54 protein-coding genes and 3 tRNA genes (1 of these 57 cut by a window edge) are annotated in these 42,738 nt (G+C 62.8%); 15 read left to right on the plus strand and 42 right to left on the minus strand.

Going from position 1 to position 42,738, the window contains the following annotated elements; all coding sequences use genetic code 11:
* From grpE to recJ, 14 genes are all read left to right on the plus strand, one after another.
* A protein-coding gene (gene grpE / locus GGQ74_RS15630; protein ID WP_425338097.1) for a nucleotide exchange factor GrpE crosses the window boundary here: on the plus strand, positions 1-224 show its final stretch. 346 nt of this gene lie to the left of the window's left edge; 224 of the gene's 570 nt are visible here — the last part of the coding sequence; the start codon falls outside the window, past its left edge; it ends in the stop codon at positions 222-224.
* A gap of 144 nt (positions 225-368) precedes the next feature.
* Positions 369-2,261, plus strand: a complete 1,893-nt coding sequence (gene dnaK, locus GGQ74_RS15635) for a molecular chaperone DnaK (protein WP_167942530.1) — start codon at positions 369-371, stop codon at positions 2,259-2,261.
* A gap of 147 nt (positions 2,262-2,408) precedes the next feature.
* A complete protein-coding gene (locus GGQ74_RS15640; RefSeq protein WP_167942531.1) occupies positions 2,409-4,598 on the plus strand; it encodes a penicillin-binding protein activator in 2,190 nt (729 codons plus the stop codon).
* 35 nt (positions 4,599-4,633) lie between these two features.
* The gene (gatC, locus tag GGQ74_RS15645) at positions 4,634-4,918 is read left to right on the plus strand and encodes an Asp-tRNA(Asn)/Glu-tRNA(Gln) amidotransferase subunit GatC (protein ID WP_167942532.1); all 285 of its coding nucleotides are present in this window, start codon (positions 4,634-4,636) and stop codon (positions 4,916-4,918) included.
* 33 nt (positions 4,919-4,951) lie between these two features.
* The gene (gene gatA / locus GGQ74_RS15650; protein ID WP_167942533.1) at positions 4,952-6,421 is read left to right on the plus strand and encodes an Asp-tRNA(Asn)/Glu-tRNA(Gln) amidotransferase subunit GatA; all 1,470 of its coding nucleotides are present in this window, start codon (positions 4,952-4,954) and stop codon (positions 6,419-6,421) included.
* 81 nt (positions 6,422-6,502) lie between these two features.
* A complete protein-coding gene (mnmA, locus tag GGQ74_RS15655; RefSeq protein WP_167942534.1) occupies positions 6,503-7,540 on the plus strand; it encodes a tRNA 2-thiouridine(34) synthase MnmA in 1,038 nt (345 codons plus the stop codon).
* Positions 7,537-8,862, plus strand: a complete 1,326-nt coding sequence (locus tag GGQ74_RS15660; protein WP_167942535.1) for a MiaB/RimO family radical SAM methylthiotransferase — start codon at positions 7,537-7,539, stop codon at positions 8,860-8,862. The genes mnmA and GGQ74_RS15660 overlap by 4 nt, the downstream gene beginning before the upstream one ends.
* Positions 8,863-9,017: 155 nt before the next feature.
* On the plus strand, positions 9,018-9,899 hold the full coding sequence (locus tag GGQ74_RS15665; protein WP_167942536.1) for a YicC/YloC family endoribonuclease: 882 nt from the start codon (positions 9,018-9,020) through the stop codon (positions 9,897-9,899).
* Positions 9,900-9,938: 39 nt separating this feature from the next.
* Positions 9,939-10,199, plus strand: coding sequence for a DUF370 domain-containing protein (locus GGQ74_RS15670; protein ID WP_167942537.1), 261 nt, complete (start codon positions 9,939-9,941; stop codon positions 10,197-10,199).
* Positions 10,192-10,812 carry a guanylate kinase gene (gene gmk / locus GGQ74_RS15675; RefSeq protein ID WP_167942538.1) on the plus strand — a complete coding sequence of 207 codons (621 nt, stop codon included), beginning with the start codon at positions 10,192-10,194 and terminating at the stop codon, positions 10,810-10,812. Before GGQ74_RS15670 ends, gmk begins: the two co-directional genes overlap by 8 nt.
* Positions 10,813-10,823: 11 nt before the next feature.
* Positions 10,824-11,528, plus strand: coding sequence for an orotidine-5'-phosphate decarboxylase (gene pyrF / locus GGQ74_RS15680; RefSeq protein ID WP_167942539.1), 705 nt, complete (start codon positions 10,824-10,826; stop codon positions 11,526-11,528).
* 19 nt (positions 11,529-11,547) lie between these two features.
* Positions 11,548-12,444, plus strand: coding sequence for a tetratricopeptide repeat protein (locus GGQ74_RS15685; protein ID WP_167942540.1), 897 nt, complete (start codon positions 11,548-11,550; stop codon positions 12,442-12,444).
* Positions 12,444-13,331 carry an HDOD domain-containing protein gene (locus GGQ74_RS15690; protein WP_167942541.1) on the plus strand — a complete coding sequence of 296 codons (888 nt, stop codon included), beginning with the start codon at positions 12,444-12,446 and terminating at the stop codon, positions 13,329-13,331. Before GGQ74_RS15685 ends, GGQ74_RS15690 begins: the two co-directional genes overlap by 1 nt.
* Positions 13,332-13,482: 151 nt before the next feature.
* Complete coding sequence (recJ, locus tag GGQ74_RS15695) at positions 13,483-15,180, plus strand: single-stranded-DNA-specific exonuclease RecJ (protein ID WP_167942542.1); 1,698 nt, start codon at positions 13,483-13,485, stop codon at positions 15,178-15,180.
* A gap of 80 nt (positions 15,181-15,260) precedes the next feature.
* Here recJ and lipA read toward each other — a convergent pair whose 3' ends face one another.
* The 5 genes from lipA to GGQ74_RS15720 form a co-directional block, all read right to left on the minus strand.
* Positions 15,261-16,124 carry a lipoyl synthase gene (gene lipA, locus GGQ74_RS15700; RefSeq protein WP_167942543.1) on the minus strand — a complete coding sequence of 288 codons (864 nt, stop codon included), beginning with the start codon at positions 16,122-16,124 and terminating at the stop codon, positions 15,261-15,263.
* Positions 16,054-16,725, minus strand: coding sequence for a lipoyl(octanoyl) transferase LipB (gene lipB / locus GGQ74_RS15705; RefSeq protein WP_167942544.1), 672 nt, complete (start codon positions 16,723-16,725; stop codon positions 16,054-16,056). Before lipB ends, lipA begins: the two co-directional genes overlap by 71 nt.
* Positions 16,722-18,299, minus strand: coding sequence for an ASKHA domain-containing protein (locus GGQ74_RS15710; protein WP_167942545.1), 1,578 nt, complete (start codon positions 18,297-18,299; stop codon positions 16,722-16,724). Before GGQ74_RS15710 ends, lipB begins: the two co-directional genes overlap by 4 nt.
* 20 nt (positions 18,300-18,319) lie before the next feature.
* Positions 18,320-19,366, minus strand: coding sequence for a selenide, water dikinase SelD (gene selD, locus GGQ74_RS15715; protein WP_167942546.1), 1,047 nt, complete (start codon positions 19,364-19,366; stop codon positions 18,320-18,322).
* A 67-nt stretch (positions 19,367-19,433) separates the two neighbouring features.
* The gene (locus tag GGQ74_RS15720) at positions 19,434-20,357 is read right to left on the minus strand and encodes a selenium metabolism-associated LysR family transcriptional regulator (protein ID WP_167942547.1); all 924 of its coding nucleotides are present in this window, start codon (positions 20,355-20,357) and stop codon (positions 19,434-19,436) included.
* 171 nt (positions 20,358-20,528) lie between these two features.
* On the opposite strand from GGQ74_RS15720, the gene GGQ74_RS15725 reads away from it, so the two are divergent.
* The gene (locus tag GGQ74_RS15725) at positions 20,529-20,975 is read left to right on the plus strand and encodes a hypothetical protein (RefSeq protein ID WP_167942548.1); all 447 of its coding nucleotides are present in this window, start codon (positions 20,529-20,531) and stop codon (positions 20,973-20,975) included.
* Between the two features lie 74 nt (positions 20,976-21,049).
* Here the strand turns inward: GGQ74_RS15725 and GGQ74_RS15730 are convergent.
* From GGQ74_RS15730 to GGQ74_RS15910, 37 genes are all read right to left on the minus strand, one after another.
* A tRNA-Lys gene (locus GGQ74_RS15730) sits at positions 21,050-21,125 on the minus strand.
* Positions 21,126-21,296: 171 nt separating this feature from the next.
* On the minus strand, positions 21,297-23,738 hold the full coding sequence (gene torA, locus GGQ74_RS15735; RefSeq protein ID WP_167942549.1) for a trimethylamine-N-oxide reductase TorA: 2,442 nt from the start codon (positions 23,736-23,738) through the stop codon (positions 21,297-21,299).
* A gap of 59 nt (positions 23,739-23,797) precedes the next feature.
* Positions 23,798-24,442: a molecular chaperone TorD gene (gene torD / locus GGQ74_RS15740; protein WP_167942550.1), complete on the minus strand. Its 645-nt coding sequence runs from the start codon at positions 24,440-24,442 to the stop codon at positions 23,798-23,800.
* Positions 24,443-24,458: 16 nt separating this feature from the next.
* Complete coding sequence (locus GGQ74_RS15745) at positions 24,459-25,577, minus strand: NapC/NirT family cytochrome c (RefSeq protein ID WP_167942551.1); 1,119 nt, start codon at positions 25,575-25,577, stop codon at positions 24,459-24,461.
* Positions 25,578-26,017: 440 nt separating this feature from the next.
* Positions 26,018-26,093, minus strand: a tRNA-Lys gene (locus GGQ74_RS15750).
* 325 nt (positions 26,094-26,418) lie between these two features.
* Positions 26,419-26,494, minus strand: a tRNA-Lys gene (locus tag GGQ74_RS15755).
* A 141-nt stretch (positions 26,495-26,635) separates the two neighbouring features.
* Positions 26,636-27,379 carry an SGNH/GDSL hydrolase family protein gene (locus GGQ74_RS15760; protein WP_167942552.1) on the minus strand — a complete coding sequence of 248 codons (744 nt, stop codon included), beginning with the start codon at positions 27,377-27,379 and terminating at the stop codon, positions 26,636-26,638.
* Between the two features lie 432 nt (positions 27,380-27,811).
* On the minus strand, positions 27,812-28,336 hold the full coding sequence (gene rplQ / locus GGQ74_RS15765; protein ID WP_167942553.1) for a 50S ribosomal protein L17: 525 nt from the start codon (positions 28,334-28,336) through the stop codon (positions 27,812-27,814).
* The gene (locus tag GGQ74_RS15770) at positions 28,326-29,369 is read right to left on the minus strand and encodes a DNA-directed RNA polymerase subunit alpha (protein WP_167942554.1); all 1,044 of its coding nucleotides are present in this window, start codon (positions 29,367-29,369) and stop codon (positions 28,326-28,328) included. The genes rplQ and GGQ74_RS15770 overlap by 11 nt, the downstream gene beginning before the upstream one ends.
* Positions 29,370-29,380: 11 nt before the next feature.
* The gene (gene rpsD, locus GGQ74_RS15775; protein WP_167942555.1) at positions 29,381-30,007 is read right to left on the minus strand and encodes a 30S ribosomal protein S4; all 627 of its coding nucleotides are present in this window, start codon (positions 30,005-30,007) and stop codon (positions 29,381-29,383) included.
* Positions 30,008-30,034: 27 nt separating this feature from the next.
* Positions 30,035-30,424 carry a 30S ribosomal protein S11 gene (rpsK, locus tag GGQ74_RS15780; RefSeq protein WP_167942556.1) on the minus strand — a complete coding sequence of 130 codons (390 nt, stop codon included), beginning with the start codon at positions 30,422-30,424 and terminating at the stop codon, positions 30,035-30,037.
* Between the two features lie 79 nt (positions 30,425-30,503).
* On the minus strand, positions 30,504-30,875 hold the full coding sequence (rpsM, locus tag GGQ74_RS15785) for a 30S ribosomal protein S13 (RefSeq protein ID WP_167942557.1): 372 nt from the start codon (positions 30,873-30,875) through the stop codon (positions 30,504-30,506).
* Positions 30,876-30,892: 17 nt separating this feature from the next.
* The gene (rpmJ, locus tag GGQ74_RS15790; protein ID WP_028587340.1) at positions 30,893-31,006 is read right to left on the minus strand and encodes a 50S ribosomal protein L36; all 114 of its coding nucleotides are present in this window, start codon (positions 31,004-31,006) and stop codon (positions 30,893-30,895) included.
* 78 nt (positions 31,007-31,084) lie between these two features.
* Positions 31,085-31,855 (minus strand): type I methionyl aminopeptidase, encoded by a 771-nt coding sequence (gene map, locus GGQ74_RS15795; protein ID WP_167942558.1) that lies wholly within the window; start codon positions 31,853-31,855, stop codon positions 31,085-31,087.
* A 4-nt stretch (positions 31,856-31,859) separates the two neighbouring features.
* On the minus strand, positions 31,860-33,173 hold the full coding sequence (secY, locus tag GGQ74_RS15800; RefSeq protein ID WP_167942559.1) for a preprotein translocase subunit SecY: 1,314 nt from the start codon (positions 33,171-33,173) through the stop codon (positions 31,860-31,862).
* Between the two features lie 6 nt (positions 33,174-33,179).
* Positions 33,180-33,626: a 50S ribosomal protein L15 gene (gene rplO, locus GGQ74_RS15805; RefSeq protein WP_167942560.1), complete on the minus strand. Its 447-nt coding sequence runs from the start codon at positions 33,624-33,626 to the stop codon at positions 33,180-33,182.
* Positions 33,626-33,802 (minus strand): 50S ribosomal protein L30, encoded by a 177-nt coding sequence (gene rpmD, locus GGQ74_RS15810; RefSeq protein WP_167942561.1) that lies wholly within the window; start codon positions 33,800-33,802, stop codon positions 33,626-33,628. Before rpmD ends, rplO begins: the two co-directional genes overlap by 1 nt.
* A 10-nt stretch (positions 33,803-33,812) precedes the next feature.
* Positions 33,813-34,337 carry a 30S ribosomal protein S5 gene (gene rpsE / locus GGQ74_RS15815; RefSeq protein ID WP_167942562.1) on the minus strand — a complete coding sequence of 175 codons (525 nt, stop codon included), beginning with the start codon at positions 34,335-34,337 and terminating at the stop codon, positions 33,813-33,815.
* 17 nt (positions 34,338-34,354) lie between these two features.
* Positions 34,355-34,717, minus strand: a complete 363-nt coding sequence (gene rplR / locus GGQ74_RS15820; protein WP_167942563.1) for a 50S ribosomal protein L18 — start codon at positions 34,715-34,717, stop codon at positions 34,355-34,357.
* Between the two features lie 9 nt (positions 34,718-34,726).
* Positions 34,727-35,263: a 50S ribosomal protein L6 gene (gene rplF / locus GGQ74_RS15825; protein WP_167942564.1), complete on the minus strand. Its 537-nt coding sequence runs from the start codon at positions 35,261-35,263 to the stop codon at positions 34,727-34,729.
* A 12-nt stretch (positions 35,264-35,275) separates the two neighbouring features.
* Positions 35,276-35,659, minus strand: coding sequence for a 30S ribosomal protein S8 (rpsH, locus tag GGQ74_RS15830; RefSeq protein WP_167942565.1), 384 nt, complete (start codon positions 35,657-35,659; stop codon positions 35,276-35,278).
* Between the two features lie 11 nt (positions 35,660-35,670).
* Entirely contained in the window at positions 35,671-35,856 is a 186-nt protein-coding gene (locus tag GGQ74_RS15835; RefSeq protein WP_167942566.1) for a type Z 30S ribosomal protein S14, read from the minus strand.
* Positions 35,857-35,868: 12 nt separating this feature from the next.
* Complete coding sequence (gene rplE / locus GGQ74_RS15840; RefSeq protein WP_167942567.1) at positions 35,869-36,408, minus strand: 50S ribosomal protein L5; 540 nt, start codon at positions 36,406-36,408, stop codon at positions 35,869-35,871.
* 10 nt (positions 36,409-36,418) lie between these two features.
* Entirely contained in the window at positions 36,419-36,742 is a 324-nt protein-coding gene (gene rplX, locus GGQ74_RS15845; RefSeq protein WP_167942568.1) for a 50S ribosomal protein L24, read from the minus strand.
* 11 nt (positions 36,743-36,753) lie between these two features.
* Positions 36,754-37,122: a 50S ribosomal protein L14 gene (gene rplN / locus GGQ74_RS15850; protein WP_167942569.1), complete on the minus strand. Its 369-nt coding sequence runs from the start codon at positions 37,120-37,122 to the stop codon at positions 36,754-36,756.
* 10 nt (positions 37,123-37,132) lie between these two features.
* On the minus strand, positions 37,133-37,396 hold the full coding sequence (rpsQ, locus tag GGQ74_RS15855) for a 30S ribosomal protein S17 (protein ID WP_167942570.1): 264 nt from the start codon (positions 37,394-37,396) through the stop codon (positions 37,133-37,135).
* Between the two features lie 3 nt (positions 37,397-37,399).
* The gene (gene rpmC / locus GGQ74_RS15860; protein WP_167942571.1) at positions 37,400-37,594 is read right to left on the minus strand and encodes a 50S ribosomal protein L29; all 195 of its coding nucleotides are present in this window, start codon (positions 37,592-37,594) and stop codon (positions 37,400-37,402) included.
* Positions 37,595-38,008, minus strand: a complete 414-nt coding sequence (gene rplP / locus GGQ74_RS15865) for a 50S ribosomal protein L16 (RefSeq protein ID WP_167942572.1) — start codon at positions 38,006-38,008, stop codon at positions 37,595-37,597.
* A 2-nt stretch (positions 38,009-38,010) separates the two neighbouring features.
* Positions 38,011-38,649, minus strand: coding sequence for a 30S ribosomal protein S3 (gene rpsC / locus GGQ74_RS15870; protein WP_167942573.1), 639 nt, complete (start codon positions 38,647-38,649; stop codon positions 38,011-38,013).
* A gap of 10 nt (positions 38,650-38,659) precedes the next feature.
* Positions 38,660-38,989, minus strand: coding sequence for a 50S ribosomal protein L22 (rplV, locus tag GGQ74_RS15875; RefSeq protein ID WP_167942574.1), 330 nt, complete (start codon positions 38,987-38,989; stop codon positions 38,660-38,662).
* A gap of 16 nt (positions 38,990-39,005) precedes the next feature.
* Positions 39,006-39,287 (minus strand): 30S ribosomal protein S19, encoded by a 282-nt coding sequence (rpsS, locus tag GGQ74_RS15880; RefSeq protein ID WP_167942575.1) that lies wholly within the window; start codon positions 39,285-39,287, stop codon positions 39,006-39,008.
* Positions 39,288-39,295: 8 nt separating this feature from the next.
* Positions 39,296-40,126, minus strand: a complete 831-nt coding sequence (gene rplB / locus GGQ74_RS15885; protein WP_167942576.1) for a 50S ribosomal protein L2 — start codon at positions 40,124-40,126, stop codon at positions 39,296-39,298.
* A gap of 2 nt (positions 40,127-40,128) precedes the next feature.
* A complete protein-coding gene (gene rplW, locus GGQ74_RS15890; protein ID WP_167942577.1) occupies positions 40,129-40,419 on the minus strand; it encodes a 50S ribosomal protein L23 in 291 nt (96 codons plus the stop codon).
* The gene (rplD, locus tag GGQ74_RS15895) at positions 40,419-41,039 is read right to left on the minus strand and encodes a 50S ribosomal protein L4 (protein ID WP_167942578.1); all 621 of its coding nucleotides are present in this window, start codon (positions 41,037-41,039) and stop codon (positions 40,419-40,421) included. Before rplD ends, rplW begins: the two co-directional genes overlap by 1 nt.
* 13 nt (positions 41,040-41,052) lie before the next feature.
* Positions 41,053-41,682 carry a 50S ribosomal protein L3 gene (gene rplC, locus GGQ74_RS15900; RefSeq protein WP_167942589.1) on the minus strand — a complete coding sequence of 210 codons (630 nt, stop codon included), beginning with the start codon at positions 41,680-41,682 and terminating at the stop codon, positions 41,053-41,055.
* A 15-nt stretch (positions 41,683-41,697) separates the two neighbouring features.
* Complete coding sequence (gene rpsJ, locus GGQ74_RS15905; RefSeq protein WP_167942579.1) at positions 41,698-42,015, minus strand: 30S ribosomal protein S10; 318 nt, start codon at positions 42,013-42,015, stop codon at positions 41,698-41,700.
* A gap of 3 nt (positions 42,016-42,018) precedes the next feature.
* On the minus strand, positions 42,019-42,738 hold a 720-nt coding region (locus tag GGQ74_RS15910), incomplete at its 5' end, for an EF-Tu C-terminal domain-related protein (protein ID WP_245168335.1).

The following is a 42,738-nucleotide window of genomic DNA, read 5'->3' on the forward strand; positions in this document are numbered from 1 at the left end:
TGACCCGCAAGGCCTTCCTCGACGCGCTGTCCAAGCACGCCCTCGAACCCGTCGGCGAACTCGGCGAGGAGTTCTCCCCCGAGATTCACGAGGCCGTTGGCCAGGAAGAGCGCACGGACATGGAGCCCGGCCGCGTAGCCAACCTCTTGAACAGGGGCTACCGCTTAAATGGCCGCCTCCTGCGTCCGGCGATGGTCATGGTCAGCAAGGCCCCCGAGGCCTAGCGTCCTTCCCGCCGCTCCGCTTCCGGTGAAAAAAATTGCACCTCCCCCTTTACAGGCGGATTTGGCGAATTATTTTCATCACCGAATGCGATTGACCGCATCAGCAGACAAAAGATTATTTTCCCCAAGAGGAGGACTTCAGATATGGGCAAGATCATAGGCATCGACCTCGGCACCACGAACTCCTGCGTCTACGTGATGGAAGGAAAGGATGCCAAGTGCATTACCAACCCCGAGGGCGGCCGCACCACGCCGTCCATCATCGCCTTCACCGAGAAGGAACGTCTCGTTGGCGAACTGGCCAAGCGCCAGGCCGTGACCAATCCCAGCAAGACCGTCTTCGCGGTCAAGCGCCTCATGGGCCGCAGGCACGACGATCCGGCCATCAGGGCCTGGGCCGATAGCTGCCCCTACACCATCAGCGCACACTCCAACGGTGACGCCTACGTTGAGGTCGATGGCAAGAAGTTCAGCCCCGCCGAGCTTTCCGCCATGATCCTCCAGAAGCTCAAGACCGACGCCGAAACCTACCTCGGCGAAACGGTTACCGAGGCGGTCATCACCGTTCCCGCGTACTTCAACGACTCCCAGCGTCAGGCCACCAAGGACGCTGGCCGCATCGCCGGTCTTGAAGTGAAGCGCATCATCAACGAGCCGACTGCCGCCTCGCTGGCCTACGGCTTCGACAAGAAGGCCAACGAAAAGATCGCCGTGTTCGACCTCGGCGGCGGCACCTTCGATATTTCCATCCTCGAAGTCGGCGACAACGTCGTCGAGGTGCGCGCCACCAACGGCGACACCTTCCTCGGCGGCGAGGACTTCGACCACAGGGTCATCAACTACCTCGTGGACGAGTTCAAGCGTGAGAACGGCATCGACCTCTCGCAGGACCGCATGGCCCTCCAGCGCCTCAAGGAAGCCGCTGAAAAGGCCAAGAAGGAACTGTCCTCCTCCATGGAGACCGAGGTCAACCTGCCCTTCATCACCGCCGACCAGACCGGTCCCAAGCACATGCTGGTCAAGCTCTCCCGCGGCAAGCTGGAAAAGCTGGTCGAGGATCTCGTGGAGCGCACCGCCGGTCCCTGCCGCAAGGCACTGGCCGACGCCGGCCTCTCCGCCTCCGACATCGACGAGGTCGTCCTCGTCGGCGGCATGACCCGCATGCCGCTGGTCCAGCAGAAGGTGGCTGAACTGTTCGGCAAGGAGCCCAACCGCAGTGTGAACCCCGACGAAGTCGTGGCCATGGGCGCCTCCATTCAGGGCGGCATCCTCGCCGGTGACGTCAAGGACGTGCTACTGCTCGACGTGACTCCGCTCTCGCTCGGCATCGAGACCCTTGGCGGCGTGTTCACCAAGCTCATCGACCGCAACACCACCATCCCGAGCAAGAAGAGCCAGGTCTTCACCACCGCCGCCGACAACCAGCCCTCCGTGTCCATCCACGTGTGCCAGGGCGAGCGTCCCATGGCTGGCGACAACAAGACCCTCGGCCGCTTCGAGTTGACCGGCATCCCGGCCGCTCCGCGCGGCGTGCCGCAGGTCGAGGTCACCTTCGACATCGACGCCAACGGCATCGTAAACGTGTCCGCCAAGGACATGGGCACCGGCAAGGAGCAGTCCATCCGCATCACCGCCTCCAGCGGCCTCTCCGAGGACGAGATCGAAAAGCTCGTCAAGGAAGCCGAATCTCATGCGGAAGAGGACAAGCTGAAGCAGAAGCTCATCGAGGCCCGCAATCAGGCCGATACGCTCATCTACACCACCGAGAAGTCCATCCGCGACCTCGGCGACAAGCTCGATCCCGCCCTCAAGAGCGACATCGAGACCAAGGCCGAGGCCCTGAAGAAGGCCATGGAAGGCGACGACGCAGCCGCCATCGAGGCCGCCACCAACGATCTGGCGCAGGCCTCCCACAAGCTGGCCGAGCAGCTCTACGCCAAGCAGCAGGGTCAGTCCGACGCCGGTGCGCAGGGTGCCAAGCCCGGCTCCGCCAAGGACGACGATGACGTGGTGGACGCCGACTACAAGGAAGTCTAACCGTCAAGGCATGCGCCACGGGCCTTCCGGCCCCGCGCTTGCCTTCGGATTCGAACGGGTATAGCTTGGCCTGTCCGCTCATATGGGCGGACAGGCCATCTTTATATGCCGCGTCTTGCGGCGACACCCCGAACTCCCACAGAGCCGATGAAAAACACACGCGACCGTTCCGCCATCATGAACGCGGCGCGCCTTGTGGCCGCACTTCTGGCGATAGCTCTTCTGACGACTGCCCTCGGCTGCGGCAAGAAGCGACTCCCCACCACTCCCGCCCCGGCACAGGGCACGCCCAGCGCGGCCACCCTTGCCGAGGATGCCCGCGCGGCATGGGACAGCGGCGACTTCTCGCGCAGCGAACTGCTCTACAACAGCCTCATCGAACGCGGCGGCCTCGCCCCCGCGCAGGAGCGCGAAGCCCTGCTGCGCCTCGCCGCAAGCGCGGTGAAGAACGCCCACGAACACCTCGCCCTCCAGACGCTTGAGCGCCTGAACGCCATCGCCCCCGCCATGCGCGACGCATGGGAATGGCACACCGTCTACGCCGACGCCCTCGAAGGCCTCGGCAGACGCGAGACCGTGCGCAAGCATCTGGCCGGACTACTGCGCGATACCGCCCGCCCGTGGGAACTGCGCTTCCGCGCCGGTATCACGCTGGCCCGCCTCCAGTGGAACGAAAAGGCCTACGAGCAGGCCATGCGCACCCTGAGCGGCGTATACGACGCCTCGCCGGACCCGGCCCGCGTCTCGCGCGGCCAGCTCGAACGCGCGCTGGCGACGGAGCTTTCCGAAACGCAGGACGCCCTCGTCGCCGACCTCGCCCTCATCATCCCGGACGACGCGCGAAACGTCTTTCCCTACACCATCATTCGGCTGGAAAAGGCCCGACGCCTCGCCGCAAGCGAAGCCACATGGCCCGCGGCATGGCACCAGTTCAACCAGCTCGCCCGCGAAGGCAACTTTGCGGACGCAGGACTCGTCAGCCGCACGCTGGCCCCGTTCCTCGACCGCCGCGAAATTCCCGGTGGCGGCGTGGCGCTGGCCCTGCCCCTGTCCGGTCCCTATGCTGAAATCGGCTGGAAGATCCTGCGCGGCGCAGGCGTGGCCCAGTGGCACGCACTCATGAACGGCGAACAGCTGAACATCCGCGTCATCAACACCGAGGCCCCCGGCTGGCGCCAGCAGCTCGCCGAACTGCCGCGCGACTATGCCGTCGTCGGCGGACCGCTGCGCAGCACCACCTTCCAGACCATCCACGCCAACGGGCTCACGGCAGAGCGCCCCTACTTCGCCTTCCTGTCGAGCCTCGGCTCGGCCAGCGAGGGCCACGACGCGTGGCGTTTCTTCTCCAGCCCGCAGGATCAGGTTCGCACCCTGCTCTCGCTGGCGGTCGACCAGTTCGGCATCCTCGATCTGGCGACCCTGCACCCCGACGACGCCTTCGGCTCCCGCCTGTCGGCCATCTTCAGGACCGAAGCCGAGGCCCGCATGGCCCACATCTCGGCCACCGGCAGCTATCCTCCGGCGCAGCCCACCATCTGGGGCGAAAAGGTCCGCGAGCTCCTGTCCACCCCGCCCTCCGGCGACGCGGCCCTGCGCCGCGCCAACGCAGAGGCCGACGGCAGGCACGCCGTGCCGGAACCGCCCTTCCGGGCCGTCTTCCTGCCCGACGGCTGGGCGCAGGCCGAACAGCTCGTCCCCCAGTTCTTCTACCACGACGAAGACAGGCTCCTGTTCCTCGGCTCCTCGCTGTGGGCGCAGGGCATCCTCAAGGACAATGCCATCGAGGCCCGCTACTTCGGGCTGTCCGTCCTGCCGAGCGCCTGGTGGCCGCAAAACGAATCGCAGGCCGCCAAGCGCCTGCTGGCCGATCTCCATCAGGACGGCCTCGGCGAGCCGGATCTGTGGACGGCCCTCGGCTACGATTTCATCCGCTTCGCCGAACGCCTCGGCCCTATCCGCAGCGCCGATCCCGACGTGGTGACGCCCGCCGCCCGCGCCGCCGCCCAGTCCATGGACTGGAGCATGGCTCCCATCTCGTGGGACGAAAACGGCAGGGCGCGGCAGGACATGTTCCTGTTCCGCCCCACGCGAAACGGTCTGGTCCACGTCGATCCCGAGCAGTTGGCCAAACGCATGGAGCGTATCCGCCAGTTGCACGCCGAACGCGTGGAAATGCTGCGCGACAAGGAAGAGCTTGAAGACTTGCAGAAAATTCTGGAAAAGACTCCGGGCAACGCGCAGGTGGCCAGCCGCGTGCGCGTGCTGCTCGAAAAGCTCTCCGCCCGCGACGCAGGCCGCACCACCGGCACCGACTCGCAGGCGCAGGAGCTGCAATAACCCCGGCGCGCCATCGCGCCGCAAGGAGAACCCGCATGAAGTTCAGCCCCGAACAGGTAGCTGGCGTGGCCAAGCTCGCGCGGCTGCGTCTGGACGAGGACGAGTTGTCCCGCTTCGCCGCACAGATCGGCGATATTCTGGAATACATGGACGAACTCGGACAGGCCGAAACCGAGGGCGTGGAGCCGCTCTACTCCCCGGTCGAACACGTCACCCGCCTGCGTGAGGACGAAGTCCACCGTGATTGCGAGCGCGAGGACGTGCTCGACGGCGCCCCCGACACCGACGGCAAGTACTTCATCGTCCCCCGCATCGTGTAGACGACCCTGCGGCAAGATAACAAGGATTCATTCATGTCCGAGCTGACCAGCAAGACACTGACGGAAATACGCGACCTGCTCGCCTCGCGCGAAGTGAGCGCCACAGACGCGGTCACGGCCTGCCTCGACCGCATCGCCGCCACCGAGCCTGACATCAACGCCTTCACCTCCGTGCAGGGCGAAGCCGCCCTCGCGCAGGCCAAGGCCATGGACGCCGCCGGTCCCGACGCGACCAAGCCCCTGTGGGGCGTTCCGGTGAGCGTGAAGGACATCCTCGCCACCAAGGGCGCGCCCACCACCTGCTCCTCGCGCATTCTGGAGAATTTCGTTCCCTTCTACGACGCCACGGCCGTGGCCCGCCTGCGCGAGGCCGGTGCCATCATCATTGGCAAGACCAACATGGACGAGTTCGCCATGGGGTCCTCCACCGAAAATTCCGCCTTCGGCCCCACCCGCAACCCGTGGGATACGAACCGGGTTCCCGGCGGCTCCAGCGGCGGCTCCGCCGCCAGCGTGGCCGCGCGGCAGTGCTTCGGCTCCCTCGGCACGGATACCGGCGGTTCCATCCGCCAGCCCGCGTCGTTCTGCGGCTGCGTGGGCGTAAAGCCCACCTACGGACGCGTCTCGCGCTATGGCTGCGTGGCCTATGCCTCCAGCCTCGATCAGATCGGCCCGCTGACCCGCACCGTGCCCGACGCGGCGCTCATGCTGTCGGTCATCGCCGGGCACGACCAGCGCGATTCCACATCCGTGGATTGCCCGGTGCCCGACTACGCCGCCGCCATCGCCGCCCGCGCGGACCTCAAGGGCCTGCGCATCGGCATGCCCGAGGAATACTGGTCCGAAGGCCTCGCGCCCGAGGTGGAAACGGCCTGCCGCGCCGCCATGGACCGCGCCCGCGAGCTGGGTGCGACACCCGTGCCGGTGCGCCTGCCGCACACCAAGTTCGCCGTGGCCACCTACTACATCGTGGCCATGGCCGAAGCCAGCTCCAACCTCGCCCGCTTCGACGGCGTGCGTTACGGCCTGCGCGACAAGGACGCCACGGACCTCATCGACATGTACGTGTCCTCGCGCAGCAAGGGCTTCGGCACCGAGGTCAAGCGCCGCATCATGCTCGGCACCTACGTGCTCTCCGCCGGCTACTACGACGCCTACTACCGCAAGGCCGCGCAGGTCCGCCGCCTCATCCGGCAGGACTTCCTCGACGCCTTCGAGCAGTGCGACGTCATCTGCGGCCCGGCCTCGCCCGTCACGGCGTGGGGCATCGGTGAAAAGACCGCCGATCCGCTCCAGATGTACCTCATGGACATCTTCACCATCAGCCTGAACCTTGCCGGTCTGCCGGGTGTTTCCATCCCGGTCGGCCTCGGTGCGGACAGCGGCATGCCCGTGGGCCTGCAACTGCTCGGCCCGGCCTTCGGCGAGGACACGCTTCTGGCAACGGCCGACGCACTGATGCGGGGCATTGCCCCGCTCCCCGCGCCGACCACAATCGCATAGCCTGACCATCGAGCAGGAAGCCCCGCACAGCGGGGCTTCCGTTTATCCGGCACCACGAGCATCTCGAAACGGGAAAATTCAATGACGACAGCGGTAGCGGTCAGCGGCGGCATGGACAGCCTGTTCACCCTGCTCCTTCTGAAGGAGCGGGGACTCGACGTCTTCGCCATCCACGCCCACTTCCTGCCCCCTTCGGACACGACGGCACGCACCGTTGCGGCGCTTACCGAGCGCTGCGCCGAACTCGGCGTTCCCTTCCACGCGGTGGACCTCTCGCGCGAGTTCGACGAGCAGGTCATCACGCCGTTCGTGCGCGGCTACGCCGAGGGCCACACGCCCAACCCCTGCGCCACCTGCAATCCGGCCATGAAGTTCGGGCTGCTCTTCGACCGCGCGCGGGAACTCGGGGCGGACACGCTATCCACCGGCCATTACGCCCGCATGCTCGACACCCCCACGGGGAAACGCCTGTACCGTGGAGCGGACCCGGTAAAGGACCAGAGCTACTTCCTCTCCCTCGTCCCGCGCGAACGCCTCGAACACGCCATCCTGCCCCTTGGGGACTGGTGCAAGGCCGACGTGCGCGGCGCACTGGAGGCACGCGGCGTGGTGGTGCCGTTGCCCTCGGAAAGTCAAGAAATCTGTTTCGTGCCGGGCGACGACTACTGCGCCTTCCTGCGTTCGCGCATGGACAGGCTCCCCGGCCCCGGCCCCATCGAACTGGAGGACGGCACCACCGTCGGCCGCCACAACGGCCTGTGGCGGCACACCCTCGGCCAGCGACGCGGCATCGGCGTGGCGTGGAGCGAACCGCTCTACGTCCTCGACAAGGACACCGCGCGAAACGCGCTCATCGTGGGCACGGCCGAACGCCTGCCCGCCACGGGCTGCACGCTTGGCGACGTGAACATTCTCGTGCCGCCCGCCGCATGGCCCGAAACGGTCCTCGTCCAGACGCGCTACCGCCAGAAGGCCAAGCCCGCGCATGCGACGCTCGCCGGCGACACGCTGCGCCTTTCGTTCATCGAACCCCATACCCGCCCCACGCCGGGTCAGGTCGGCGCACTGTACGACCACGACGGCTCCGTGCTCGCTGGCGGACGCATACGCAACGCATGAAGCATCCAGAACGTTTCCACATCGCCACCCTCGGCTGCAAGATCAACCAGTACGAGAGCCAGTCCATCCGCGAGGCATGGATCGCCGCCGGACGCGAGGAAGCAGAGGACCCGGCCCTCGCCGACGTCATCGTCGTCAACTCCTGCGCCGTCACCGCCCACGCCATCCGCGACCTGCGCCACGAGGCGCGCAGGCTGATGCGGCTGGCCCCGGATGCGGAGCTGGTCATCACCGGCTGCGCGGCGCAGGTCATGGCCGACGAGCTCGCCAAGGATTTCGAGGGCGCACGCATTGTCCCGCAGGCCCGCAAGACCGATCTCCTGATCCTGCCCATGGCCCCGGTCGCGCCACAGCCCGAGGACACCCCGGCTCCACGCCGGTTCCCCGAATTCTCCATCAGCGGCTACAACCGCGTGCGGGCCGTGGTGAAGGTGCAGGACGGCTGCACCCACCGCTGCACCTACTGCATCATCCCGCACACGCGCGGCGCGTCGATCAGCCGCCCCATGGCCGATATCGCCGCGGAAATCCGCCGCCTGTTCGACGCCGGATGGCACGAGGTCACCCTCTCGGGCATCAACCTCGCGCAGTACGGCACGGACCTCGACGGCGCGCCGAACTTCTGGGATCTCCTAGCGCATCTGGACGCGGACCTCGCAGCGGACTGGGCCGGACGCGCACGGTTGCGCATCAGCTCCCTCGACCCCGGACAGCTCACCGATCAGGCGCTCGACGTGCTCGGTGCCTCGCGCATGGCCTGCCCGCATCTGCACGTTTCCCTGCAAAGCCTCGCCCCGGCGGTGCTGCGGCGCATGGGCCGCGGCCACTACGCCCCGGAACAGGTGGCCAACTGGCTTGAGCGACTCGGCAGAATCTGGCCGCTCTTCGGCCTCGGTGCGGACTTCATCACCGGCTTCCCCGGAGAGACGGACGAGGACTTCGCGCAGACCCTTGCGGCCTGCGAGGCTCTGCCGCTTTCCTATGCCCATGTTTTCCCGTATTCTCGTAGGCCGGGAACCCCGGCCGCACGCTACCCCGAGCAGGTGGCGCACAAGGTGAAGAAGCACCGCGCCACGCTCCTGCGCGCCGTGGCCGAACGCGGCAAGACGACCTTCCTCGGCAGGCTTGCCGCGCAACCCGCACTCGATGTCGTGGTCGAAGGGCTTTCGCCCATTCGCGGCGTCTGCCAGCACTACGCGGACTGCCGCTTCGACACGCCGATCGCGCAGGCAAAACGGCGCATGATGCTCCGGGCAACGCCGGTGCGCGTGGACGGGACCACCCTCGTCGTCGCACCCGCTGCGGACGCCCATGACCGCTAGACTTCGAGCGCTATGGACAAGCCGCCCGAAGGCGGCTAACTAACCGACCCCACTGCAACCATCCGTCTCCGGCACGCCTATCACTGCGTGCGCAGCCGGAAACGGACGAAGATATCCACATTCACGCACAACCCTCTCCAAAGGAACGGGTAACGATGATCAAAAGCATGACCGGCTTCGGCCGTTTTTCCTCCCAGAGCACGGATTGGTCCCAGGCATGGGAGATCCGCAGCGTCAACGGCCGTCACCTCGACCTCAAGTGGCGCCTGCCCTCCAGCGTGCGCGCCCTCGAAACGCATTTCGAACGCATCGTGCGCGAGCACGCCCTGCGCGGCCGCGTCAACGTCCAACTGAACCTGCAGGTCTACCGCCCCGAAATCCTCGGCGTGGAACTGAACCAGCCGCTGGCCTCGGCCATGCTGTCCCAGCTCATGAAGTTCGCCGTGCGCAACGGCGACACCTTCAAGCCCGACTACATGCGCCTCATGGGCATGTCCTTCCTGTGGGAGGACTCCGCCAGCGAACCCGATCCGTCCCTCAAGGCCGACCTCGAAAACGGCCTGATCAAGGCCCTCGACGACTGGAACGAGGCCCGCTCCACCGAAGGCCGCGCCATGCGCGAAGACCTCGTGGAACGCATCGCCAGCCTGTCCGGCTGGCTCGACGAGCTGCGCAGCCGCACCCCGCAGGTCAAGGAAATCCGCTTCGACACCGTCGAAAAGCGCATCCAGACCGTTCTGGACAAGTACAACGTGGAGCTCGATCAGGACCGCCTGCTGCAGGAAGTGGCCATCATCGCCGACCGCATCGACGTGACCGAAGAGCTGACCCGCCTCGACGCCCACCTCACCCAGCTTGGCGCGGTGATGGAAAACGGCGCGGACGCTGGCAAGCGCCTCGACTTTCTGCTTCAGGAGTGCTTCCGCGAGATCAACACCTGCGGCAACAAGGCGCAGGACACCGAGGTGAGCAGGCTTGTCGTGGACTTCAAGGCCGAGCTTGAGAAATGCCGCGAACAGGTCCAGAACATCGAGTAGCAGCCTTAGCCGAACCATCAAACACAACGGGACAGCAACATGAAGAACCACGGTCTGCTCAACATCGGCTTCGGCAACTTCGTCGTGAGCACGCGGGTGATCGCCATCGTCAACCCGACCTCATCGCCTATGCGCAGGCTCAGGGAGGACGCCCGTCAGGCCGGGCGGCTCATCGACGCCACCCAGGGCCGCAAGACCCGCTCGATCATCATCTCCGACTCGAACCACGTCATCCTGTCCGCCATACAGGCCGAGACCATCAGCCAGCGCTTCAGCCAGGAGGAGGACGAGAATGAATAGACGCGGACTGATGCTCGTCATCTGCGCGCCCTCGGGCACGGGCAAAAGCACCCTCATCAAGCGCCTGCGCGAGGAATTCCCGCGCATCTCCTTCTCCATCTCCTACACCACCCGCGCTCCGCGCGCGGGTGAGCGCAACGGCGTGGACTACCACTTCGTGAGCATGGAAAACTTCCGCAGCCTCGCCGCCGAAGGCTTCTTCGCCGAATGGGCCGAGGTCCACGGCAACTGCTACGGCACGCCCAAGCAGGCCATCATCGACCTGCTCGAAGAAGGACAGGACATCCTGTTCGACATCGACGTGCAGGGCGCGGCCCAGCTGCGCGAGAACATGGAAGAGGGCTGCTACGTGTTCCTGTTCCCGCCGTCCATGGCCGCACTGCGCCAGCGGCTGGAGAACCGCAACACCGACGACGACAAGACCATCCGCCGCCGCATCGAGAACGCCCCCGGCGAAATCGCCCAGTCCGACCAGTTCGACTACTGGATCGTCAACGACGACCTCGACTACGCCTACCGGCTGCTCAAGAGCGTCTACCTCGCCGAGGGCACCCGCCCCTGCTACATGCCCGGGTTGCCCAAATGGATCATGCACCGAAAAATCGACGCCTAGGAGCATCACGCATGGCAGAACTCGTCGTCGCACTCGACTTTCCGGACAGCACGGCCGCGCTGGACATGGCCACCCGCCTGCGTGGCGCGGTGAACTGGGTCAAGGTGGGCCTTGAACTCTACACCGCCACCGGGCCGTCCATCGTGGGCGCGCTCACGGACATGGGCTTTCGGGTCTTCCTCGACCTCAAGTTCATGGACATCCCGAACACCGTGCGCGGAGCCGTGCGCTCCGCCGTCGGCGTTGGGGCGGACATGGTCAACGTCCATGCCTGCGGCGGGCGCAGAATGCTCGAAGCCGCGCGTGAAGGCCTCGAAGACGGCGCGGCGCGCACGGGCCGCTCGCCCATCCTGCTCGCCGTCACCGTGCTGACCAGCATGGACGCCACGGACCTCGCCCTGCCCGAGGGCACGAGCGTAGCGGACCTCGCGCTGGCCTACGCCCGCACCGTGCGCGACTGCGAACTCGACGGCGTGGTCTGCTCCGGGCACGAGGCACAGGCCATCAAGGCCGCCTGCGGCGCGGACTTCGCCTGCCTCACCCCCGGCATCCGCATGGCCGACGCTGGCGACGACCAACGCCGCGTCATGACGCCGGAAATGGCCGTACGCGCGGGATCGGACTATCTCGTCGCGGGGCGGCCCATCACCCGCGCGGCGTCGCCCGCCGACGCCGCGGCGCTTTTCCTTGAACAGATGGGGCGCGTCGTTCTATAACCCTTTGAAGGGGTACGACATGACTGATGAAAAGACGACGGGCACCGGCGCCCCCTCTCCTGAGGGCACGCAGAAGCCCCACGCGGCGGCGAAGGACCACAAGGAGCGCATCAAAGGCGTCTTCTCCTCGCAGACCGTCATCAAGGTCGGAACAGGCACCACGACGCGAAAGACCATCAAAAAGACCTTCTGGTTCGTGGACGAGGACGAGGGCGGCGAACTGCTCGTCCAGCCGCTCAACGTGAATTACGTTCCGTCCGGAGCCAAGCGCAAGGTCCCGCGCGACGAGTTCCTTGAAAAATTCGCGCCGGAGCCGGAATTCTATGTCTCCAACGTGTTCCCCAAGATGCGCGAACTCAAGCAGAACGTGGAAAACGGGGAAAAACACCGTGAAAAGGGCGAGACCTTCAGCGCGGAGCTAGAGTTCAACAACGCCCTGAACATCGACGAGGAGAACGTCCGCGCCAACTTCGGGCTGGGGCTGACCTACCTCGAACGCGGAGACGACGCCAAGGCCAACGACATCTTCGAGCGTCTGGTCAAGCTGGATGCGGCCTTCGAGCCGGAGCACAAGCACCTGTTCAACGAGTTCGGCATCAACCTGCGCAAGAACCGGATGTACGACCAGTCCGTGGACTACTACACCCGCGCGCTGGAGCTCTCCGCGCAGGACGAACACCTCTTCTACAACATCGCCCGGGTCCACTTCGAGCAGGAGGACTGGGGCCGCGCCGCCGAAAGCCTCGCCAAGGCGCTGGAGCTGAATCCGGAATTCGCCGAGGCCCAGAAGTTCATGCAGTGGCTCAAGGACAAGAACCTCGTGGACGAAAACGGCAAGGCCATCGAAGGCGCAACCATGCCGGACACCAAGAAAGCCGCCAAACGCCCCAAAACGGACTCTAGCGTGAAACTCTGATGTCACCGGAACGCGGACCACTCCTCCTCTCCGGCGCAACGGAGCTTCGGAAGGATCTGCCCATTTCCCCGCAGATCATCCAGCAGCTTTTTGCCCAGACGGACGAGGACTCGCGCGCGTCCCTCGCCGACATCGCAAAGTCCATCGCGGCGGATCAGGGCCTCACCGTCAAGGTGCTGGCCATGGCCAACTCCGCCTATTACGGCCTGCAAACCGAGGTCGAGTCCCCGGCGCGGGCCGTTGCGCTCCTCGGGCTGGACACCATCCGCTGCCTCGTGCTCGGCATCGGCGTGAAGGGACTTTCCGCCAAACTGCGCAACGGCAGCGACTTCGACCTGCGGGCCTACTGGCGGCACCAGCTCCTCACCGCCGCCACCGCGCGGCTTCTTGCCGGACGCCTGCGGGATGTGCCACAGGGCGAGGACGCGCCCCCCGTCGTGCCGGACCAGATATTCACAGCGGCCATGCTGCACGATCTCGGCAAGCTGCTCACGGCCATCATCATGCCCGACGACTGGGCAACCATCATCACCCTCGCCCGCGAAGGCCAGCTCTCCATCGCCGAGGCGGAGGACACATACTGGGGGCTGGACCACGGCGTCGTCGGCGCGCTGGCCCTTCGGTCATGGAACCTGCCGCCGTCGCTCACCGAGCCGGTCAACTGGCATCACGCGCCGGACATGGCGCCGGATTACGTCCTGCATGCCCAGATTCTCTGCATGGCCGACGCGCTGTGCGTGCTCCATGCCACGCCGGACGCCCGCGTTCCCGGCCCATGGCGGGAACTCCTCGAACAGTTCGCGCTCGACCGGGACCAACTGACCGCCGAGGTCGCTGAACTGGCGCAGGACGACGGACTGCTCCAGCTCGCCGACGCACTGGCCTGACGTTTTCTCGCGCAGGGTTCCAGCCCGCGCCGCCCTTTCGCTCCCTGCCTCCGCACCAGCCAGCGGCGCACATCCCATGGTTGACGCCCGCCGCACCAGCCACTACACCGCAAGCAGACACAGACACCGCAGCATCCCACGAGGCCCCTTCATGGCATTATCCTGGATTCCCCGCCCCAATGGCTCCGAAGCGCCCGACAGCATGTCCGAATGGGCCGAACGCTTAAGCGTCACCCCGCTGGTGACCAGACTGCTCTGGCAGCGCGGCCTGCACGAATTGCAGGACATGGACATCTTCCTCAGCCCCGGACTCAAGCACCTCGCACAGCTCGACGAATTTCCGGGCCTGATGGAGGCCGCGCAGGTGCTGGCCGACGGCCTCATCGCGGGGCGTAGCTTCGCCGTGTGGGGCGATTACGACGTGGACGGCGTCACCGCCACGGCGCTGGTCACCGATTTTCTGACCCGCCGGGGCTACACCGCGCGCCACCACCTGCCCAACCGCTTCAACGAGGGCTACGGCCTGAACATCGAAGGCATCGAGGAGCTTGCCGCGCAGGGCGTGGATCTGCTGCTGACCGTGGACTGCGGCATCACCAGCATGAACGAGGTGGCCCGTGCCCGCGAACTGGGCATGACCGTTGTGGTCTCGGACCATCACCTGCCCGGACCGGAGCTGCCCCCCGCCCACGCGGTGGTGGACCCGCGCGTCGGCGAATGCCCGTGCCCGGACCTCGCGGGTGTGGGTGTGGCATTCCTGCTCGTGGCGGCGCTGAACCGCATGCTACCCGGCGACCCCATCGACATCCGCCAGTTTCTGGACCTCGTGGCGCTGGGCACCATTGCCGACGTGGTCAAGCTCAAGGGCCAGAACCGCATTCTGGTCAAGAACGGTCTGCTGCTGCTTGGCGAGGCGCGCCGCCCCGGCATCGCCGCCCTCAAAGAAGCCAGCGGCTTCGCGCCCACGGCCGCCCTCGGTGCCGGTCAGGTGGGCTTCGGGCTGGCTCCACGCATCAACGCGGCGGGTCGCATGGGCGAGGCGGAAAACGCCCTCAATCTTCTCCTCGCGCCGGACTACGAGACGGCCCGCCCGCTGGCGGCCAAGCTCGACACGCTGAATACCGAACGCCGCTCCACAGAGGACACCATCCTCAAGGAAGCCCTCGCGCAGGCCGAAACCCAACTCAGTCGACTCGGCCTCGTGCTCTACTCGCCCGGGTGGCATTCCGGCATCATCGGCATCGTCGCCTCGCGCGTGGTGGAAGCCCACTACCGCCCCACGCTCATCATCACCACCGAAAACGGACACCTGAAGGGTTCGGGCCGCAGCACGCGCGAATTCGACCTCCACGGCGGGCTTGAGGCATGCAGCCACCTGCTCCTCGGCTTCGGCGGGCACAGGCAGGCCGCTGGTCTCTCCCTCGCGCCGGAGAATCTGGAGCCGCTGCGCGATGCCTTCCACGCCGCCGTGGCCGCCCAGTGCGGCGACACGCCGCTCACGCCGTCGCTGTACGTGGATGGCGAACTGTCCTTCGCGGACATCGACTTCATCCTGTTGAAGGAACTGGAGATGCTGCAACCCTTCGGCCCCGGCAACGCGGAACCGGTCTTCGCCTCCGCCCCGGTGCGCGTGCGCCAACGCCGCATCTTCGGCAAGAACCATGTGAAGCTCGAACTGGTGGACGAGGCCTCGGGCGTGAGCCTCAACGCCAAGGCGTGGCGTCAGGCCGAGAATATGCCGCCGAGCATGCAAGGCCAGCGCATCCGCATCGCCTTCACCCCCAAGATCGACCGCTATCAAGGCTCAGCCTCCATCGACCTCCAGATCAAGGACTGGAAGCTCGCCTGAACCAACCCGCCCACGAGCGCATGAAAAAACGCCGTCTCCCTTGCGGAGGCGGCGTTTCGTTTTGTCCATGACACAAGCCGTCAGACGAACATGGCGGCATTGTAGGAACTGCGCACGCGCGGCTCCGAAAAGACGTGGGGAATGCCCGCCGCATGGCCGTATTCGCCAAGGCGGGCGAAGTCGTCGGGGTGCACGTAGCGCACCACCTCCGGATGCGCCATGCTCGGACGCATGTACTGCCCGATGGTCACGATGCCGCACCCGGCCTCGGCCAGTCGATCCAGCAGGCGCTTGACCTGCTCGTCGGTTTCGCCAAGCCCGAGCATGAGTCCGCTCTTGGACACCACGCCCGCCGCGCGCACGCGTTCGAGAAGCGTCACGCTCTGCTCGAAGTCCGCCTGCGGGCGGATGGCCGAGTACAGGTCCGGAACCGTCTCCACATTGTGATTGATGATCTCCGGCGCGGCAGCCACCACCGTGGCCAGCGCATCGGCGTCACCCTGAAAATCCGGGATAAGCACCTCCACGGTACAGCCGGGCACGGCCTCGCGCACACTGGCCACCGTGGCCGCAAAGTGCGCCGCGCCGCCATCGGGCAGGTCGTCACGGGTGACAGAGGTGATGACCACATGTCGCAGACCCAGCCGCCTAGCGGCCTCGCCCACGCGTCCGGGTTCCTCGGGGTCCAGCGGTTCCACCCTGCCAAGCCCGATGTTGCAGAATGCGCAGCCCCGCGTGCAATGGCGGCCCATGATCAGAAACGTAGCCACATGCTTGGAAAAGCACTCGTAGATGTTGGGGCACTTGGCCCCCTGACACACGGTGTTCAGCCCTAGGTCGCGCAGCAAGCCGCGCGTTTCGGCAAAGGCGGGATCACTGGGCAGGCTCACCCGCAGCCACTGCGGAATCCGCGAACACCGTTCGGAACTCTTCGGCGAGGACATTCTTCATCTCCTGCATATCCGGCAACGCGGACTGCGGTCTGGTGCGTTCAAGCTCGGCGTGCACCGAGGTGGCGCGTGCGTCCGAAAGGCCGCACAGGGTTATGAGGTCAAAGAGGCTCACGTCGCGCCCAACGTTGAGCGCGAGGCCGTGGTAGGTCACCCAGCGCTTCACGCCGATGCCCATGGAGCAGACCTTGCGGTTCTCCACCCACACGCCGGGTCGGCCTTCCCAACGTCCAGCGGCAACCCCCACCCGCGCAAGGGCACGGATGACCACCTCCTCCATGTCGTGGAAGAAGGCCTTGATTCCGCCACGACGGCGCTCGATGCGAAAGACCGGATAGGCCACGAGCTGGCCCGGAAAATGACAGGTGATGTTGCCGCCGCGCCGGATGGGCACAAGGTCTATGCCGCGCTGACGCAGGAAGTCCTCGCTGACGTGCAGATTGTCCATGCCCCCGCCAGTGCCGAGGGTGATCACGGGCTTGTGTTCGAGCAGAAAGAGCGTCTCCTGCGCCCCGTCCTGCACCGCCGCCAGCCGCTCAAGCTGGATGGCCAGCGCGTCGCGATAGGCGATGACGCCCAAATCCTCGATTATCACGCCGAATCCCCCTCTCGCGTCATGGACGCGGGGATGTAGTCGAAGGTCATGCACGCAAGGAAATGTCGTCCGAACCCGGCGTCCTCAGCCAGTTCGACAAGGCGCGTTCGTCCCGGCAACGCCTCGGCAAAGCTACGCGCCCGGTCGCTTCGCAGCACCAACGCGGCCCCTTCGAGAGACGTGTTGCCAACGGTGCGCACCCGCGCGGAAAGTCCGGGCGGCAGAAAGCCGAGGACGTCAAGGGCCTGCGTGGACACGTGCTCGCCCATGGCCCCGGCCAGATACAACGCGGCCAACTCGTGCGCGCCGAGACCGGCAACGGCCAGAAGGCGCGCCAACGCAAAATTGAAGGCAGCCTTGACCTTGAGCACCTCCTCCACGTCCGACGCGGCAAGGTGCATGCCGCCGGGCAGGGCCAAAGCGGGTTCGCCTCCCTCGCGCGTGATACGAGAAACGATGCGCCGCGCAAGAGGCGTCTCCCCTGCCGCGAAGGCTCCCGACGCATCGAGCACGCCAACGGAACGCAGAAGCGCCAGAAGCGACACGTAGCCAGTGCCGGTGATGCCCAACGCCCGGTCCGCCTCGCCGCCGCCGAGGCACTGTGCGCGCAGGCCGTCCGGCGCGAGGGCGAAGCCCACCACCGCACCCGGCGCGGCCACGGTGCCGAAGCGCAGGCCTATGCCTTCGAGGGCCGGGCCAAGGGGCACGCTTGCCGCGAGAAATTCGTCTGGAGAAAGGGCGAGCACGAACTCACCGTTGGTGCCCATGTCGGACAAAACGAAGGGAAAATGCACATTCGCGTCGCCCGCGATCAACGCGGCGACGCCTGCGCTCAAGTCGCCGCCCACGAAGGGCGCAATCTGCGGAAGAATGTAGGTGGGTGGCAAATCAGGAGCAAGGCGCACCTCGCGACCGCCCCGTTCATGCAGCGCATACGGCGCGGCGCACAGGCCGTCCACGGGAGCACCGAGGATGATATGGGTCATGGCAGGATTGCCCGCCACGGCCATGTGCGTCACCCGGCCCGGCAGTCCGGCCACGACGTGACGCAACCGGTCGAGCACAAGCGTGCGCAGCGAAGCGGCACCCTGCGCCCCACGCGCCACGGACAGGCGCGACATGACCTCGCTTCCCGCCCCCATCTGCGGGTTGAGCCCACTGCCGTGCGCCACCTCGCCCTCACCGTCACAGGCCGCCCATTGCAGGGAGGTGGTGCCGAGGTCCACGGCAAGCAGAAGCTCCGGTCCCTCGGCTCGAATGTCATGGGGAATTTCTGCGGCGGCGCGGGCCGGAATGACCAGACGCACCCCCGCCACGGCGGGATGGCGACAACCAAGCCGCCAGCCCTCGGCGATTTCGCTCTCAGCGAGGGTCCGACACTCCTCGGCATCGGGCGGGGGCGGTGCGGAAAGAAATCGCATGCGACAGCGGCCGCAGCGCCCAAGCCCCGAACACAGGGCCGGAGCGTCCCACAGGCCGGACATGTACACGGCCTGCGCCAGCGTCCTTCCCGCGTCGGCGGGCAGGTGGACAATTCGTCCGTCCGCGTCCTGAACCGAGAAGGTACCGCTCATCACGTCATCATCTCCGAAAATCAACGAAGCGTCAGGATCGGCCCGCCGTCCTCACGCGCAAGCACCCGACCCACCGGCGCGGCAAGGTCGCCACGTTCGGTGAGGAAGCGCGACACCTCGTCCACACGGTCCTCGGGGACGGACAGCACGAGACCGCCCGAGGTCTGCGCGTCGAAGACCAGATCGACCTTCACGGCATCAAGCCCATCGGCAACGGACACCACGCTCGAACAGAACTGCCGATTGGCAAAACTGCCGGCGGGAATGAGGCCCATGCCAGCAAGCTCCAACGCACCGGGCAGGAACGGCGCACGCTGTGGCCACAGCTCCACCGCAACCTTCGATGCGCGGGCCATTTCCAGCACATGTCCGCCAAGGCCGAAGCCCGTGACGTCCGTGGCTCCGAGCAGGCCGAAGCGCCGGATGGCCTCGCCACCCGCACGGTTGAGCCGCGCCGCCCACGTGAACAGGGTCTCCTCCAGCTCGTCGCTGTTCTCCCAGCGGCCCTTGACCGCCGTGGCCAACACGCCCGTGCCGAGCGGCTTGGTCAACAGCAAAACGTCCCCGGACCGAAGCCCCCGGTTGGTAGCGATATGGTCGGGGTCGATAATGCCCGACACGGACAGGCCGTACTTGAATTCCTCATCCTCGACACTATGACCGCCAGCGAGCACGGCCCCGGCTTCGAGAATGGCGTCATACCCGCCGCGCAGCGCCTCGCTCAACACGTCGGCAGCCATGGTGCGCATGGGAAAGCACACGATGTTCATGGCCGACCACGGCTCGCCACCCATGGCGTAGACGTCGGACAGGGCATTGGCCGCGGCGATGCGCCCGAAGCGGTAGGGATCGTTGACGATGGGCGTGAGGAAGTCCACGGTCTGCACCAGCGCTTTCCCCTGCGGGAAGCGCAGCACAGCCGCATCCTCGTTGTCACCCGTCCCGACCAGCAATCGGTCGTCCGGTCGCAGCTCAAGAGCCGACAGTACCTGCTCCAGGTCCCCCGGAGCAATCTTGGCGGCTCAACCCGCTGCGCGAACGCTTTCGATCAGCCTCTTCCCGGCCATGATCCCTATCCTCGAATGTCGTTGAAATGTTGGATGCGCAGAGCCATACACCGCCCCGCGCAAGGACTCAAGCCGCCGAGCCGTCCCCCGCGAATCCCTCGCGGCAACGCTGGCGGAGATAGTCGATGAAATAGCGGGCCGCGGGGAACAGGTGCCTGCGCTCGTTGTAGGCGAGGTAGAAACTGCGCTCCATGACGAACTGCGGCACGCGAAGCTCCGTCAGCTCGCCACGTTCCAGCATGCCACCGGCCGCGAGACGCGAAGTGACCGATACGCCAAGGCCCGCCCGCACGCACTGCAACACGGACTGGGTGCTCTCCACATGCACTGAAACGTGCAGGGTGCGTAGGTCGATGCCCTCGCCGTCGAAGACAGCTTCGAGGCTCCGGCGGGTTCCGGACCCCTGCTCGCGCATGACCCACGGCATGCCCGCCAGTTCGGCCAGCGTCACCCGCTCGCGCGCGGCGGCATGGTGCCCGGCCGAGGCGATGAACACCAACTCGTCCTTGAGCACCTCCTCGTAGGCCACATCCGTGGCCACGGGAGCCGCGCCGACCATGCCGAGCAGCAGATCACCCTCGGAAATCCCGGCGACGATGTCGCGAGTGTCGCCCACGCGCAGTTCGAGCGTCACGTCGGGATGTTCCGCCGTGAACCCGGCCAGCACGTCAGGCAACACGTGGTGCGCGGGGATGGTGCTTCCGCCGATGACCAGTTCGCCAGCCACCCGGTCCTGCACCAGCAGTATCTCGGCACGGGCCTTCTCCAGAGTCTCGAAGGCCTGCGCGGCGTGCGAGTAGAGAATGTCCGCGGCCTGCGTCGGCAGGACCACCCGCCCCATGCGGTCGAAGAGCTTGACGCCCAGTTCCTCCTCCAACGCGGAAACATGCGCGGAAATCGTGGGCTGCGACAGAAAGAGTTCCTGCCCGGCCCGCGAAAAGCTCCGGCATTCGTACACCTTGGAGAATGCTTCCAATCTTCTGATATCCATGATCGAAATCATTAATACATTTGGCAAGCTTTGGAAACAGCGGTTTTTCGAGCAAATGGCTGCCAAAAGCTCCCCCAAATGGGCAAAGACGGTTGACCGAACCCTTGCAGCGTAATAGGCAGACCTATATTTAGACGCACATGAAAAACGCGATATAACTGGAGGAGCAGGATGGATATCGTCCAGGAAGCCATGAATCGCGCGGGAAGCATGCTCGGCGTACGCCCCGACGGCGTACTGAGCCTGAAAGCGGCGCTCGTCGTGCCGTGCGCGCGCAGGCGGGAAGACATCATGGGCTTCGAGTTCACACTGTGTCTGGAAAACGGATGCTACGGCTTCTTCGATGCGCTGCCGCCACACACGGGCAGGACACAACCGCACCCGGTACGCGGTCCCATCGGCATGCGGCTGATGCGCGAGGTCGCTCTGGACATAGGCGACGCCATCGACCGCTTCCACGAATCCGGCGGCCCCTACTTTTCGGAGATTTTTCTTTACTGGCCACTCACGGCGCAATGCCGCGAGCCGCTGTGGTTCTTCCGCTCGTGGGGGACGAATCACGTCATCATCGGCGCGCAAAGCGGCGAGAGCCAGCACTCCATCGGCTACGACCTGTAGCGCCACCGCCCGCGCCGCCATCTCGACGGCACAACAAAAAAGGCATTGCGTTTCCGCAATGCCTTGAAATTCTCTGGTGGGCCATCAGGGACTCGAACCCCGAACAAACGGATTAAGAGTCCGCTGCTCTACCAATTGAGCTAATGGCCCATGCGCTTCGTCGCCGAAGCAGATGTTCCTTTATGCCGAGCGCGCGTCGAAGTCAACACTTTGGATCACTTTTTTCGGCCTACGACGGATGCCACCGGTCCCCTGCGCTCCCGGACGCAAAAGGGGCGGACCTGTGGCCCGCCCCCATGATCACGATGCCGGACAGCCGAACTAGGCTTCCTTCACTCCGTCGAATGCGGTCACGGCAGGCACCTTGCCGGTGTACTTCTCGATCTGGACAAGCGCGGTGTTGCCCACCACGGCCTGACTGAGCTTGGATGCGCCCTTGTCGAGGGTCAGCACGTTGGCGCTGCCGTACTTGCACAGCGAGCCTTCGCGTCCCGGCTCGACCGGATCGTACCAACCGCCCTCGCACAGGCGCACCACGCCGGAGCGGATGCGGTCGGTCACGAAGGCACCGGCCAACACCTGACCGCGATCGTTGAACACGCGCACGATGTCGCCGTTGGCGATGCCGCGAGCCTTGGCGTCATCGGCGTTGATCCAGATGGGTTCCCGGTCGCCAATGGTGTACTTCTTGCGCAGGGCGGCCACGTGGTTCATCTGGGAATGCAGGCGATACTTGGGATGACCGGTGAGCAGATGCATGGGGTAGGTCTTGGCCTTGGGGCTGCCCAGCCACTCGGCAGGCTCGATCCACGCCGCATGCGCCAGACAATCGTCGTAGCCCATCTTCTCGATGTCCTTGGAGTAGATCTCGATCTTGCCGGAAGGCGTACCGAGCGGCTCCATGAGCGGGTCCTCGCGATAGTCGGCATAGCGCACGAACTCGCGAGACTCCTGCGAGATGGGGAACTCCACGGCCTCGCCCTTCTCCCAAAACTCGTTGAAGTCGGGCATGTCCACCTTGAGGGTCTTGGCCTGCGAACGTGCTCCGTCGTAGAAGGAACGCAGCCAGTCCATGTCGGTCTTGCCCTCGGTGAATTCGCGGCCAACACCCAGACGCTCGGCCACGGCGGTGAACACGTCATAGGTGGAGCGGGACTCGTAGAGCGGCTCCACGAGCTTCTTCATGGGCAGCAGGAACTGGCCGTTCTCGCTGGAGGAGATGTCGTTCAGTTCCAGCGAGGTGCACACCGGCAGCACGATGTCCGCCATGCGCGCGGTGGGCGTCCAGAACATCTCGTGGATGACGATGGTCTCGGGCTTGCGCCACGCCTTCATCATCTTGCGGCGTTCGGGATGGCGGGTGTGCTCGTTGCTGAAGCCGTTGTAGATCATCTTGATGTCCGGGAAGGTCACCTTGCGGCCGTTGAAGTCGATGACCTTGCCGGGGTTGAGCAGCATGTCCACGCTACGCGCGGTGGGGATGGGTGCGGGATGGCCCTCGGGGGTCTTTCCGCCGCCAAGGCCGGGAATCACCGGCGCGGTGGCCGAGGGCGCGCCCTGGCTGGAGTAGTGATGACCAACGGTGAAGCCGCCGCCGGGCAGGCCGATCTGGCCGAGCATGCAGGCGAGGGTCACCAGCATCCAGTGGGGCTGCTCGCCGTGGTCGGCGCGCTGCATGCCCCAGCCGCTCATGAGCAGAGTACGGCTTCCGGCGATGGTCCGGGCGAGGGCGCGGATGACGTCGGCATCCACTCCGCAGACGCCTGCGGCCCACTCGGGGGACTTTTCCACGCCGTCCTCCTTGCCCAGCAGATAGGCAAGGAACTTGTCGTAGCCCACGGTGTACTCGTCGAGGAACTCGCGATTGGCAAGGCCCTCGGTGTGCAGCACATGCGCCACGCCAAGCATCATGGCGACGTCGGTGTTCGGACGCGGAGCGATCCACTGCGAGCCAATCTGCTCGGCGGTGTCGGTACGCACCGGGTCGATGACGATGATCTTGCGGCCGCGCTTGCGCAGTTCCGCCAAGCCCTCAAGACCACCATGCGTGGGACCGGGCCACGAAATCTGGAGCGTCACCAGCGGATTCGCGCCCCACATCACGATCACCTCGGTATTCTCCTCGATGACCGGCCACGCGGTCTGCTGGCTGTAGACCTCCATGTCGCCCACCACGTAGGGCATGATGAACTGGGATGCACCGGAGCTGTAGTCGCCCACCGCGCGGGTGAAGCCGCCAAGCAGATTCTCAAGGCGATTCATGCACGCGCCCGCGCTGTGCAGCTGGCCAAGGTTATACCAGCCGGAAGGCGTGCTGTAGATGGCGCTGTTGCCGTAGGTCTTGATCACGCGGCGGATTTCCCCGGCGACCAGATCAAGCGCCTTGTCCCAGCTCACGCGGACGAACTCGCCGCGTCCGCGCTCGGACGTATCACTCTTGTGGCCGTTCTTCAGAAAACCCTTGCGCACCATGGGGTACTTCACGCGGGCCGGGGAATTGACGTAGCCGACCATCTCGCGGGTCATGGCGTTGGGGTACGGGTCCTTCTCGAAGGGAAGCACCTCGACCATGCGGCCGTTCTTCGCCTTGGCGCGAAACAGGCCCCACCAGCACATGTTGAGGGTCTCACGCTCCGCCTCGGCGGCGTAGGCCTCGGTCAGAAGCGACGGCCCGATCAGCGCGGCCGCGCCCATCGCTGCGGTGGCACCGAGGAACTGACGCCTCGTCAGTCCGTCGCCACTGCGGTTTGCATACTCGGACATTGCATTCTCCTTTGTAGGGTGCGTTGTCGATGAAGTGCGGAGCACACCGCTCCGCACGCCTAATCGATGTTGGCCCGGTCCGCTTCGAGCACGTGCAGCGTCATTGCCGCCAGCGCGGCATAGAAGCCGTGCCTGTCGCGTTCGGCGCACAGCGCAGCAAAGCGGGGAAACCAGTTCAGGAGATGGCGCTCCAGCAATTCGCGTCGGCACAGGGCCGCGTCGTCACCGGGGTGCTCGATGAGCCACGCCATGAATTCCAGCATCACCGCGACATGGTCGGCAGGCTCGTGGGCGGCGTAGCGCGCATCCAGCCCGAAACGCCGCAGAAGTGCCCGGAAATCCGCCTCGGCCTGCTGGCCGGTATGGGGCTTCTCGCCCGCGTACACGGACGCGAACGGCGGCACGGACTGCGGTCCGCCAACGCCATGGAACAGCCATGCGTATGCGCTGGCGAGATCCAGCGCGGCATCATCCGGGCTATCCGCCGTGTCCAGATGCCGCAGGAGCGCCGCAGCGTCCTCCTCCACCGGTCCGGATGCCACCAGTGCATCCAGAAATGCCCGCCCCTGCGCACCGCGATAGCTCGCGACGGCGGCAGGCGTCAGTTCCGACGCGAAAAGCGTGGACAGCCAGCGGTACACGAACGCATCGGGATGCATGCCCACGGTCCGGGCTACCTCGTCACGACCTTGAATCCGTTCCATGTCGTTTTCCTCCGGTTCAGTGAACGGCCCCGGTATCCGAGGCGTTCAGCTGCAAGTACTTGAGCAGGAAGCGGTATTCCTCCTTGTTCAGCAGGATGTTACGCTTCATGGACTTGAGACTTCCGATCCACTGGTTGGCCTTGAAATGGTCAGGCGGCGTCGCAGAATGGCAGGTGCCACAGGCCGCGCCGTGCAGTTCCGCGCCGTAGTCGAGCAGAGACGCGGACTCGGCCAGAAGAGTGCCTGCCTTGACCCAGCAGGTCAGCCCCACCTTGTGCCACGTCAATTCGGTATCCGGATCAACCATCGTGCTCTCGACCTCAATGGCCGACTCGGCCTGACGATCGAGCACCACGGAGAAGATGCGGCGGCCCTGCATCTCGTAGACGACGGGCGTCACGCCGTCCTGCTGCCAGCCCTCCACGCGCACCTGGGCCCACTCGCCGTCGCGATCCTGCACGGAAAGCGCCGTAAGCGGCATGACGCGCCCCATGGGACGGCCGTCCTTTTCGAGAAACAGCGGAACGATGCGGATGGACTGCACGCTGTCGCCATCGGTGCCGTTGGACTGCGCCGCGGTCGAAAGCTCCTCGAACAACGCCTTGTAGCCCGAAGCCATGTCCGGCAGCGTATGCGAAAGCCCCTTGTGGCAATCGACGCAGGTCTGGCCCTCGGACAGGCCCTTGCGCATGCGCTCGGCGTCTTCCTTCTTCGGGAACAGTGCGTAATCCAAGGCATTCGTGTCATGGCAGGAACGGCACTCGCGCGAGTCGTTGGCCTTCATGTCCGCCCACACGCTCTTGGCCATGCGCAGGCGATTGGCCTCGAACTTCTCGGGCGTGTCGATGGTGCCACTCACCTTGGACACAAGCTCCCGCACGGATTCGGCCTTGCGGACCACCATCGGCCCGAAGGCCTCCGGAACGTGGCAGGACGAACACGTCGCCCGCACGCCCGATGCACTCTGAAAATGCTTCGTCTTGCGGTATTCCTGATAGACCGTGCTCTCCATCTCGTGGCAGGAGATGCAGAAGCCGTTTCGGGACATGACTCCCTCGCCTGCGGCCATGGCCGCGACAAGAACCAGCACGGCAACAACGCCGATGCCCGCACCGAGAAGCAGCGGACGTCGCATGCCCGCCAACCTTCCTGGCGACTCGTTACCCATAGAAAACCTCCTTCGATGATCAGACGAGGGCCATCCCTCGTTCCCGGCCATCAGCAAGGACAGTGCCGGATTGGCACAGCCGCCCGAACACGTAACATCATGAATTCAATGGACAAGATCAAAGAGAGCCAAGGAATGATGACTGCGCCATTCCGCAAGAGGTGGAACGGTTTCCAGCAAAAAGCCAAAACGCGCTCCATCGGGGACGGAAGCGGACTCATGGACACATGCACGACAGGGGGATGAAAGTAGAAAAGGAGATGGGCGCACGCGCCATACGCATGCGAAAAAGGCGGAACACGACACACCGCGCATGTCACGTTTCAGCAACGACGAACACGGGAGAACGACGCGAAGGCAAAAACGAAAAAAGGCGCTACGGACATGCCGTAGCGCCTTGTACTATCTGGTGGGCCATCAGGGACTCGAACCCCGAACCAATGGATTAAGAGTCCACTGCTCTACCAATTGAGCCAATGGCCCAGATATTGGCTTCGTGCAACTCCTCGCTGCACCGTCGAAGCGGGAGCACTTCTAAGCCGATGACCAGCAGATGTCAACACGACACGTATATTTTTTCAAAAAAGTTCGGCGTGGCAGCATCAGAACAAGGCCAGCACCGGACGCCAAGGGGCGTCGGGCATTGCCCGCGTCACCGCGCTGCGAACGACTTCGAGCAGGAGTTTCCTTGAACCGAAACGGATACGCACCCCATGACGATGCACGGCATAAGGCTCCCACGCAGGCAGTGGTCCGCATCAACGACAAAAAAAGGCGCTACGGACATGCCGTAGCGCCTTGTGCTATCTGGTGGGCCATCAGGGACTCGAACCCCGAACCAATGGATTAAGAGTCCACTGCTCTACCAATTGAGCCAATGGCCCAGATATTGGCTTCGTGCAACTCCTCGCTGCACCGTCGAAGCGGGAGCACTTCTAAGCCGATGACCCGCGGATGTCAACACGACACGTGCATTTTTTCGAAATAGTTCCGCGTGGCGAACTCGCGCGGCCTCCTCCCCTCGATCAGTCCGAAAAGGGTCCGGACTTGAGGGCGCGCAGGGCCGCCTCGGCCAGCACGCGATGCGTGGCGGTCATGGGGTGCCAGCTATCCCACCACATGTAGCCGTCCGCCGCCGGGAAGGCATAGGTGCCGTTCCACGGCTCGGAAACATTCGCGAAGCGTCCGTCGCGCACAAGTCCTTCAAAAACGTCGCAGGCATCCAGCCTGTACAGCCGAACCTCGGGATGACGGCGAGCGAATCCGCTCTCTCCGCACAGCGCATCATGCAGACGCGCGTTAATATCCCGAACAAGCGCCTGAACGGCTGGCTTCTTGGCGGCGTACTCGGTCACGTAGGCAGGGGCAAGGGTGATGTCCGGTACGTTCGACACCAGCAGATTACGCACGCCCTTGGCGACGAGCTTCTCCATGGCTGAAACAATATTGCCGACGACTGTCTCGGCACTGCCCTCACCCTCGTAAATGTCGTTGATGCCGATGAGCACGGTGCACAGCGTATCGTCGAGGCTCCCCGCAGGCTGGTAGGTCTCCACCTGCCACGCCAGCCCGGACCAGTCCGCAGGGCCGGAGGTGTTGCCGATGCCGCTCTGCGCGCCGCACCATGCGCGGTCCTCAAGGGTCGCACCGAGCATGCCAGAAAGGTGCTCCACCCAAACGTCGCCGTTACTCAAGCGGTTATAGCCGCAGCCATTGCAGAAGCCATTGTCGGAAAAGCTGTCGCCGAAGGACAGAATACGTTTCATCATCCTTTCACCCGGTTCAAAGGCTGTCAGTTGTAAGAAAATCCACGCAGGGGCTCTGGGCTCAACATCGCGGATTCACATATCCAATGTACCCAAAATCACGCCGCGAAAAAAACCTGTCCCCGTCGGACATGGGACCATGCCCCCGCAACCAAGCGGGGACCGCAGGACCACACGGCACCCCCCGCGTAACGAAGCGCACCTAGCATTGCCGCCCGCAAGACGCAAGACGCTTTGAAAACCAGGGCGTACCCGCCCCCCCCTGCCCCAGCGGCAATTCACGGAAGCCACCAAGCCATTTGGAGCGACAACGCACAAAAAAACCACCCGCATGCGGGTGGTTTCCAGTTTCGACAGCAACGCGCAGAGGCGCGCCGAAGCGAAAAAAACAGGCCCCGGAGGGCCTGTTTCATATCATTGCAGGAAGCTGGAGATTTACTCCTCGGTCGATTCGACCGTCTCTTCCTTCTTGGCAGCAGCCTTCTTGGGAGCGGCCTTCTTAGCAGGAGCCTTTTTGGGCGCCTCCTCGGCCTTCTCAGGGGCAGCTTCCTTGGCGGGGGCCTTAGGAGCCTCCTCCTTCACCGGGGCCTCGACACCAGCAGCAGTGCGGGTGAACTCGATGATGGCCATCGGTGCGCAGTCGCCGGTGCGGGGCTGGCCCAGCTTGACGACGCGAGTGTAACCGCCGGGAACACCGGCGAAACGGGGACCAATCTCGTCAAACAGACGCTTGACGAGAGTATGGTTGCCAAGAACCTTATACGCCTGACGGCGGGCGGGGACGTCGTTCTTCTGAGCGAGCGTCACGAGCTTTTCAACAACCCTCCGCAGTTCCTTGGCACGAACTTCCGTAGTACGGATGGACTCGTGCACGATCATGGCCTTGGCCATGTTGCGGAACATCGCATCGCGATGGGATGCGGGACGGTTGAGCTTCTTGCCGGCTTTTCTATGCCTCATCGCTATCTTTCCTCTTCAGCCATTCCTGGTAGCGTTCGTCGAAATTCTCAATGGTCGAGCCGAATTCAAGATTCATTTCGGCGAGGACCCTGCGAATCTCATCCAAGGACTTGCGACCAAAGTTCTTGGTCTTGAGCATCTCACCCTCGGAGCGCTGCACAAGCTCGCCCACAAGGCGAATGTTGGCGCTCTTCAGGCAATTGGTGGCACGAACGGAAAGTTCGAGCTCATCAATGCTCTTGAACAGGTTGGGATTCAGGTCAAGCCCGCTCTGCGGGCCGCACTGCTCCTCATCGGAAGACTGCTCATCGAAGTTGATGAACACCGAGAGCTGGTTCTTGAGGATCTTGGCGCTGTAGGCGATGGAGTCCTCGGGGAGGACAGAGCCGTCAGTCCAGATCTCCATGATCAGCTTGTCGTAGTTGGTCATCTGACCCACACGAGCCTGCTCGATGCTGTAGGCAACCTTCTTGATGGGAGAGAAACTGGCGTCGAGGCGGATGAGGCCGATCTCGTCGCTTAACCCCTCCTGCATGTCAGCGGGGACGTATCCCTTGCCCATTCTGACCTCGAGCTCGGCCCTGAAGGGGACGTCCTCGGTCAGAGTGGCAATAAGCTGGTCCTTGTTCAGAACGGTGACGTTCTGGTTCTCCGAGATGGCGGCAGCGGTGATCTCGCCCTTCTTGTCAGCGGTGAGGGTGAGGTGCTGCGGCTCCTCGGTGGTCATCATGAATCTGACCTGCTTGAGGTTCAGGACGATGTCCGTAATGTCCTCGAGCACACCCGGCATAGTGGTGAACTCGTGCTGGATGCCCTCGATCTTCACCGACACGACTGCGGCGCCCTGCAGGGAGGACAGAAGTACTCTGCGCAGAGCATTTCCGATGGTCGTTCCAAAGCCGCGCTCCAGAGGTTCGCAGACGAACTTGCCGTACGTTGCGTTGCTCTTGGGGTCGCGCACGATCTGCTCGGGCCGAACCAGCTCGGACCAATTCCGGGTGTTGATCAATTTGTCGCCGTCTTGGATGATCATCACTACACCTGTTACTTGGAGTACAATTCGACGATCAGCTGTTCATTGATGGGGAACTGGATGTCCTCGCGCACAGGCATGGCCTTGACCGTACCCTTGAGGGCTGCTCCATCAACCTCGAGCCAATCAGGGCAACCACGGCGTGCGATCACTTCCTGAGCTTCCTGAATGACAGGAACCTGCTTGCTGCGCTCGCGCACGGTGATCTCATCGCCAATCCTGACCTGCAGGGAGGGGATGTTCACCTTGTGACCATTCAGCTGGAAGATGCCATGGCGAACCAGCTGACGGGCCTGAGTGCGAGAGTTTGCAAGACCAAGACGGTAGATGACGTTGTCCAGCCTGGTCTCAAGCTGCACGAGCAGATTGGTACCGGTGACACCCTTCATCATGTCCGCGCGAAGGAAGTAGGAGAGGAACTGCTTCTCCTGCACGCCGTAGATACGGCGCACCTTCTGCTTCTCGCGGAGCTGAACGGCGTAGTCGCTGGTTTTCTTCCGGGCTCGACCGTGCTGCCCCGGGACGTAGGGGCGGCGCTCGTAAGCGCACTTGTCAGTATAGCAGCGATCGCCCTTGAGGAAAAGCTTCTGCCCCTCGCGGCGGCAGAGGCGGCATTTCGCTTCAGTGTATCTGGCCAAAACGTTTCCTCCTCGTGAACAGCCGGGTTAGACCCTGCGGCGTTTGGGCGGACGGCACCCGTTATGGGGAATCGGGGTGATGTCACGCATGAACGATACCTTGAAGCCGGCATTATTGATGGCGCGCATTGCAGCCTCACGTCCAGAGCCGGGGCCCTTGACGAAAATACCGACGGTACGCATGCCGTGGTCCTGAGCGGTCCGGGCGGCACGCTCCGCGGCAACCTGAGCGGCAAACGGGGTGCTCTTGCGGGAGCCCTTGAACCCGGAACCGCCGGAGGAAGCCCAGCTGATCACGTTACCCTTCATATCAGTGAAGGTGACAATGGTGTTATTGAATGTGGCATGGATATGCGCGATGCCCGCAGGCACATTCTTTTTTTCTTTCTTCTTCCCGGAGCGTCGGGGTCTAGCCATATCCTATTTCTCCGTAAATCTTTAGTGAGCAGGTTCGCATCCCCCCGCCCTTAGGCATGGGGGGATGCAAAACTGATTGCTACTTTTTCTTTTTACCAACCACCGAGCGCCTGGGGCCCTTGCGGGTACGGGCGTTGGTGTGAGTACGCTGGCCTCGGCAAGGCAGACCGCGACGATGGCGAAGGCCACGGAAGCAGCCGATGTCCATCAGGCGCTTGATGTTGGCGGTCACCTCGCGGCGGAGATCACCTTCGACCTTATGATTGGTCTCGATCTCCTTGCGGATGATGTTCACCTCATCCGCGGTCAGATCGTCGGTCTTCCTCGTCCAATCAATCCCGGTGTTATCCAGGATCTCAAGGGCAGTGGTGCGACCGATGCCGTAGATGTACGTCAGGGCGATGTCCAGACGCTTATTCCTGGGCAAATCAACACCTGCAATTCTAGCCACGATAACTCCCCTTTAACCTAGCCCTGGCGCTGCTTGTGCCTGGGGTTTTCGCAGATAACCCGGAGCACGCCCTTACGGCGGATCACCTTGCACTTCGGGCACATCTTTTTAACTGAGGGTCTAACTTTCATGACCTTCTCCCGCTTCTTTCCTCATTGAGCCCCCCGGCCGGGGGCCAGGAAACTAAGGTATATATGCAAGCAAGAACCTTAATGATCGCTTCTGCTCAAAATCTCCGGCCCATCCTGGGTCAGAGCGATAGTGTGTTCAAAGTGGGCAGAGAGTCTACGATCTTTTGTTACCGCTGTCCACTTGTCTTCGAGGATCTCGACATCTGGCGATCCCACGCAGACCATCGGCTCCACGGAAAGCACCATTCCGGCCTTGAGCGGAAGATCAACCACGCCCCGAGGGACAAAGTTGGGAACTTCCGGCTTTTCATGAAGATTCCTGCCTATCCCGTGCCCGACAAACCTCTTTACCACGGAAAACCCGCTAAGCTCCACATATTCTTGAATGACCTTCGAGATGCTGTAGAGCTGGTTGCCGGCTACGGCGTGTTCGATGCCCCGCATGAGGGACTCGCGCGTGACATCGAGCAGCCGCTGTGTCTCGTCGGGAATCTCGCCCACACCGAACGTGCGGGCGGAGTCCCCGTAGAATCCGTCGTAGATGACGCCCATGTCGAAGGTGACGATATCGCCCTCCTCCAGCACCCGATTTGACGGGAATCCATGAACGACCTGTTCGTTGACGGAACAGCACAGTGCGTAGGGAAAGCCGCCGTAGCCTTGGAAGGCGGGCACGACGCCGAACTTCCTGCACATGTCCTGGGCGATCTGCTCGAAGCGCATGGTCGTAAGACCAGGCCGCACAGCTGCGCCCATTTCGTCAAGTATCACGGATACGATGCGGTTCGCCTCCCGCAGGAGAGCGATCTCCGCATCGTTCTTCAAGAAGATTCCGCGAAACTTTTTCAATTGTCTACCGCCGACCCTTGATCTTGCTCTTGCCCATCAAGCCCTCATACTGACGGCTGATGAGGTGAGACTCGATCTGGGACATGAAGTCCATCGACACGCCGACGACGATCAGCAGACTGGTGCCGCCGAAATAGAACGGCACGTGCATCTGGCTGATGAGCAACATCGGCAGGACGCAGACGGCGGAGATGTAGCAGGCACCCCACAGCGTGATCCTGGACAGAACCCGATCGATGTACTCGTGGGTCTTGGCGCCGGGACGAATGCCGGGAATGAAACCGCCCTGCTTGCGGATGTTCTCCGCGATATCCTTCGGATCGAAAATGATTGCCGTATAGAAGAAGCAGAAGAACACTATCATTCCAATATACAGCACATTGTACAGAACCGAGGACGGACTGAACCAAGCGGAGACCTCCTGCACCCACTCGGCCCTCGAGAAGTTCGCCAGCGTGGCCGGGAACATGAGGATCGAGGAGGCGAAGATGGGCGGAATCACACCTGCGGTGTTCACTCGCAGCGGCAGATGGGTGGTCTGTCCACCGTACATCCTGCGTCCCATCATACGTTTTGCGTACTGGATGGGAATGCGCCTCTGCGCGCGTTCCATGTAGACGATGATCGCCAACACAGCGGCCATGAGGGCCAATATCAGGAGCAGAATGAACAGGGACATCTCGCCCGTGGTCATGAGCCGCCAGGATTTGACGACCGCACCGGGGAACCCGGCCACGATACCGGCGAAGATGATGAGCGAGATGCCGTTGCCGATACCCCGCTCGGTTATCTGCTCGCCGATCCACATGATCAGTACTGTACCGGCGGTGAGGGTGATAATGGTCACCAGACGGAAGGCCCAGCCTGCGTCCAGAACCACGGGAGCGCCGGTGGGGCTGGTCATGCTCTCCAAACCGATTGCGATACCCAGACCCTGCACGATGGTGATGAGCACCGTTCCGTAGCGGGTGTACTGGGTGATCTTTTTGCGTCCGGCCTGCCCTTCCTCCTTCGACAGTCGCTTCAGCTCGGGGCTGACCACGGTCAGCAGCTGAATGATAATCGATGCGGAGATGTAGGGCATGATACCCAGGGCGAAGATGGAGAGGTTTCTCAACCCTCCACCCGAGAACATGTCGAACAGACCGAACAGGGTGTTCTGAACGCTATCGAAGAAATCCTGAAGCGCCACCGTGTCGACGCCCGGAGTCGGCACGTGAATGCCGATCCGGTACACCGCCAACAGCAGGAACGTCCACAGGAGCTTCTTCTTCAACTCCGGTAACTTGGCGAGATTCTCAACCCCAGTAAGCGCCACTTTTATTTACCCTTCAAGCGCCTTGGCGGTGCCGCCAGCGGCGGTAATCTTTTCCTGAGCGGACTTGCTGAACCGATGAGCCTCGACCACCACTGCAGTCTTGACCTCGCCGTCGCCGAGGATCTTCACCAGAGAGCCGGCCTTGACCAGCTTACGGGCGTAGATGTCGTCGATGGTGATTTCGGCCTTGCCCTCGAAAGCGGCAAGGAGCCTGTCCAGGTTTACAGCCTCGTAGGCCTCACGGAAGGGATTCTTGAAACCGCGCTTGGGCAGACGACGGGCCAGAGGCATCTGGCCGCCCTCGAATCTGGCGGGCACGCCGCCGCCCGAACGGGCATTCTGTCCCTTGTGGCCCTTGCCGGAGGTCTTGCCCCAGCCGGAACCATAGCCCCTGCCGATGCGCTTTCTGCTCTGGCGCTCTTCAGGAAAGGGGTACAATTCGTGAAGTCTCATTATTCAACCACCTCAACAAGATGACACACCGCGGCGATCTGACCGAGAGTGCTTTCGTTCTTGGGAAGCTCGTTCTCCTGGCGGATCTTGCGAAGACCCAGAGCAGCAACGCACTTGCGCTGCTGGGGAGTGCAGCCGATCAAGCTTCGAACGAGTCTGACTTTGATCTTTTCCATGTCGCTCCCTCTACTTCCTGGGGGTCTCAAGGGCCTTGCCGCGCATCTCGGAAACTTCCTTAGCGCTGCGCAGGGAATGAAGGCCCTCAAGGGTCGCCTTAAGAACGTTGTGCGGGTTGCTGGTGCCGATGGCCTTGGTCAGGATATCGTGAACACCAACAGCTTCCATGACTGCACGCACCGGGCCGCCGGCGATGATGCCGGTACCCTTGGAAGCGGGCTTGAGAACGACTCGAGCGGCGCCGAAGCGGCCGAGGGTCTCGTAAGGCAGGGTGCCGTCGATGAGGGCGACCTGCTTCATGGACTTGCGTGCCTTCTCGGTTGCCTTGCGGATGGCCTCGGGGACCTCCACAGCTTTGCCGAGACCGTAACCGACGGAACCCTTTCCGTCGCCAACAACCACAAGCGCGCTGAAGTTGAAACGGCGGCCGCCCTTGACAACCTTGGCTACCCTATTGAGGTAGACAAGCTTCTCGACGTGGCCGAGTTCTTCCTGCTGCTCCTTGCGGGAGTCTCTGCGTGGGCTTTTATCCATTGTTACCTTCCGCAGTCTTAGAATTTAAGCCCGGCCTCTCGGGCGCCGTCGGCCAAAGCCTTGATCTTGCCGTGGTAGATGTATCCACCGCGGTCGAAGACAACGCTTTCGATATTCTGTTCCTTAGCCAGCTTCGCGATCTCCTGACCAACCCTGGAAGCACCATCTTTGTTGCACTTCAGGGTTTCGCCGGCCTTCCTGTTCAGTCCCAGGGTAGAGGCGGCAGCCAGAGTGGTGCCCGTGACGTCGTCAACGAGCTGCGCGTAGATATGCAGGTTGGAGCGGAAGACGCAGAGTCTCGGACGATCCGGGGTACCGCTGATCTTCTTGCGGATGCGGATCTTTCTGCGGCTGCGCGCCTGCTCTTTGGTCATTTTCATGCTATCACCCTACTTTTTGGCGGACTTACCGGCCTTGCGGCGGATGACCTCGTCAGCGTACTTGATACCCTTACCCTTGTAGGGTTCAGGCTTGCGCACGCGGCGGATGCGGGCGGCCACTTCACCAACCAGCTGCTTATCGCTGCCGAAGATGGTGAGCTTGGTACCCTCGGCCTTGGCCTCGATGCCGGCAGGCAGACGAAACTCCACGGGGTGGGAGAAGCCCACGTTCAGCACGACGGTGTCGCCCTGGACGTTGACCTTGTAACCCACGCCGATGACCTCGAGCTGCTTCTGGAAGCCCTTGGTCACACCCTCGACCATGTTGAAGAGGAGGGTGCGGCGCAGTCCGTGCTGGGCACGGGCGAGTCGGGAGTCGTCAACACGGGTGACAACGATGTCCGAACCTTCGACCTTGACCTCGATCTTCTCGTGCAGCGGCGTGGAGAGGGAGCCCTTAGGGCCCTTCACATCAACCTGGCTTTTGCCGATCGTAACTTCCACCCCCGAGGGGATGGCGACGGGCTTTTTACCGATTCTCGACATGTTCCTTCCTCACTACCAGATTTCGAACAGCAGTTCGCCGCCGACGTTCTTTTCTTTCGCCACGTTGCCTTCGAGCACTCCGTGAGAGGTGGAGAGCACGCAGATACCGAGGCCGTTCTGAACACGGGGAATCTCGGTGGAGGCAACGTAAACCCTGCGACCGGGCTTGCTGATGCGCTTAAGTCCCTCGATCAGCGGGCGGCCGTCAGCGTACTTGAGGACAACACGGATATTGCGGCCCTCGTCGCTGAAGTCGGCAATATAACCCTCTTCCTTCATGATGCCCGCGATGGCGAGCTTCACGTTGGATCTGGGGATGAGGACCTCCTGGTGCAGCGCCTGGTAGGCGTTGCGCACGCGGGTCAGCATATCCGCAATGGGATCAATCACAGACATTGTGGTTCTCCTTACCAGCTGGACTTGCGGACACCCGGCAGTTCGCCGGAGAGAGCCTTGTTACGGAAGCAAATACGGCAGATGCCGAATTTCCGCATAAAAGCCCGGGGGCGTCCGCAGATGGGGCAGCGGTTGTAGGCACGAGCCGAGAACTTAGGTTTCTCACTGGCCTTATTCATGAGAGCTTTACGAGACACTTCGCTCCTCCATTACTTCTTGAAAGGCATGCCCAGCATTTCCAGCAGGACTTTGCCTTCCTTGTCGGTGCCGGCGCTGGTCACGACGGTCACGTTCATGCCCTTCACGCGTTCGACCTTGTCGATCTCGATCTCGGGGAAGATCGTATGCTCCTTCACGCCCAGGGTAAAGTTGCCGCGGCCATCGAATCCGCGATCCGGGATACCCCGGAAGTCGCGAACGCGAGGCAGAGCAATGTTGACCAGCTTGTCGAAGAAGTCCCACATGCGATCTCCACGCAGAGTGACCCGGCAGCCGATGGCCATGCCCTCACGCAGCTTGAAGGCTGCGATGGACTTCTTGGCTCGGGTGGGCACCGCGTGCTGGCCGGCGATGCGGCTCAGCTCATTCACGGCGTCCTCGATGAGCTTGTTGTTCTGGCTGGCTTCGCCCAGGCCGATGTTCAGGCAAATGCTCTTCAGCTGAGGCAGCTGCATGGGCGACTTGTACCCGAACTCTTTCTGCAGGGCGGGAGCAACCTTCTCCATATATACTTTCTCAAGTCGAGTCATGGATGCTCCCCTAATCGATGATTTCGTTGCACTTTTTGCAGAAGCGGACTTTCTGTCCGTCTGCGGTCAGCTTGTAACCCACGCGGGTCGGCTTGGTGCAAGCGTCGCAAATGAGGGCCACATTGGAAATGGCAATGGGCGCCTCTTTCTCGACGATGCCGCCGGCCTGCTGGGTATAGGGGTTGGCCTTGGTGTGGCGCTTAACCATGTTGACCTGCTCAACAAGGACGGTGTCCTTCTTGCGCATGATCTTGAGCACCTTGCCCACCTTCCCCTTATCCTTACCAGCGATGACCATCACTTTGTCATCTTTGCGGATCTTGAATTTCTTCATGGGGCTTTCCTCTACAGCACTTCAGGCGCCAGGGAGACGATCTTCATGAAGTTCTTCTGGCGCAGCTCGCGTGCTACGGGTCCGAAGATACGGGTACCCACGGGCTCGTTCTGCTTGTTGAGCAGAACGGCGGAGTTCGTATCGAACTTGATGTAGGTGCCGTCCGGACGACCGACTTCCTTGGTGGTACGAACGACGACGGCCTTCATGACATCGCCCTTCTTCACCTTGGAATGGGGCATTGCTTCCTTCACGGACACCACGATGATATCACCGACGGAGGCATAGCGACGGCGGCTGCCGCCGAGAACCTTCACGCAGGCAACCTTCTTGGCGCCGGAGTTATCGGCAACGTCGAGTCTGGTTTCGACCTGGATCATTGTTCAGCTCCTAGATCGCTTTTTCAACGATGTTGAGGAGATGCCACCGCTTGCGGGCGCTCAGGGCGCGGTGCTCGATGATCTGCACCTTATCGCCGATCCCGCAATCGTTGTTGGGATCGTGTGCCATGAACTTCTTACGGCGACGAATGTACTTCTTCAGCAGGGGATGCTGGACCAGAGTCTCAACGCGAACAACGATGGTCTTGTCATTCTTGTCGGAGACAACAACGCCGGTCAGCACGCGCTTGTTGGACTTCTTCTCTTCAGCCATGACTTACGCTCCAGTTTCCTTTTCGCAAAGGATCGTGAGAATCCGAGCGATGATCTTCTTCACCTCGGGAATGCGCTGGGTATTTTCCAGCTGGGCCGTGGCGTGCTGAAAACGAAGGTTGAACAGCTCCTGCCGAAACTCGCCGAGTTTCTCATTGAGCTCGGAAACGGAGAGTTCCCTGAGTTCCTTGGCAGTCATTTACAGGCCCTCCCTGACGACAATGGCGGTCTTGATGGGCAGCTTGTGAGCCGCCCTGACCAGGGCCTCCTTGGCCGTAGCCAGGTCGACGCCCTTGATTTCATACATAACCCTGCCAGGCTTGACGGGAGCGTACCAGCCAGCAGGAGCACCCTTACCTTTACCCTGACGAACTTCGGCAGGCTTGGAGGTGAAGACCTGGTCCGGGAAGATCCGGATGAAGACCTGACCGCCACGCTTGATGTGGCGCATCATGGCCACACGGGCGGCTTCGATCTGCTGGTTGGTCAGCTTGCCGTGCTCAAGAGCCTTCAGGCCGATTTCACCGAAAGCAACAGTATTGCCGCGGGTGGCCATGCCACGCAGACGGCCCTTCTGGCGCTTGCGGAATTTCGTTTTTCTCGGGGAAAGCATGACTATTCACCTTCCTGATCCAGAATTTCACCCTTGAAGATCCAGACCTTGACGCCGATGACACCGTAGGTGGTGTTGGCCTCGGCAAAGCCATAGTCCAGATCGGCGCGCAGGGTGTGCAGCGGCACACGGCCTTCGCGATACCATTCGCTGCGGGCGATCTCGGCACCAGCCAGGCGGCCGGCGCAGCCGATCTTGATGCCCTCTGCGCCGAACTTGCGAGCCATGCTCACCGTGCGCTTCATGGCACGGCGGAAAGCGACGCGACGCTCAAGCTGCAGAGCGATGTTCTCGGCGACGAGCTGGGCGTCCGTCTCAGGACGACGCACCTCGTTCACTTCAATGGAGAACTCGCGGCCGAATTTCTGGCGCAGCTCGCCGCGCATCTTCTCGATCTCAATACCCTTGCGACCGATGACGATACCGGGGCGGGCAGTGAAGATGATCAGGCGGATCTTACCGCCAGCGCGCTCGATCTCCAGGCGGGAAATACCGGCGTGATAGAGTTTCTTCTTAACGTACTTACGGATCTTGTCGTCTTCGAAGACGTTGTCCGCATAGTCCTTTTTCGCGAACCAGCGGGACAGCCAATTCTTGTTGTACCCCAACCGGAATCCGTAGGGATGTACTTTGTGACCCACATCTGCCTCCTTAGGCCTCGGCCACAACCACGGTGATGTGGCTGGTCCGCTTCAGGATACGGTTCGCGCGCCCCATGGCACGAGGCATGATCCTCTTGAGGGACGGACCCTCGTTGACGACCACCTGCTTCACAACCAGGTTATCGACTTCCACCCCGGTCTGCTCAGCATTGGCCACTGCGGAGTGCAGCACCCTGTTGATCAGCTTCGCGGCCTTCTTGGGCGTAAAAGTCAGGATATTGATAGCATCTTCCACGCGGATACCCTCGACGTTGCGAGCAACGAGGCGGGCCTTGCGGGCGGAGATGTGCATGTATTTGGCAACAGCTCTGGTTTCCATCGAAGTCACCTTCTCCCTATCGTTTGGCCTTGCTCTTCTTGTCAGCAGCATGGCCGAAGAAAGTCCGGGTCGGGGCGAATTCGCCGAGCTTGTGCCCGACCATGTTTTCGCTCACGAACACGGGAATGAACTTGCGGCCATTGTGCACGGCGAAAGTCAGACCAACCATTTCGGGGAAGATCGTGGAGCGACGCGACCAGGTCTTGATTACGCGACGGTCGCCCGTCTCGCCGGCCTTAACTACCTTATGCATCAGGTGGTCATCAATGAAAGGACCCTTTTTCAGCGACCTAGGCATGACAACTCCTATTTCTCACCACGGCGCTTAACAATGAGCCGGGAAGAAGGTTTCTTCTTGTTACGGGTCTTGTAGCCCTTGGTCGGCTTACCCCAGGGGGTAACGGGATGACGACCGCCGGAGCTGCGACCCTCACCACCACCCAACGGATGGTCGACCGGGTTCATCGCAACGCCGCGAACCTCAGGACGCTTGCCCATCCAGCGAGCACGACCGGCCTTGCCGAGCGTGATGTTCTCGTGCTGGATGTTGCCAACCTGGCCGATGGTGGCGACGCAGGAAGACAGCACGTTGCGCACTTCGCCGGAGGGCATACGCAGCAGGGCGTACTTGCCTTCCTTGGCGACGAGCTGGGCGTAGGTGCCAGCGGCGCGGCAGAACTGGCCGCCGCGGCCGGGGTGCAGCTCGATGTTGTGAACAACGGTACCGACCGGAATCTTGGCGAGATTCAGGGCGTTGCCGGGCTTGATGTCGGCGGTATCGCCAGCCATCACCACATCGCCGACCTTGATGCCGACGGGGGCGAGGATGTAGCGCTTCTCGCCATCGGCGTAGTTCAGCAGGGCAATGCGGGCACTACGGTTAGGATCGTACTCGATGGTAGCGATCTTGGCCGGAATGTCACGCTTGTCGCGCTTGAAGTCGATGATGCGGTACAGGCGCTTGTGACCGCCGCCGCGACGGCGGGAGGTCACTCGACCGAAGTGGTTGCGACCGCTCTTCTTATTCAGGCCCTCGGTGAGGGACTTCTCAGGCGTCGTGCAGGTGATCTCCTCGAAGGTGGAGATCGTCTGGAAGCGCCGACCCGCGGAAGTGGGTTTCAGTTTGCGCACAGCCATGCCTAGACTCCTTCGAACAGTTCGATCTTGTGACCCTCGGCCAGGGTGACATAAGCCTTCTTGTACCCGGACTCGACACCGACACGACGACCGAAACGAGTGCGGGGACGGGGGCGGCGCCGAATGACATTCACGCCCGCAACCTTCACATCGAATGCCTTCTCAACCGCTTTGGCGATCTCGATCTTGTTGGCATCGGGATGCACGTAGAAGAGCACCTGATTGGTGTCCTCATGGAGCATGGCTGCCTTCTCAGAGATCAGCGGTTTGATGATAACCTTCGTGTATTCCATTACTTCAACCTCTCTTCGACGGCCTTGGCGGCGTCAGCCAGCATGATGAGCTGGTGGTGCCGGAGCACGTCGTAGACATTGAGCTGGTCTTGCTGAAGGATGGTGATACCGGGGATGTTACGGGCAGAAAGACTCAGAATTTTATCTTCGTCACTGGTAACAATCAAGGCCTTTTTGAGACCGAGATTCTTCATGATCTGCGCGAATTCCTTGGTCTTGGCTTCCTTCAGTTCGAAGCCCTTGAGCACGAGCATGCCGTCCTCGGCAACCCTGGAAGACAGGGCCATACGCAGAGCGAGACGGCGAACCTTCTTGTTCACCTTGAACTCGTAGCTGCGCGGCTGAGGACCGAACACGGTGCCGCCGCCCTTCCACAGGGGGCTGCGCAGGGAGCCGGCACGAGCGCGGCCGGTGCCCTTCTGGCGCCAGGGCTTCACACCACCGCCGCTGCAAAGAGCGCGGTTCTTTACAAGATGGGTGCCTGCACGCTGAGACGCGCGCTGGGCACGGACCACGAGGTTGAGAATTTCCGGGCGGACCGGAACCTCGAACACCTCGGGAGCGAGGCTAAGCTCGCCCACTTCTTTCTTTTCCTGGTCGTATATTTTCAAAACAGCCATGATTTCATCCTCATTACTGCTTGCGGACCATCACAAGGCCGTTCTTGGGACCGGGCACCTGACCCTTGAGGATGATCAGATTGTCCTCGGGACGAACATCCAGCACTTCCACGTTGATGCAAGTGACCTTCTTGTTGCCCATCTGACCAGCCATCTTCTTGCCCTTGAACACCTTGGAGGGCCATGCGCACTGACCAACGCTACCAGGGGCACGATGGACCTTTTCCGCGCCGTGAGAAGCGGGAAGTCCACGGAAGTTCCAGCGCTTCATGAAGCCCTGGAAGCCCTTGCCCTTGGAGGTTCCGGAAACCTTCACCTTATCGCCGGGCTGGAATATTTCAACGGTCAGATCCTGACCGAGTTCGTAACCCTCGACGGAGTCCAGACGGATCTCCTTGAGGTTGCGGTAGAAACCGCGGTCGGCCTTGGCCATATGCCCCTTGGCGGGCTTGTTGGCCTTGCTCTCCTCAATCTGTTCGAAGCCGATCTGAAGAGCGGCGTACTTATCGGTCGCGTCTTCCTTCTTCTGAAGGATAGGGCAGGGGCCCGCAGCGATGACCGTGACGGGAATAGCCGTGCCGTCATCGCCGAAGATCCGGGTCATACCCAGCTTGCGGCCCATGATGCCAAGCGTCTTAGCCATCATGATATCCTCATTCTAGAGTTTGATTTCAACATCGACGCCTGCAGGCAGGCTGAGCTTGCCCAGGGCGTCCACGGTCTGCTGCGTGGGCTCGAGAATATCGAGCAGGCGCTTGTGCACGCGCATTTCGAACTGTTCCCGGGACTTCTTATCAACATGCACGGACTTCTGGATAGTGTACTTGTGAATGTTGGTCGGAAGAGGGATCGGGCCCGCAATGCTGGCGCCGGTATTCCGGGCCGTGTCGACGATCTCGGCAACGGCTTTGTCCAGAATCCTGTAGTCGTACGCTTTCAGCTTGATTCTGATGCGATCGCTCTGCATGGAAACCATGACTTACTCCTCGATTTCGGAAACAACACCGGCGCCGACGGTACGACCGCCCTCGCGAATGGCGAAGCGAAGGCCCTTCTCCATGGCGATGGGAGCGATCAGCTCGACAGCAAAGGTGGCGTTGTCGCCGGGCATGACCATCTCGACGCCCTCGGCAAGGGTAACCACGCCGGTGATGTCGGTGGTGCGGAAGTAGAACTGGGGACGGTAACCCGAGAAGAACGGGGTGTGGCGTCCGCCCTCTTCCTTGTTCAGGACGTACACTTCGGCCTTGAACTTGCGGTGGGGGGTGATGGAGCCGGGAGCGGCCAGAACCTGTCCGCGCTCGACATCGTCACGCTTCACGCCGCGCAGCAGTGCGCCGATGTTGTCGCCGGCCTCGCCCTGATCGAGCAGCTTGCGGAACATCTCAACACCAGTGCAGGTGGTCTTGGTGGTGTCGTGGATACCCACGATCTCAACTTCCTGACCAACCTTGATCACGCCGCGCTCGACACGACCAGTCACGACGGTGCCGCGGCCGGAGATGGAGAACACGTCTTCGATGGGCATCAGGAACGGCTTGTCGATCTCGCGCTGGGGCTGCGGGATGTAGCTATCGCAAGCATCCAGCAGTTCCTTGATGGGGGTGACAGCCGGATCAGCGGCAGTGTCAGCCTCAAGGGCCTTCAGAGCGGAACCGCGCACGATCGGGATCTCGTCGCCGGGGAAGCCGTACTTGGA

It is taken from the genome of Desulfobaculum xiamenense, from assembly GCF_011927665.1.
Classification (GTDB): Bacteria; Desulfobacterota; Desulfovibrionia; order Desulfovibrionales; family Desulfovibrionaceae; genus Desulfobaculum; species Desulfobaculum xiamenense.

Bases quoted from the DNA above. Each gene is read 5' to 3' on its own strand.
- dnaK (WP_167942530.1), top strand. From the start codon at position 369: ATGGGCAAGATCATAGGCATCGACCTCGGCACCACGAACTCCTGCGTC.
- GGQ74_RS15640 (WP_167942531.1), top strand. From the start codon at position 2,409: ATGAAAAACACACGCGACCGTTCCGCCATCATGAACGCGGCGCGCCTT.
- gatC (WP_167942532.1), top strand. From the start codon at position 4,634: ATGAAGTTCAGCCCCGAACAGGTAGCTGGCGTGGCCAAGCTCGCGCGG.
- gatA (WP_167942533.1), top strand. From the start codon at position 4,952: ATGTCCGAGCTGACCAGCAAGACACTGACGGAAATACGCGACCTGCTC.
- mnmA (WP_167942534.1), top strand. From the start codon at position 6,503: ATGACGACAGCGGTAGCGGTCAGCGGCGGCATGGACAGCCTGTTCACC.
- GGQ74_RS15660 (WP_167942535.1), top strand. From the start codon at position 7,537: ATGAAGCATCCAGAACGTTTCCACATCGCCACCCTCGGCTGCAAGATC.
- GGQ74_RS15665 (WP_167942536.1), top strand. From the start codon at position 9,018: ATGATCAAAAGCATGACCGGCTTCGGCCGTTTTTCCTCCCAGAGCACG.
- GGQ74_RS15670 (WP_167942537.1), top strand. From the start codon at position 9,939: ATGAAGAACCACGGTCTGCTCAACATCGGCTTCGGCAACTTCGTCGTG.
- gmk (WP_167942538.1), top strand. From the start codon at position 10,192: ATGAATAGACGCGGACTGATGCTCGTCATCTGCGCGCCCTCGGGCACG.
- pyrF (WP_167942539.1), top strand. From the start codon at position 10,824: ATGGCAGAACTCGTCGTCGCACTCGACTTTCCGGACAGCACGGCCGCG.
- GGQ74_RS15685 (WP_167942540.1), top strand. From the start codon at position 11,548: ATGACTGATGAAAAGACGACGGGCACCGGCGCCCCCTCTCCTGAGGGC.
- GGQ74_RS15690 (WP_167942541.1), top strand. From the start codon at position 12,444: ATGTCACCGGAACGCGGACCACTCCTCCTCTCCGGCGCAACGGAGCTT.
- recJ (WP_167942542.1), top strand. From the start codon at position 13,483: ATGGCATTATCCTGGATTCCCCGCCCCAATGGCTCCGAAGCGCCCGAC.
- lipA (WP_167942543.1), bottom strand. From the start codon at position 16,124: ATGTCCTCGCCGAAGAGTTCCGAACGGTGTTCGCGGATTCCGCAGTGG.
- GGQ74_RS15710 (WP_167942545.1), bottom strand. From the start codon at position 18,299: ATGAGCGGTACCTTCTCGGTTCAGGACGCGGACGGACGAATTGTCCAC.
- GGQ74_RS15720 (WP_167942547.1), bottom strand. From the start codon at position 20,357: ATGGATATCAGAAGATTGGAAGCATTCTCCAAGGTGTACGAATGCCGG.
- GGQ74_RS15725 (WP_167942548.1), top strand. From the start codon at position 20,529: ATGGATATCGTCCAGGAAGCCATGAATCGCGCGGGAAGCATGCTCGGC.
- torA (WP_167942549.1), bottom strand. From the start codon at position 23,738: ATGTCCGAGTATGCAAACCGCAGTGGCGACGGACTGACGAGGCGTCAG.
- torD (WP_167942550.1), bottom strand. From the start codon at position 24,442: ATGGAACGGATTCAAGGTCGTGACGAGGTAGCCCGGACCGTGGGCATG.
- GGQ74_RS15745 (WP_167942551.1), bottom strand. From the start codon at position 25,577: ATGCGACGTCCGCTGCTTCTCGGTGCGGGCATCGGCGTTGTTGCCGTG.
- GGQ74_RS15760 (WP_167942552.1), bottom strand. From the start codon at position 27,379: ATGATGAAACGTATTCTGTCCTTCGGCGACAGCTTTTCCGACAATGGC.
- rplQ (WP_167942553.1), bottom strand. From the start codon at position 28,336: ATGAGGCATAGAAAAGCCGGCAAGAAGCTCAACCGTCCCGCATCCCAT.
- GGQ74_RS15770 (WP_167942554.1), bottom strand. From the start codon at position 29,369: ATGATCATCCAAGACGGCGACAAATTGATCAACACCCGGAATTGGTCC.
- rpsK (WP_167942556.1), bottom strand. From the start codon at position 30,424: ATGGCTAGACCCCGACGCTCCGGGAAGAAGAAAGAAAAAAAGAATGTG.
- rpmJ (WP_028587340.1), bottom strand. From the start codon at position 31,006: ATGAAAGTTAGACCCTCAGTTAAAAAGATGTGCCCGAAGTGCAAGGTG.
- rplO (WP_167942560.1), bottom strand. From the start codon at position 33,626: ATGAGACTTCACGAATTGTACCCCTTTCCTGAAGAGCGCCAGAGCAGA.
- rpmD (WP_167942561.1), bottom strand. From the start codon at position 33,802: ATGGAAAAGATCAAAGTCAGACTCGTTCGAAGCTTGATCGGCTGCACT.
- rpsE (WP_167942562.1), bottom strand. From the start codon at position 34,337: ATGGATAAAAGCCCACGCAGAGACTCCCGCAAGGAGCAGCAGGAAGAA.
- rplR (WP_167942563.1), bottom strand. From the start codon at position 34,717: ATGAAAATGACCAAAGAGCAGGCGCGCAGCCGCAGAAAGATCCGCATC.
- rplF (WP_167942564.1), bottom strand. From the start codon at position 35,263: ATGTCGAGAATCGGTAAAAAGCCCGTCGCCATCCCCTCGGGGGTGGAA.
- rpsH (WP_167942565.1), bottom strand. From the start codon at position 35,659: ATGTCTGTGATTGATCCCATTGCGGATATGCTGACCCGCGTGCGCAAC.
- rplE (WP_167942567.1), bottom strand. From the start codon at position 36,408: ATGACTCGACTTGAGAAAGTATATATGGAGAAGGTTGCTCCCGCCCTG.
- rplX (WP_167942568.1), bottom strand. From the start codon at position 36,742: ATGAAGAAATTCAAGATCCGCAAAGATGACAAAGTGATGGTCATCGCT.
- rplN (WP_167942569.1), bottom strand. From the start codon at position 37,122: ATGATCCAGGTCGAAACCAGACTCGACGTTGCCGATAACTCCGGCGCC.
- rpsQ (WP_167942570.1), bottom strand. From the start codon at position 37,396: ATGGCTGAAGAGAAGAAGTCCAACAAGCGCGTGCTGACCGGCGTTGTT.
- rpmC (WP_167942571.1), bottom strand. From the start codon at position 37,594: ATGACTGCCAAGGAACTCAGGGAACTCTCCGTTTCCGAGCTCAATGAG.
- rplP (WP_167942572.1), bottom strand. From the start codon at position 38,008: ATGCTTTCCCCGAGAAAAACGAAATTCCGCAAGCGCCAGAAGGGCCGT.
- rplV (WP_167942574.1), bottom strand. From the start codon at position 38,989: ATGGAAACCAGAGCTGTTGCCAAATACATGCACATCTCCGCCCGCAAG.
- rpsS (WP_167942575.1), bottom strand. From the start codon at position 39,287: ATGCCTAGGTCGCTGAAAAAGGGTCCTTTCATTGATGACCACCTGATG.
- rplB (WP_167942576.1), bottom strand. From the start codon at position 40,126: ATGGCTGTGCGCAAACTGAAACCCACTTCCGCGGGTCGGCGCTTCCAG.
- rplW (WP_167942577.1), bottom strand. From the start codon at position 40,419: ATGGAATACACGAAGGTTATCATCAAACCGCTGATCTCTGAGAAGGCA.
- rplD (WP_167942578.1), bottom strand. From the start codon at position 41,039: ATGGCTGTTTTGAAAATATACGACCAGGAAAAGAAAGAAGTGGGCGAG.
- rplC (WP_167942589.1), bottom strand. From the start codon at position 41,682: ATGGCTAAGACGCTTGGCATCATGGGCCGCAAGCTGGGTATGACCCGG.
- rpsJ (WP_167942579.1), bottom strand. From the start codon at position 42,015: ATGGTTTCCATGCAGAGCGATCGCATCAGAATCAAGCTGAAAGCGTAC.